Genomic DNA, 55,102 nt, shown 5'->3' on the forward strand with positions numbered 1-55,102 from the left:
GGCCCCGGCTCCGGGACGGGCCCGGGATCGCGGGGGCGCGCCCCGGTGACCACGACCACCTGCGCGGCCTCCGCCCGTACGGCCCCCACCGGCCCGACCCCGGCCAGCACCAAGGCGCCCACCGCGGCCATGACCAGGCCACGGACGGCACACCGGCGGCGGCCGCCGGGTCCACCCTCGGTGACTGCCGTAGTCCGCACGGCGCAGCTGCCTTCCCTCGGGGTCGGGGCACAGCTTCTCAACCGCGCGTACCAGCTTCATGTCATGAAATGCACTTTTTTACACGATTCAGCCGAGTGGATGGTCAGGAGCACCCGCCAGGATCAGGTAGAGTTTTCTCTGTCAGCAGGCGCCGCTAGCTCAGTTGGTTAGAGCAGCTGACTCTTAATCAGCGGGTCCGGGGTTCGAGTCCCTGGCGGCGCACAGACAGAGGAAGACCCTCTCACCACTGGTGAGGGGGTCTTCCTCGTTCTCCCGGCACGTGCGAATACTTCGTCCCCATTCGCACGCCTCTCCGAGCAGCGCACCACTTTGCCCGGTAAACACCTTGTTTCACCCTTGCGATCATGAACCGCGGTCGGAGATCCTGAACCGGGAGCGATAGCCCAACGTCATTCTGTGAGCAATGAGTTGGGCAGGCGCCGGGGGGGCCGGTGCCCTTGGGTCCGTACGGCCGAGGGGGGCCGCCAGGACTCATGGACCGACTGACACGCGCGGTCAGTATGTGTGCGGGGGGAATGACTCATGACGTCCACGCCTGCCGGTGCCCGGCGGCAGTCCGACCGGAAACCCACGGCGCCCGCGCCGCCACGCCCGCCGGGCCTGCCCGGGAGCGTGCCGCTGCAGCCCGGCCCCGGCCGGGCCCGGCGCCGCCCGGCCGGCGCGGCCGCCCCGGCGGTCGCAGCCTCCCGACGGAGGGCGCCCCCGGTTCGACTACGAGCACTACAGCCGGCTGGCCGGCCCGCTGACCGAGCCGGACCCCGACCGCCCCTACCGGGTGCGCTACCGCAGCCTGCTGGCGGACGAGACGCACCGCGTCCTGGGCGCGCTGCTGCTCGGGGCCGCCCCCGTCGTCTCGCTGGGGCTGCTGGTGTGGCTGATGCAGCCCGCCCACTGGACCCACCGCGATCACGCCACCACGCTGACGCGGACCCTGGACGCCGTGATGCTGGTGTCGATCGGGCTGATCGAGCTCTTCCGCACGCTGAACGTCACCTCGAACGCCCATGCGACGCTCGTCGCGCGCGACCCCGTCCCGGTCGTCCCGGAGACCGGCACCAAGGTCGCCTTCCTCACCTCGTTCGTGCCCGGCAAGGAGCCGATCGAGATGGTCACCCGCACCCTGGAGGCGGCCGTCCGGCTGCGCCATCGCGGCCCGCTGCACGTCTGGCTGCTCGACGAGGGCGACGACCCCGAGGTCAAGGAGGTCTGCCGGCGGCTCGGCGTCCACCACTTCTCCCGCAAGGGCGTCGAGAAGTGGAACCAGCCGAAGGGCCCGCACCGGGCCCGCACCAAACACGGCAACTACAACGCCTGGCTCGACGCCCACGGCGACGACTACGACTTCTTCGCCTCCGTCGACACCGACCACGTACCGCTGCCCAACTTCCTTGAACGGATGCTCGGCTACTTCCGTGACCCCGATATCGCGTTTGTCGTTGGACCACAGGTGTACGGGAACTACGATGCGGCCGTGACCAAGGCCGCAGAAAGCCAGCAGTTCCTTTTCCACGCCCTGATCCAACGTGCCGGAAACCGCTATGGCGCACCCATGTTCGTCGGCACCAACAACGCCGTCCGCATCCGCGCCCTGAAGGGCATCGGCGGCCTCTACGACTCCATCACGGAGGACATGGCCACCGGCTTCGAGCTGCACCGGCACCGCAACCCCGGCACCGGTCACAAATGGCGCTCGGTCTACACCCCGGACGTCCTCGCGGTCGGCGAGGGCCCCAATGCCTGGACCGACTTCTTCACCCAGCAGCTGCGCTGGTCACGCGGCACCTACGAAACCATCATCAAGCAGTTCTGGAAAGGCCCCTTCACCCTCTCCCCGGGGAAATTCCTCAACTACAGCCTGATGGTCATCTATTATCCGATGACCGCACTCAACTGGATGCTGGGCGCCCTGAGCTGTGCGCTTTTCCTCGGGCTCGGCGCCTCCGGAATCCAGATCAATTCCGAGATCTGGATGATGCTCTACAGCGATGCCGCGGCCCTGCAGATCGGTCTCTACATCTGGAACCGCCGGCACAATGTCTCGCCGCATGAGCCGGAGGGCTCGGGCGGGCTGGCCGGCATGGTGATGTCCGCACTGTCCGCGCCGATCTACGCCCGCTCGCTGCTGGACGCGGTGCTGCGGCGCAAGAGCACGTTCGTGGTCACCCCGAAGGGCGACTCGGCCAGCCCCGACACCCTCTTCGGCACCTTCCGCATCCATCTGTTCTTCCTGCTGGTGTTCGGCGGCTCGCTGGTGGCGTCCTTCTGGCTCGGCCACACGCACGTCGCGATGCGCACCTGGGCGTCGCTGGCGCTCGTGATCACCCTGGCGCCGATCCTCGCGTGGTGGTGGACGCTGCGCCGCCCCGAGCAAGCCGTGGAGGCCCGCCGATGAACTACCGGCACTACCGTGTCAGCCGCCGCACCCGCCGCATGGCCGTCGGGTCGGCGGTGGTGCTCGTCCTGGCGGGGATGAACGGGCCGGCGATCTGGGGCTACGCCTCCGACCAGTATCACGACTACAAGATCAACCAGCCGGAGTACAAGGAGAAGAACGGCCACTGGACCGTGGTCGACGTCCCCGAGGAATACCGGATCAACACGATCCACGCGGCCCTGCTGCACACCGGCAAGATCCTGCTGATCGCGGGCTCCGGGAACAACGCCGCCAATTTCAAGGCCAAGTCCTTCCGCACGGTCCTCTGGGACCCGGTGAAGAACAGCTTCAAGAACGTCCCCACGCCCAAGGACCTCTTCTGCGCGGGCCACAGCCAGCTGCCCGACGGCAAGCTGCTGGTCGCCGGCGGCACCCAGCGCTACGAGAAGCTGGGCGGCGACGTCACCAAGGCGGGCGGCCTGATGGTCGTTCACAACGAGGACCCCGACAAGCCGATGACCCTGCCCTCGGGCACCCGGTTCACCGGCAAGAAGAACGGCAAGACGTTCGAGTCCAAGGACCCCGTGCTCATCCCCCGCGCCAAGAAGACGCAGGACGAGGAGACCCGCAAGGTCACCGTCACGGTCAGCACCGCGCGCGTCTATGTGGAGGCCCTGGGCAAGGGCCATGACTACGAGACCGGGCTCACGGACAACTACAGCGTCCGCGGCCTCAAGGGCACCGACGCCCGGAACGTCTACGGCATCGCCAACAAACTCTCCTTCGACAAGAAGGACTTCCAGGGCATCAAGGAATCCTACGAGTTCGACCCGGTCGCCGAGCGCTATCTCACGGTCGACCCGATGAACGAGGCCCGCTGGTACCCCACGCTGACCACCCTCCAGGACGGGCGGGTGCTGTCCGTCTCCGGCTTGGACGAGATCGGCCAGGTCGTCCCGGGCAAGAACGAGGTCTACGACCCGAAGACCAAGAAGTGGACCTACCTCCCCAAGGAGCGGTTCTTCCCCACCTACCCGGCCCTCTTCCTCACCGACAAGGGCCGGATCTTCTACACCGGCTCCAACGCGGGCTACGGCCCGGCCGACAAGGGCCGTGTGCCGGGCGTCTGGGACCTGACGAGCAACGACTTCACCGAGGTGCCGGGGATGAGCGACCCGGACGTCCTGGAGACCTCGATGTCGGTCCTGCTGCCGCCCGCCCAGGACCAGCGGTACATGGTGCTCGGTGGCGGCGGGGTCGGCGAGGACAAGAAGGCCACGGCGAAGACCCGCATCGTCGACCTGCGCGCCGACCGGCCGCGCTTCCACGACGGCCCCGACCTCTACGCCAAGGCCCGCTACCCCAGCAGCGTCATCCTCCCCGACGACACCGTGCTCACCACCAACGGCTCGGGCGACTACCGCGGGCGCAGCGACTCCAACATCCTCCAGGCGGAGATCTACGACCCGGCGAAGAACTCCGGGCGCGCGGTCGCCGATCCGCTGGTCGGGCGCAACTACCACTCCGGTGCGCTGCTGCTGCCCGACGGCCGGGTGATGACCTTCGGCTCCGACTCCCTCTTCGGGGACAGGGCCAACAGCAAGCCCGCCACGTTCGAGCAGCAGATCGACCTCTACACCCCGCCCTATCTCCACCAGGGCGGCAAGCGCCCCGTGATCGAGGACATCACGCCGCGGACGGTGGAGCTGGGCGGGAAGGCGCGGCTCCGCACGGCGCAGAAGCGGCCGCTGACGAAGGTGCGGCTGATCCGGCCGGGGTCGTTCACCCATGTCACCAACATCGAACAGCGTTCCATCGCGCTGGACTTCACCCGTGAGAAGGACGGGGTGTCGGTGACGCTGCCGAAGGACCCCTCGCTCGTGCCCCCGGGCTGGTACATGCTGACGGTCGTCGACGACCGGGGGGTGCCGTCGGAGGCGGTGTGGGTGAAGGTGCCGAAGGCCGACGGGGCGGCCGCCGCGAAGACGGACGGCAAAGGGTCGGAGGAGGAGTAGCCGCGGGGGCGGCCGGGGGTTCTTCCCCCGGCCCCCGGTTCTCGCTCTTCCTGCGGCTTTCCCGGTGCCCGTCAGCGTGCGTTACGGGCCAGGTCCAGCGCGTACGACTCCCACCACTGCCCCGCGCCGGGGCCGCCCTTGCACGTGCCGTCGGACTCCCCCGGGCGCTTCACCCAGAGATACGCGTCCACCAGCCGGTCGCCCGTGCGGGTCGTCGGGGGCTCGCCGAGGGCGCGGCCGGAGGGGTTGCACCAGGTCTTCTCGTGGTCGGCGCCGTTGAGGGGGCCGTTGCCGTTGCGGCTGGTGTCGATGACGAAGTGCTTGCCGCCCAGCAGGCTGGAGAGTCTGCGGCCGTAGTCCTTGTTGGCCCGGGTGGTCTGGAAGTTGGAGACGTTGAGCGCGAAGCCGTCGGCGCGGTCGATGCCGGCGCGGCGCAGGGGGTCGGCCATCCGGTCGGCGGGCGTCACCCAGCTGGGGTTGCCCGCGTCCAGATAGACCTTGGTGCGCGGCAGCTGCTTGAGCTTGTCGACGGACTCCTTCAGGAGGGCGAAGCGCTCCTCGTGGAACTGCTGGGGGGTGCAGCCGTCCTCGATGTGCGGCAGGGCGTCGGGCTCCAGGACGATCGTCGCGCCGCGGTTGCCGATGCCCCGGGCCGCCTGGTCCAGCCACTGCCGGTAGGCGTTGCCGTCGGAGGCGCCGCCCTGGGAGTACTGGCCGCAGTCGCGGTGCGGGATGTTGTAGAAGACCAGCACGGCGACCCGGTCGGCCTTGGCGGCCGCCTCGGTGTAACCGCGGGTCTGGCCTTCGGGGTCGTCGGGGCCGATCCACTCCGCGACCGGCTGGGCGGCGATCTTGCGGAGGAGCTCGGCCTGCCCGCTCTTGCCGCCCTTGCGGAGCTCGCCGGCCCGCTTGGCCGCGGTGGACTCCGGATTCACCCAGAAGGGTGCACGCGCCTTGGGCTGCTGGGCGGGTGCCTGGGGTGGTTTCGGCGGAGCCGCGGACGACGAGGAGGACGAACAGCCGGCGAGGACCAGGAGGCCCCCCGCCGCGGCTCCTGCCACGGCCAGGGCCGCGCGGGCCCCGCGTGTGCGGCCGGTGTAGCTGCCGTACATCCACTCCCCCTCGGGTGTACTTCCAGTAGGGGTTCTGCCCACGCCCCACGGGACATGACCGGTCCCTTCAATGCTTGCACAGACCGCGGGGTCACGGTGCGCGGTACGCCGACGACCGGGCGTCAAGTCGCCCTGATGGAGCAGCTGATGGGCCGCGCGGCGGGCCGGTGCGCGAGCCGTCAGGAGTGCCCGGCTCCGGTCAGGTAGGCGGACACGACGACGTTCGCGCCGTGCGGGTCACGGGCGCGGTCGCGGTCCGCGTCGCGGGCGACGAGGCGCAGTTCGGCGCGGTCGCGTTCGCGGGGCCCGTAGACCTTGTGGGCGTCGAAGCGGTCCTCGGTGTAGACGGACACGTCCTCGACGGTGAACTCGGCGGTGGTGCCGTCCGTACGGGTGACGGTGATCTTGTCGCCGGGTTCGAGGGCGGTGAGGTCGTGGCGGTCGGCCGGTGCCGGGCCGGTGCCGGTGCGGCCGGTGCCGAGGTGCGCGACGAGGACGGCCGCGCCGGGGGCGCCGGGCTGGGGGCCGCCGCGGTACCAGTCGACGGTGCCGGCGCGGCCCTGGGGCGGCGGGGCCCGGCGGCGCGGGCGGGGAGCGCGCGGCGGTCCCCGGCGGGGGCCTGGTCGCCGACGGCCTCGACGGGGCCCGGACGCCGACGGCCTCGATGGCGAGGCTCCACGGGCGGGCGCCGGGCAGCGGGGCGTGGGCCGGGGGCAGCGGGTGGTCGGCGGGGCGGCCGACGGCGGCGACGTCACCGGCCGTGGGGGTGGCGATGCCGTGCCCGTCGGTGGCCTGACGGCCCCACAGCCACAGGGCGAGCAGGAGGGCGGCCCAGGCGACACCGGTCACGGCCCGGCTGCGGCCGCCGGTGCGGGGGGTGGAGGCGGGCGGTTTGGAGGCGGATGGTTTGGAGGCGGACGGTCCGGACGTACGTGCTCCGGACGCGCTCGGTGGGGACGTACGCGGTGGTGACGTGCGGGGCCCGGACGTACGCGCTCCGGACGTGCCTGGTGGGGACGTACGCGGTGGGGGCTTGCGTGATCCGGACGCGCCTGGTCGGGACGTATCTGGTCGGGATGCACCTGGTCCGGACGTATCCGGTCGGAACGCGCCTGATCCGGACGTGCCTGGTCCGGACGTGCCTGGTCCGGACGTGCCTGGTCCGGACGTACGTGCTTCGGACATGAACTCGGTCGCCTTTCCCTCACCGGCCGCCGCTGCCGGCTCCACGGCCCGCCGCGGCCGCCCGCGTCACTGGTCGTCCTCCGTGCGCCGGCGGGCCGCCGCGTCGTTGCGGCGGCGGTGCCAGATCAGTCCGGCGGCGATCAGCGCGGTGGTGCCGGCGAGGACGAGGCCCGGGGTGCCGGGCTCGTCGGAGGCGAGGGAGGTGCCGCCACCGCCGGCGGTCACGGCGCCGACGGGCGAGTCGTGGGAGGTGCGCCGGTCGGCGCTGTCGCCCTGCTCGCCCGGGCGGGGTGGGCGGGCCCGTCGGGGTGCTGGGCGCGGCCCGCGCGGTCGCCGGAGGGCGCTCCGGACGCGGCTCCGGCGACGGCCCCGGCCCCGGCCCCGGTGCTCACAGTGCGGGCGCCGGGCGGGTCGGGCAGGGGTTCGTTCGCGTCGACGATGGTCAGTCGGCCCTCGGCGGCGGCGTCGTGGCCGACGCAGTCGATCCGGACGGCGTAGGTGCCGGGCGCGACGGTGGAGCGGACGGTCGCCCGGGCGAACAGGCCCGCGGAGTCCCCGCGCAGCCGGGCGTCAGACACGAACGCCTCGGAGGTGGCGGTGGCCCGGTCGCCGCCGCAGCCCGCGAGGCGCAGCTGGACCTGGGCGCCGGGGTGGCTGGTGACCGGGGTCATCTCGATCGTCCCGGACATGGTGACGGGTTCGTGGTCGGCGCCCGTCCGGCCCGGGGAGCGGTCGGAGGGGTGACCGGGAGGGTGGGCGTACGCGGGAGCCGCGCACACGGCGACCGCCGTCAGGGCCCCGCAGAGGGCCACGCGGGCGGAGAGCGCCGGGTGGGGGCGGTACGGGCGGCCGGGGGCCGCCGGGGGCGGGACCGTTCGGGAGCGGGAAAGGGCCACGGTGAACCTCCTGGTACATCAGAAGGTTCACCCGGGCGGCCCGGCGGGCGCATCCGCTCCGTGGCGGCATTGCTCCATCCGGTGAAGGAACCGCCCCCGACGCGCCGGTCGGGCGTCAGATGAGGTCGACGAGGTCCGCGATGGAGTCGACGACGCGGGAGGGGCGGAACGGGTGCAGGTCGACCTCCTCGGCCCGGGTCAGCCCGGTGAGGACGAGGAAGGTCTCCATCCCGGCCTCCAGGCCGGCCAGCACGTCGGTGTCCATCCGGTCGCCGATCATGGCGCTGGTCTCGGAGTGGGCGCCGATGGCGTTGAGCCCGGCCCGCATCATCAGCGGGTTCGGCTTGCCGACGAAGTAGGGATCGCGGCCGGTCGCCTTGGTGATGAGGGCGGCCACGGAGCCGGTGGCGGGCAGGGCGCCCTCGGCCGAGGGGCCGGTCTCGTCGGGGTTGGTGGCGATGAACCGGGCACCGGCGTTGATCAGCCGGATGGCCTTGGTGAGCGCCTCGAAGGAGTAGGTCCGGGTCTCGCCGAGGACCACGTAGTCGGGGTCGTGGTCGGTGAGGACGTAGCCGATGTCGTGCAGCGCGGTGGTGAGCCCGGCCTCGCCGATGACGTACGCGGTGCCGCCGGGCCGCTGGTCGTCCAGGAACTTGGCGGTGGCCAGGGCGGACGTCCAGATGTTCTCGACGGGGACGTCGAGCCCGATGCGCGCCAGGCGGGCGTGCAGGTCGCGGGGGGTGTAGATCGAGTTGTTGGTGAGCACGAGGAAGGGCTTGCCGGAGTCCCGGAGCCGCTTGATGAAGGCGTCGGCGCCCGGCACCGGGATGCCCTCGTGCATCAGCACACCGTCCATGTCGGTGAGCCAGGATTCGATCGGCTTGCGCTCTGCCACGGGGACTCCTGCCGTCTGCGCCCTCGCTGGGGCTGGGGGACACCGGGGCGGACGCCGGTTCGGGTGTCGCCCTGGTGCGCCCAGCCTAGTCAGGGGCTGGTGGGGTGGGGTGACGGCGGGTGGCGGGTGGGTGGGGCGGGGTTGCCGCTGCGCGGGGCTTTGTCCCCTACCCGCCCCTTCCCGTAACCGGGGGCTTCGCCCCCGGGCCCCCTTTTCCGCGCTCCGCGCGGTGTCCTCAAACGCCGGACGGGCTGAAAATCAGCCCGTCCGGCGTTTGAGGACCGGGGTCCGGGGCGGAGCCCCGGGTCGGGAAGGGGCGGGGCTGGGGAAAAGCCCCGCGCAGCGGCAACCCGCACCCACACGCCCCCGCCCGGAGGGCCTCAGCGCCGACGGCCGAAGAGCAAAGAACCCCCCGCGAGGATCAACGCGAAGGCCGCCGCCCCGATCGCGAACAGCGGCCGCTGGGACCCCGTGTCGGCGAGCGTCTCCTCCGGCTCCTTGGCCCGGCCCCCGGCGGACGCGGATTCCCGGTCCGGCGACCGTTCCACACCGAAGGTGTAGTCGTCGGACTCCCCCACCCAGTCGCCGTCGCCCGCCCGCCGCTGCACGGCGGTGATGTTGAGCGTGACCGGGCCCTCGGGCGCGCGGCCGGTGAAGCCGAGGCGGACCCGTACGGGGAGCGCGCGGTGGGCGGGTACGGCGAACCCCGTGAAGTCGGGTGAACGGCCTTCGAAGACGCCTACGTTCTCGGCCTCGTCGGTGCGTTCCAGCGTCACGGGCCGCCAGCGGGCCGCGCCGTCGTCGTAGAAGTCCAGGCGGACGTCGCTGGGCTGGAGCATGCGGCCGCGGTCGGCGAGCACGGCGACGGGGTGCACGCCCCGGCAGTCGACGGCGGTGGTGTTGCGGAGCTCCAGCTGCCAGGTGTGCGGGGCGCCGCCGCGCTCGTACGCCTCCGGCCCGCCGCTCAGCCGGGCGGTGATCGGGAACGCGGAGCTGCCGGGCGTCGCGCAGCCGGGTTCCACGGGGGCACGGTCCCGGGGGCGGCCGGGGGCCGCGGCGGCGTCCGGGGGGCGGTCGTCGGGGTGCACGGGGGAAGCGGGTGCCGCCGTCGTGAAGACCGCGAGCGCGGCGGCGCCGACGACGAGCGCGCGGGGCAGGGACATCACAGGGCCTTTACGGGTGGGGGCTCGCTTACGGACAGGGCTCGGGGGCCGGGGTCGGATCCGAGGTCCGGGGGCCGGCCTCCGGCCTCCGGACCTCCGGATGGTTCGGGGTCCGGGGGTCCGGGGTCGAACTTCCGGCACTCCCGGGCTCCGGACTTCGGGCTTCGGACTTCCGGACCCTTCCACCGCCGGGCCGCCCGTCCCGGCGCGACGCGGCCCACTGACGCCGACTGGCCGTCACATACCACCTGATGTGACTATTTTCGTTTCATACGGACGCATGTGAGGCGAAGGCCGTGACGCCGGGCGCCCCCGCCCGTCCGAAGAGGGGCGCCAGCACCAGCTCGGCCGCACCCTCGACGACGGTCCGCTCCCCGCTCGGTGTGACGTCGACGGGCGCCGCGCCGGCGAGGACGGCCCGTACCCCCGCCACGTACGGGCCGGGATCGGCCAGCACGGTCCGGCCGCCGAGGAGCACGAGGTCGATGTCCAGGAGACGGACGAGGTTGGCGGCGCCGATGCCGAGGAGGCGGGCGGCGCGAGCGGTGTCGCCCGCGGCGACGGCGGCCAGGCACAGTGCCTCGGCGCAGCCGTGGCCGCCGCAGGGGCACGGGGGCCCGTCGACCTGGATCACCTGGTGGCCGAACTCCCCCGCGTCCGTGCGCGCGCCCCGGTGCAGGTTCCGGCCGAGTACGAGGCCGGCGCCCAGGCCCGTACCGAGGTGCAGATAGGCGAAGGAGTCCGCCGCGCGGGGGGCGAGGCCGAGGGCGGCGGCGTTGGTGTCCTTGTCGACGACGACGGGCACGCCGAGCCGTTCGGCGAGCGCGTCACGCAGCGGGAAGCCGTCCCACCGCGGGAAGCCGGTGACTTTGCGCAGGACGCCGTCCCGGTGGTCGAGGGGGCCGGGGACGGCGACGCCCAGACCGAGGAGGGTGGGGACGAGACCGAGAAGGGAGGCGGGGGCGGGGGCCGGACCCGAGGTCGTGGCGGGGCCTGCCCCCGTGTCCGAGGACGCGACCGGGAGCGCGCCCCGGCCCGAGGCCATGGCCGGGCCTGTGCCCGAAGACGAGGCCGAAACCGTGCCCGAAGACGAGGCCGGACCCGTGCCCGCATCCGAGGACGCGGCCGGACCCGTGCCCCAGAACGCGACCGGAACCGCACCCGCATCCGAGGTCACGCCCCTGCCCGTGCCCACGTCCGAGGACGCGTCCCGGCCTGCCGCCGAGGCGGGCGCCGCGCCCGCGCGGACGCCCGCGTCGGCGCCCGCACCCGTACCAACCCCCGTCCCCGCACCCGCACCCGCACCCGCACCCGCGAGCAGCGCCCGTACCTCTCGTTCCACCGCCCCCAGCACCCTCTCCGCCCCCGCGCCGAAGGCCAGCGGGGCCGTACGGGTGGCGATCGCGGCGCCCGTGAGGTCGACGAGGGTCGCCGTCAGGGAGTCCCGGTCGAGGTGCAGGCCGACAGCGTGGGCGGCGCCCGGGACCAGGCGCAGGACCACCGGCGGCTTGCCGCCCGTGGAGGCGCGGCGCCCGGCCTCGGTGGCCAGGCCCGCCGCCCGCAGCCGTGCGGTGATCTTGCTGACGGCCTGCGGGGTCAGGCCCGTCCCGGCGGCCAGCTCGGCGCGGCTGGCGCCCTCCGTACCGGCGTCGCGCAGCAGGCCGAGGACGGCGGCGGTGTTGTGGTCGCGCAGGGCGGTGAGGTTGGCGCCCGGCGCGGGAAGGCCGTGGCCGGCCGACGGCGCGGAAGGCGCGGAACCGGCGCGACCACCGCCGCAGCCATCACCACCGCCATCGGCACCGGCACCGGCACCGGCACCGGCAGTACCGGCGCTGGGCCGTGTGGGAACGGTGCGGGAAGCGGGAAGAGGGGGCCTGTTCACCCCACCATTGTCGCCACCGCTTGCACTATCGCAACACCGTTGCCAAAGTGGCTGGCATGGATGGCACCCGCACCCCTGACTCCGACGGCACCCCCGACACCCCCCGTACGCCCCTCCGGACCGGCCTCATCGGCTACGGCCTGGCGGGCTCCGTGTTCCACGCCCCGCTGATCGCCGGCACCGAGGGCCTCGTCCTGGACACGGTCGTCACCGCGAACCCCGACCGGCAGCGCCAGGCCACGACCGAGCACCCCGGGGTGCGGACGGTCCCCGACGCGGACGCGCTGTTCGCCCGCTCGGCCGAGCTCGACCTGATCGTCATCGCCTCCCCCAACCGCACCCACGTCGCGCTGGCCCGCACGGCCCTCGAAGCCGGCCTGCCGGTCGTCGTCGACAAGCCGCTCGCCGCGACGGCCGCCGAGGCGGAGGAGCTCGCGGAGCTGGCGGAGGAGCGCGGGCTGCTGCTCAGCGCCTTCCAGAACCGCCGCTGGGACAACGACTTCCGTACCGTCCAGCGGCTCGTCCAGGACGGGTCGCTCGGCGAGGTGTACCGCTTCGAGTCCCGGTTCGAGCGCTGGCGGCCGCGTCCGAAGGGCGGCTGGCGCGAGTCCGGCGACCCGGCCGAGATCGGCGGGCTGCTCTACGACCTGGGCAGCCACGTCGTGGACCAGGCACTCGCCCTGTTCGGCCCGGCCGTCACCGTCTACGCGGAGCAGGACGTCCGCAGGCCGGGGGCCGAGGCCGACGACGACACGTTCATCGCCGTCACCCACGCGAACGGTGTCCGCTCCCACCTGTGGGTCAGCGCGACGACCGCCCAGCTCGGCCCGCGCTTCCGGGTGCTCGGCAGCGCGGCGGGCTATGTGAAGTACGGCCTGGACCCGCAGGAGGCGGCGCTCCGCGAGGGTCGGCGTCCGGCGGACGACCGCGCGGCGTGGGGCGTGGAGCCCGAGTGCGCGTGGGGCCGGCTGGGCTCCGGTGAGTCGCCCCTCACGGGCGGCGGCGACCCGGTGCCGACGCTGCCCGGCGACTACCCGGCCTACTACGCGGCGATCGCCGAGGCCCTGCGCACGGGCGGCGAACCGCCGGTGTCCGCGCGGGAGGCGGCGGAGGCGCTGCGGGTTCTCGAAGCCGCGCGGGTGTCGGCGACGGAGGGCCGTGCGGTCCGGGTGCGATGCCGGGAGGACGAGGTGAGTGCGGTATGAGCGCGGAGGAGTCCCGGATGGATGCGGAGGAGTCCCGGATGGATGACGAGGTCTCCCGCCTGGCTGCGGACGAACAGCGGCTGATCTTCGACCACTTCGGCAACGACGACGCGTGGGAGCTCGGCTCCCTCCTCGTCTCGCTGGCCCGCGAGCGCGGCGCGGCCGTCACGGTCGGCATCCGGCGCGGCGGCCAGCGCCTCTTCCACTGCGCGCTGCCCGGCACATCGGCCGACAACGACGCCTGGATCGACCGCAAGTCCCGCGTGGTCGAACGCTACGCCGAGTCGTCGTACCTGGTCGGCGCCCGCTTCCGCGCGAAGGGCCGCACCTTCGAGGACTCCTCCCGGCTGGACCCCGACCGGTACGCGGCCCACGGCGGGGCGTTTCCGGTACGGGTTCGGGGGACGGGTGTGGTGGGGGTCGTGGCGGTGTCGGGATTGCCGCAGGGGGATGACCATGCGTTGGTGGTGGAGGGGTTGGAGCGGTTCCTGGGGTAGCGGGGGTGGGGGTGCCGCTGCGCGGGGCTTTGTCCCCGGACCCCGGTCCTCAAACGCCGGACGGGCTGAAAATCAGCCCGTCCGGCGTTTGAGGACACCGCGCGAAGCGCGGAAAGGGGGCCTGGGGGCGAAGCCCCCAGTTCCGGGAAGGGGCGGGTAGGGGACAAAGCCCCGCGCAGCGCCGCCCCACCCCGCCCCCGATCAGCCCACCATCACCGCCCCCTCCCGCACCCCGAACCACTCCCCCAGCGCTTCCGCCAGCCCCGAAGTGCCCGCGTCCGTCGCCCAGGCCGTGAAGCCGTCCGGCCTGACCAGGACCGCCGCCAGTTCCGGACGGGACGGGCAGGCCGCCGTCACGACGTCGACACGGCCCGCGTATCCCGCGGCACGGGCCCGGAGCTCCGGGTCGTCGGCGAGGTCGAGCAGGACCGCCCGGCCGCCGTGGAGGTGGTCCGCGAGGCGGCTGCCGTCGGAGAGTTCGAGGTCCGGGGCGCTACGGCCGGTCAGCGGGTGGCCGCCCGGCAGCTCGTACCGCACCCCGGAGCCGGCGAGCCGCCCGATGAGGTACGTGGTGCCCGCGACCGTCTCCGCCAGATCGCTGACGATCTCGCGCAACGCCCTCGACTGCGGGTCCGGGCGCATCGCCGCGATCTGGGACCGGGTCCAGTCCAGGACCCACGCGCCGACCGGGTGCCGCTCGGCGGTGTACGTGTCCAGCAGCCCCTCCGGCATCCGGCCCGCGACCACGGCGGCGAGCTTCCAGCCGAGGTTCATCGCGTCCCCGATGCCCAGGCTCAGCCCCTGGCTGCCGAACGCGGAGTGCACGTGCGCCGCGTCGCCCGCCAGCAGCACCCGCCCCTTGCGGTAGTCGGTGACCTGGCGGGCGTGGTCGGTGAAGCGGGTCGCGGTCCGCACCTCGGTGATCGTGACGTCCACGCCGGAGACATGGCGCAGCCGCGCCTGGAGGTCCTCGGCGGTGACCGGCGCCTCCCGGTCGGCCGGCGGCCCGCCGAACTCCACGGTGACGACGCGGCCCGGCATCGGCCCGTACGCGTACACCCCGGTGTCCGTGGCGGTCCAGCCGATCGCCAGGTCCTCGGCACCGGTCATCTCCACGACCGCCTGGTGACAGGTGATCTCCGGTTCCGTTCCCGGGAAGTCGAACCCGGCGAGCTTCCGGACCGTACTGCGGCCGCCGTCGCAGCCCACCAGCCAGCCGGCGCGTACCGGCCCGTCGTTCGTCCGCACGGTGACGCCCGCGTCATCGGCGTCGAAGCCCGTCATCTCCACGCCCCGGCGGACGTCGACGCCCAGTTCGGCCGCCCGCTCGCCCAGCAGCCGCTCGACCTCCTGCTGCGCCACGAAGCCGATCCCGGCGGCGGGCCCGGCGTCACCGAAGCCCGGCGCCGTGCGGTCGACCCGGTCGGCGCGCAGCATGATCCCGGCGAAGTGCCCGACGAACCTGAGCCCTTGACCGGAGGCGCCGTCGCCGTCCCCGTCCTCGTCGTTCCGCTCGCGCAGGAACGCCCGGAGGCGCTCCATCGCCTGCCGCTCCACCTCGGCCAGCGCGGGCAGCATGCCCCGGCGGTAGAGCACCTCGACGCCGGGCGTGGTGATCGCCGCGCCCTTGATCGTCGAATCCACTTCGGTGAGCCGCTCCAGAACGACCACCCGAGCGCCCCCGAGCCGCAGCTCGCACGCCAGCATCAGTCCCACCGGGCCGCCTCCGGCCACCACCACGTCAAAGTCCATGCCGGACACTATGAACGAGGCCCAAAAACGCCCGCACACCGCCCTGACCAGCCACAATGCACCCCTCGGCGTCAAGAGGCGCGCCCTCGCGAGATCGGCCGGACGGCCTGCCGGCCCGTGCTGTTCTTCCTCTCTCGCCCGGCCCCGGCCGCCGCTCGCGGGCCCCGGGCCCGTGCCCGGAGCGCGATGCCCCCGCAGGCGCGCAGGAATGATCCGCTCCCCTTACGCACATCGAGCTCCCGTCGGTGCCCCTTACGGCGCGGACTCCCCATCGATCACAGTGGCACCCCGCCGCATCGGGATCACCGGGCGGCATCCCCACGCGCCGTGTACGAGAGGGAGTCCGTCATGACTTGGGCCGACCGCGCCCGCCTACGAGTGGGCGCGCTGTTGCGCTACGGAGATCGGGCGGCGGGGGCGTGGCCCCAGCGCCGTCGGCGGTCGGCGCGCGCGGCCGTGGCCGCGCTGGCCATGACCGCCGTCCTGACGCCGAACGCGACGCTGTCGCCCGCGGCGGCCGCTCCGACGGCCGACATGCCGCTGCCGAGCGGGGTGTTCCGGTTGCAGCTCGGCTCGGGTCGGCACGGCACCGATGAGTGCCTCACTGTCGCTGATTACGACCTCGTCTTCAGGAAGTGCGGCGCCTACCCGGCCAAGCAGAGGTGGACCTCCGGCGGCGGAGACCCCAGCCAGCTCATCAGCGTCTACGAGCGGGAGTCGGGAAGCCTGAACTACTGCGTGGGATCCGGCTTCGTCACCCTCCCGCGGGATCCCACGCCCACCTCGTGGTTCGACTGCGACACGGAACCGGCTCGCACCCATGTGTGGAGGTGGCAGCCCGGAGAGCATGAGATCCACTGGCTCTACCCCACCAACACCGGTACGAGCACGGGCTACCTCGCGGCCCACTTGGGCAGCGATCACATCGCGGGACTCGCCCCGAGCGTGGCCGGCGAGAGCCGCAAGTTCCGCAACTGGACGATCGTGCCGGTGGAGTGAGCGCCACGGATACGACGCGTGTGCCGACCCCCTCTCAGCGTTGTCGACAAGGGAATTCCATGACCTGGAACAGTCCGTTCAGGGTTGCGGCCGCACTGCTGGCGGCGGTGGCCGCGACGACCGCCCTCGTACCGGGCACCGCGGCCGCCGAGACCACGCGCGACAGGCCGCTGCCGACCTGGACGTTCCGGCTCCAGCTCGGCGCCGGGACGTCAGGATCAAACAAGTGTCTGACCGCTACGGACAACGGTCCGGCATTCCGGAAGTGCGGCGACGAGCAGTACGCGCCGCAGCAACGGTGGACCAGTGACGGCGCGGGCCACGGCAAGCTCATCAGCCTCTACCGGCAAGGTCAGCCGACGACCGTGCCGTCCTGCCTGGGCGCCGGGGGCCTGATCTACCAGTCCCCTGCCGCCTTCCGCCCTTGCGACGGCGCGGCCGCCCCCGTGTGGAGCTGGAACCCCGGCAAGCACCGGATCCATTTTTCCTATGTCGACGACGGCAAGCTGCGGACGGGCTCCCTGACAGCAGGCCGCGGGACGAAGAGCCGTCCACACATCGACAAGAAGACCACGAACATGAACGACCTCTACCGCACTTGGTCCTTCATCCCCGTGCAGTAACGACTCCCCCACCCCGGAAGGAAATCCCCATGCTCAGCACCCCCAAGGCCGCATTCGTCACCGCGGCGGCCGGCGCCCTCGTCGCAGGCATCCTCCTCATCGGCTCCGGCCCCGCCTCCGCCGCGGGCGTCGGCTGCGGCGACGCCCAGCCCGCCGTCACGAACGGCAACCCCGTCAACGACACCGTCCAGCAGGGCAGCAAGGTCATCAGCTCCACCGGTGACCTCATCGTCTGTACCGAGAACACCCTCAAGGACACGCTCAACGGCACCGGTGCCGCCGCCGACGGCGAATGATCTCTTCTCTCTCCCCCCCCCGCTCCCGTATTCGCTATTCGCTATTCGCTCACGCACTACCCCGCAGCCATCCCAGCACCTCCCCCGCATGCGCGTCCGGCGGAAACACCGGATAGAACACATGCTCAATCCGCCCGTCCCGCACCACCATCGTCAGCCGCTTGAACAACCGCGGCCCGCCCCCCGCCGAAAACGTCGGCAGCCCCAGTGCGTCCGCCAGCGACAGTCCCGGGTCGGACAGCATGGAGAAGGGGAGCCCGAGCCGCTCCACGACCTCCCTCTGGTACGCGCTGTCCTGGCTGGACAGCCCGAACACCCGCTCCGCCCCCGCCTCCAGCAACTCCTGGTGGTGGTCGCGGAAGCCGCACGACTCGGGCGTGCAGCCGCGGGCCCCCGGGATGGCGTCCCAGCCCTCGGGGAGGTCGACGTCCGGGCGGCCGGTCAGCGGGTAGAGGTAGATGACGGTGCGGCCGGGGCCGAGCTCGTCCAGGCGGACCGTTCGCCCGTCGGTGGCGGTCAGCGCGAGGCCGGGCAGGGCGAGTCCGGGGAGGTGGTCGGCGGCGCCGTCGTCCTCGGGCACGGGGAGGCCGGGCGGGAGTTGCTCGTGGGTGCGGGTCATCGGTTCTCCTCCGTCGGGGGTGGCGATGCTGTTGCGGTAGGCGGAGGCGCGCAGGTGCGCGGTGAGGACCGCCCGGCGGGCGGTGAGGCCGTCGATCCGGCGTGTCAGGTCGTCGATGGCCTCGCGGTAACCGGCCATCGAGGACGGGCAGTCGTCGCCGTGCTCGCCACCGGCCGCCAGGCACTCCAGGAACGGGCGGGTGCGCTCGACCGGGATCCCCAGTTGCCCGAGGTTCCTGATCTCGCGTACGAGCCGGACGTCGTTGTCGGTGTAGTCCCGGTAGCCGTTGGCCAGCCGGTCCGGTGTGATCAACCCGAGCGATTCGTAGTACCGCACCGCTTTGGTCGTCACACGGGCCTGCCTCGCCAGGTCGCCGATCCTCATGCCGCTCACCTCTCGTCGCGCCGTCACCGACGCTAAACGTTGCCCTTGGGGGCAAGGTCAAGCGTCGTGGGGGTGCGGGTGTGTGGGTGGTGCGGGTGTGGTGGGGCGCGTGGGTGGTGCGGGCGCCTGGGCCTCCGGGGCAGGGTCCTGGACCGTATATTTACGGCGCGCTGCGGGTCGTTCCCCGGCTTCCCGGCCGGTGAGCGCCGCAAATACACGTAAGCGTCCAGAACCCTGCCCCTGCGGCCCCGGCCCCCTCCCCGCCGTCGTCGACCACCCCATCTGCGGCACGAGTCCGGCCCCGCCGTCGTCGACCACCCCGCCTGCGGACGAACCCGGACCCGCCGTCGTCAGCCGTCCCACCTGCGGACGGATCCGCCCCCGGCCGTTGCCGACCGTCCTGCCCACCTGCCTGCCGAACGAGTCCAGGCCCACCGCTGCCCGTCGCCCCGCCTCCCGAACGGATCCGGCCCCGCCGTCGTCAGCCGTCCCGCCTGCGGACGGATCCGCCCCTGCCGTCGTCGCCCCCCATCTGCCGAACGAGTCCAGGCCCGCCGTTACAGGCCGCCCCGCCCGCCGAACTGATCCGGCCCCGCCGTCGCCATCACCCCACCCCCGAACGGCCCCGGAGCCCTGTCCGCGTCCCTCAGGGGCACCCCCGAGGCCCGCTCCCAGGCCGCGTCAGGGTGGCCTCCGGGGTATCACGGATGATGATGGTGCTCCTGGTCCTCGTCGGCATCGTGCTCATGGGCATCGATCTCGACCTCATGCCCCACGGCAGCGCCTGCTTCCTCCTCGCCCTGGCCCCCGTCCCTTCCCGCGCCCCGGCCCCGGTCCGCGTCTGACGCCGGGACCGCAAAGGTTCGCCGGGCCGGTGGTGGGCGACGGGAAGCCGGCTCCGCCTCTCTCAGGACCTGGCCGCCGATCCGAGCGCCTCCAGGATGCCGCCGAGGCCGCCGCCGAGCCTGCTGAGGATGCCGCCACCCGGGGCGCGGCCTTCCCCGTACGGGACATGGCCGCCGCCCGCGCCCTCCTCGTACTGGCCCCGCCCCTGGCCCTGGCCCTGGCCGCGCCCCTGATCCTGGTCCTGGCCCCTGCCCTGGTACCGGCCCTGATCCCCGTCCGGTTCCGGCTCCGGCTCCGGGGCGGCGAGGGCGCTCGGCGCGGTCCCACCGCCCGGAACCGCCTGCGCGGGTGCCGCCAGCGAGGCGCCCCCCAGTACGAGAAGGGCACCCGCCGCGACAGCGGCCGTCCGCCGGTGAACGAGACTCATTGCCTGCCTCCGAGAATGTGCGGTTGTCGGCACGCGTGCCGGTGGCGGCTGGTCCCAGCTCACGGCCACCGTGCACGCATATCGGTCATATCATGATGGAGGCTGTCAATCCGGCAAAGGCGACGCACGGCATCGCCTCGGGTGGACCCGCCCCCCTTCACTTCCGGCCCAGGCGTAGCGAACGGGCCCCGGACGCGCCGCCAGATCCACGGCGGCGCTGATCGCGGCGTCGTGCCCCGCCGCCGCCCGTTCGACGCCCGCGAGCCGTACGAGGCCGACGCCCGTCCCGGCCGCGCCGGATGGCCCGGCGGTGTCACCGGGCCGGGACGAGCTCCAGGACCACGAGGGTGTCCGCCGCGCGGTGCACCGCGACGGTGCCGAGGCCCGACTCCTCCGCGAGCCGGACGAGTTCGGCGACTCCGCGCTCGCGTCCGCCGAAGTAGACCAGCATGCGCAGGTCCATCGCCGTGTTCGGGGACTCACCGTCGGCACCCGCGTCCGCGTTCTCGATCACGAATACCCGGCCGCCGGGGCCCGCCGCCTCCGCGCAGCGGCGCAGGACGGCGCGGGCCGAGTCGTCGTCCCAGTCGTGGAGGACGGCGGAGAGCAGGTACCCGTCGTAGCCCGGGGGCAGGGCGTCGAAGAAGCTTCCGCCGACGGCGTCGCCCCGGTCGGCGAGCCCGGCGGCCGCGAGCGCCCGTTCCGCGGAGCGTGCGGTGGCGGGCTGGTCGAGGACCGTGCCGCGCAGGGCCGGGTACGCGCGGAGCAGTTCGGTCAGCAGGGTGGCGTCCCCTCCGCCGACGTCCAGCACCCGGCGCAGGGTCCCCCAGTCGTAGGCGGGGGCGATCCGCCGTGCCCAGCGGCGGGCGTCGGCGGCCATGACGGTGTTGAAGTGCGCGGTACGGGCCGGGTCCGCCGCCAGGTCCTCCCAGAACGGCCGGCCGTGCAGGAGGGGGTAGGCGCTGGTGCCCGTGCGGGTGCTGTGCAGCAGGTGTACGAAGGAGAGTTCGGCGGGGCCGGGCGCACCGTCGAGGTCCAGGAGGGCGCGGACGCCGCCCGGGTGGTCGTCCCGCAGCGCCTCGCCCGTCTCCGTCAGCGCGTAACACGCCTCCTCACCCCCTTCCCGCTCCTCCCGGGCGAGCACCCCCGCCGTGACCAGGTGCCGCAGGAGCCTCGCGAGGGTATCGGGGTGGGCGCCGTTGGCCGCGGCCAGTTGTGCCGCCGTGCGGCGGCCCTGGTGGATGCCGTCGGCAATGCGCAGTGTGGCGGCGACCCTGATCGCCATCGGCGTCACAAGGTCCACCATGGCCCAGATCGCGTGCGGCGACTTGCTCCTGTCCGACATGGCGTGCCTCCTGGCGTGGAGTGCGTCGGGCTGCGGGGGGCTGCGTACCGCTCCCTTCACCGTAGGGGCGAGGGGCGGGCCGGCGCCCGCGATCGGGGACGTATTCGCTCAAAGGTGGTCGGATCGGCCCGGTGGCGAACCGGCGGAGCACCCACGGTCGTTGAGCGGGACGTGACCGACGGAGCCGAGGCTGCCGAAGACGTCCTGACCCTGCTGTCGCGCACCCCGGAGCGCGTCGCCTTCGAGGACGAGCGGGAGTCCCTCTCGTACGGCGAGGTCCGCGACCTCGCCTTCCGCTTCGCCCGCGCCCTGCGGCGCCTGGGGGTGGCACCGGGGCACGTGGTGGCGCTGGGCCTGCCGATCCGGGCCCGGGCCTTCCCCCTCTGCTACGCCGTCAACGCCCTCGGGGCGGGACATCTGGTGCTGCCGGTGTGGCTGCGGTCGCTGGACGGGCAGTGGGAGACGGCCCTCGCCACACGCCCCGACGCGGTGGTCGTCGACCCGTCGGCGGCGCCCCCGGGAAGCTGCGCCGCCGACCTGTGCGAGCGGCTGAGCGCACGGTACGGGGTGCCGCTGCTGTCGCTGGGACCGCACCCGGGCGCCCGGGACCTTTCGGCGGAGGCCCGGCGGGAGTCGCCGGAGCCGTTCGCCGTCACCGCGCGGCCGGCCGACCCGAGGGCGCTGTGGCTCACCGGGGGCACGGGCGGCGCCCTGAAGTGGGCGACGTTCGCCTTCGGCGCGCGACGGCCGCCCCTGTTCCGCCCGTACGAGGGGGCCCGCGGGCCGATGCGCCCGCTGGTGGCCTACCGGCTGGGGCCGGTGCCGAACAGCCTCGCGGCGGTCACCCTCGCCGCGGGCGGCACGGTGGTCACCCGGGCCGGTATCGAGCCGTCCGGTCTTCTTCCCACGGTGGCGGCCGAGCGGATCACCGAGGTGAGCCTCTTCCCGCGCGGCTGGCGCCGGATCCTCACCGGCCCGGAGGCGGCGGTGGACACGCCGAGCCTGCGGAGGACCTCGTTCCTGGGCGACTGCGTCTCCCCGGCCCTGCTGCGGCTGGCGATCCGGCGGTTCGGTCCGATCGTGCACACGCGCTACGGGCAGAACGAGGCCGGCCTGCTCGCCGAGCTGACACCGGCCGACTACGCCGGCCGCCCCGACCGGCTCCGTACCAGCGGGCGGCCCGTGCCGGGTGTCGACCTCACCGTCCGGGACCGGGCCGGCCGGGAGCTGGGGACGGGCCGGCAGGGCGAGATCTGGGTCCGGGGGCCGGGGGCCATGAGCGGCTACTGGCGGCGCCCGGACCTCACCGCGCGCGTCGTGCGCGACGGATGGCTGCGTACCGGCGACGCGGGGGCGCTCGACGAGGACGGCTATCTGACCGTGCTGGGGCGGCTGGCCGACACCGTCGAGGCCGACGACGGGCGGGTGGTCGGCCCGGCGGACGTCGAAGGACGGCTCGACGACCATCCCGCGGTCGCGGCCTCGGCGATGTTCACCGGCCGTCCCACCGCCGGTGGCCGTACGGCCGGTGGCCGGCCGCACGTGGCGGTGGTCGCCGATCCGCGGGCCGTCACGGGCCGGGAACTGAGCCGGTGGCTGTACGAGGACACGCGCCTCACCTGCCCGGAGGCGGACATCCACTTCGTGCCGGACATCCCGGTGGCCACCTCCGGCAAGACGGACCGGCGGGCCCTGGCCGCGGCGTACGGCTAGCCCGTTCGCCACGGGCGCCGCTCAGGCATCCGGTTTCACCGTCACACCCGGTTCCACACCCAGTTCCCGCTCCCCGATGCGTTGCAGCAGCGCGTCGTTGGGCGCTCCGACGATCAGCAGGGCCAGTGCGTCCCGGTAGTGGCGGCCCAGGGTGGTCTCGGGTGCGGCGTAGCCGGCTCCCCCGCACAGCAGCGCCGCCTCGCGCACGGCCTCCTGGAGGTGCGCCGTGCAGAACACCTTGGCCTCGTCCGGCGTGACCGGCGGCTCCGGCCCCAGCAGGCTCTGCCGGACCGACCGCATCACCGCCACCCGCGTGGCCAGTTCACCGACCCGCAGCAGCACCGCGCCCCGGACCCCGGCCGGCCGCTGGTCCAGGCTGTCCCGCACGAAGCGCAGGGCCTGCTCGTGCACGGCGTCGGCCGAACCCAGGGCGCGGGAGACATAGCTGGTCACGTCGTGGGCGAGGAGGGATTCGGTGAGGTCGTGCCCCCATCCGCCCAGGACCTCCTCGTCCGGGTCGAACTCGTAGCCCGTGAAGGCGATCTCCGCCAGGGAGACGCCGAGCATGCCCGGACGCGGCAGCTCCGGGCCGATGACGACACCGGGCCGGGCCGGATCCACGAACACCCCCAGGACGGCGTGGGGGCTCCGGGCGACGGCCAGGATCCGGTCCGCGTCACGGGCGTTGGTGACCCAGCTCTTACGGCCGTGGAGCACACCCGTACCGCCGTGCCGGGTGGCGCTGCTGCGCAGCCTGGAGGGGTGACCGACGCCCTGTTCGTGGTAGGCGCGGGCGAACACCGTCTCGCCGCGGGCCATCGGCGCCAGCCAGGTCCGGCGCTGCTCCGGGGTGCCGTGCCGCCGTACCTGCCGGCAGAGTTTCAGGTGGGTGCCCACCAGGCCGGCGAGCGGCTGCCAGCCGCGCCCCAGTTCGTAGCCGATCCCGGCCACGTCCGCGCGGGCCCAGCCCGACCCGCCGTACTCCACGGGTACGGTCGCCCCCAACGCGCCCAGTTGCGCGAGCCGCCGGACGAGGGGGCGAGGGTAGTCCGCTTCTCCGTGCTCGGCCAGATACGGCCCGATCTCGGTCCGGGCGAAGGCCCTGACCTGCGCCGGACCCGACCGGCCGATGTCGTCGGGGCCGCTGGGCGTTCGCATGCCGACCGCCTTCCGTGGCGACCGCGCGGCCGCCGGTCCATGGCCGTAGGGCCCGTACGAACCCAGCATGCGGCGTTTTCCCCGCCGCCGACCTCACTCACGAGAGTGAGATTTACCCATAGTTGGGCCATTAGAAATAGATGCCTGCTAAAAGCGTAATCAAGGGCTATGAAACGAGAGGCCCGCGATGACCGACATGCATACCAATGATCACATCGCGCTCATCGACCTCCAGCAGTGGCGGGACGGCGGTCCGCGGACGCGGGAGGAGGTCGCCGCCCGGCTGGACACCGCCCTGCGCGCGCACGGCTTCTGCCTGATCACCGGCCACGGGCTGCCCCGGCTGCTCCGCTCGGAACTGCGGTCGCTGGCCCGCGTGTTCTTCACCCTCCCGGCCGAGGTGAAGGAGCGCTACACCGCCGGCACGGGCGGCAGCGGCTGGAGTCCCGCGCTCCCCATCGCGCCCGGCCGCCCGCCGGACCTCAAGGAGACCTTCAGCTTCCGCTCCGGCGGCTCCACCGGATCACAGGATCTGGACGACCGCCGCTCCGAGCGGTGGCCCGCCGAGGTCCCCCGGCTCCAGGACGCGGCCGGGGAGTTCCTGCGGCGCATGCGGGCGCTGAGCGACGAACTCCTGTCGGTGTGCGCGGTGGCCCTGGGTGCCGCGCCCCGGTACTTCGAGGCGTTCCGGCGCGACCCCACGCACGCCGGCGCCCTCAAGTGGTACCCCTCCCTGCGCCACCTGGGCCCCACCCGCCCCGGGCAGCACCGCGTCGGCCCGCACACCGACCTCGGCGCACTGACCGTCATCGACCGGGAGTTCGGCCTCGGCGGCTTGCAGCTGGAGACCGCCGACAGAAGGTGGCTGGACGCCCCCTGCACACCGGAAACCCTCTCCGTCACCGTCGGCGAACTCCTCTCGCGCTGGTCCGGCGACCGGTGGCCCGCCTGCCGCCACAGGGTGGCCCCGCCGCCCGCCGAGGTGCCGGAGGAGGACCTGCTGTCCCTGCTGTACGTCAGCGGGGCCGACCACGACGCGCTCATCGAATCCTTCCCGCCGCCCGTCGGCACCACCGCACACCCGCCGGTGCGCTGGGGGGATTACCTGCGCGCCAACCTCACCGCTCAGCGCTGACCCGCCGCCCCCGCCGCCCCGCCCCGGGCGGCCCGGGCGAGCACACCGCGCGGGCCCGGGGCGCCAAGTCCCGCGCCGGGCTCAGGAGCCGGCGCGGGAAACGGGGGTGGGGGCAGAAACGGGGAGATCATGGAGATCTACGCGCAGGGCACGAGCGTCATCGAACGGTACGCCGCCCACCTGGACACCGCCCCGGAGCTCATCCGGCGCGCGTCCCTCCAGGAGAGCGGCCGCATCGTGCAGCTACCACCCCACCACGAGGTCCCCCTGGACGTGCTGGACCTGTCCACCGCCAACACCACCGGCACCTTCAAGTCCTGGCTCGCGTGCGTCACCGTCGCCCGGTGCCTCGGCGAGGACCAGGCGCTGATCCTCGGCCAGAGCTCGGGAAACACCGCCAACGCCATGGCCGCCTACACCGCCCACGCCGGCATCCACGCCGTGTTCCTGCACCCGCCCGCCTCCCGCAGGCGGATCGTGCCGCGCCTCGCCCGGGCCGGGACCGTTCGGTTCATCGAGATCGACGCCAGCGAGCAGCACATCAAGGCCACCATGGCCGCCTGTGCGCGGACCTCCGGCATCCCCGTCGCGCCCACCCAGCGCGACCAGGACGAGGCGAACAAGATGCGCGCGTACTTCCTACGGGACGCCGCACGCGAGCTGGGCCGCCAGTGGGACTGGCATGTGCAGGCGATCTCCAGCGCGTTCGGGCCCTTCGGCTTCTACAAAGGGGTGCAGGAGATCCGTCGTACGGACCGCGCGGCCATGCGCGTGCCCCGGTTCCTCGGCATCCAGCAGGAGGCGGTGACACCGTTCGTCCAGGCCCTCACCGGCCGGAAGGGCGACCCGGACGCCGACATGGTGGAACCCACCCTCTTCCGGCGCGCCCTCACCGACGAACTCGTCCAGCGGATGCGCCGGCTCTGCGCCGCCTCCCGGGGCACCGTGCGCCACCTCACCAACACCCGCTACCGGCGCCTCGAACCACACGCCATCACCATGCTCCAGGAAGCGGGGGTGACGGTGGCCCGCGACAGCGACGGGCAGCCCAGGGAACGCGCCGGTCTCTACTCCCTCGCGGGCACCCTCGACGCCATCGAGCAGGAGCTCATCCGCCCCGGCGAACGCGTACTGGCCGTCTACACCGGCGGCTCCGCCCCACCGCCCCCCGGCACGTACCGCCCCCACTGGCGGGCCCGCCCGGACGAGGCCCCCGACACGATCTCCCGGGCACTTGCCGAGGTGTGGCGCGGCACTGACGGGCGGCGCGGCGCTGAGGGGCGGCGCTGAGGGGCGGCGCGGCGCCCGGGATTCGGCCGGTCCGGGCCGCGCCGTACGCCTACGCCTACGCCGCCTGGGCCCACCCCCACCACAGCGGGCGGCGCGCCATGCGTGAGATCCACTCCGCCGCGGCGACGTCCGCCCTCCGGGCGTTGGCCTCCCGCCAGGCCGCGTCCAGTTCCGGGCAGGCTCTCGGAAGACAGGCTCGGCCCGGTCAGTGCGGCCGGGGCGGAGGTGGTGGTGCAGTAGGGCGGGTCAGGGGCGGCCGAGGGCTCGGTGGGTCCAGCCGGCTTGGCGCCAGCGGGTGGGGTCGAGGGTGCCGCGTCCGTCGATGACCTTGGCCTGGGCGACGCGGGTGGCGAGCCGTTCGGGGCTGATGCCGGTGAACTCGGGCCACTCGGTCAGGTGCAGCAGCAGGTCGACGCGTTCGGCGGCGTCAAAGGCGTTGTCCGCGTAGTCGAGCTCGGGGTGAGCCTTGCGGGCGTTGTCCAGAGCCTTGGGGTCATAAACGGTGACCTCGGCGCCGAGCCGGTGGAGGTGGGCGGCGACGGCGAGGGCGGGCGAGTCCCGGATGTCGTCGGTGCCGGGCTTGAAGGCCGCTCCCCAGACGGCGATGCGCTTGCCCTTGAAAGTGCCGCCGAGCTGTTCTCGGGCTAGGTCGGCCATGCGTGCGCGGCGGCGGTTGTTGATCGCGTCGACTTCGCGGAGGAAGCCGAGGGCCTGGTCGGCGCCGAGTTCGTCAGCGCGGGCCATGAAGCCTCGGAGGTCCTTGGGCAGACAGCCGCCGCCGAAGCCCAGCCCGGGCCGCAGGCCCCGGTGGCCGATGCGGGTGTCGTGGCCGAGGGCTTCGGCGAGCTGGTGGACGTCGGCGCCGGCTGCTTCGCAGACCTCGGCGATGGCGTTGATAAAGGAGATCTTCGTGGCGAGGAAGGCGTTCGCCGAGCCCTTGACCAGCTCGGCGGTGGCCAGGCTGGTCGTGATCGTCGGCGTCCCGGCCTCGATGATCTTGGCGAAGCACTGCCGCAGCACGGTCTCGGCACGGGTGTTCTCGCTGGTGAAGCCGAGGACGAGGCGGTCGGGGTGGAGGGTGTCCTCGACGGCGGAGGACTCGCGCAGGAACTCGGGGTTCCAGGCGACCTCGGCCTGCTCGCCCGCCGGGGCCGCCTCGCGGAGGATGTCTGCGACGCGCGGGGCGGTGCCGACCGGGACGGTGGATTTGCCGACCACGACGGTGGGCCGGTAAATACGGGGTGCGAGGCGGCGGACGGCAGCGAAGAGGTCGCTGAGGTCGTAGGCGTTGTCCCCGGTCCGCTGAGGGGTTCCGACGCCGAGGAAATGCAGGTCGGCGAAGGATGCGGCCTCGGCGTAGGAGGCGGTGAACTTCAGCCGTCCGCTCGCGGTGTGCTTGGCCAGGAGGTCGTCCAGGCCGCGTTCGAAGAACGGGGCCTTCCCGGCGCCGAGGGCGAGGATCTTGTCGCGGTCGGTGTCCATGCCGAGGACTTCGTGGCCGAGTTCGGCCATGCAGGCGGCGTGGGTGGCGCCGAGGTAGCCGCAGCCGATGACGGTGAGCTTCATGCGCTCGTCCTTCCGGAAGAGAGAAGGGGGTGGGGCCGCCCGGCCCCACCCCCTGGTGCCCCGTCCGGAAGGGCGGGGTGTCAGGCGGGCCGGGCGGCCAGACAGCGGGTGATCCCGTCCCGGATGAACGGCGGGATCGTCAGGACCGGCAGGTGTTCGGGGGCGAAGAACTGGAGCTTGACGCCCTCGGCCAGGGGGAGGCTCTTCTCGTCGCCGTCCCAGGTGGCGGCGAAGAAGGTGATGAGCTGGCCGGAGCCGTCCTCGTCACGGACCTCGAACAGCTCGGTCAGGTCCCGGGCGGTGAGGCCGGCTTCTTCGTCGAGTTCGCGGACGATCGCCTCGGCCTGGGTCTCGCCGGGGTCGGTGCCCCCACCGAGGAGACTCCAGTGGGCGGGCCAGGCGATGTCGGGGAGGTCGTCGCGCAGGTGCATCAGGACTTCGCCCCTGCGGTTGGTGATGATCGCGACGGCCCCGCGGGCGGTGGACGGGCCCTTGGCGGTGGTGGTGTCGGAGTGCATCCCGACACCGTAGTGACGTGAGGGTTCGTCATGCGGCAGCCTTCACCGTCTGGTCGGAAAACCAGGCGGCTGCCATCAGGGCCTGCATCCGCGAGCGGTCGAACCGTCCGCCCGGCTCCAGCCCGCGTTCCAGCAGCGGCCGGAGGGTGCCCGGGGCGTCGTCGAGGGCGGTGCGGATCCGGGCGTCGGCCCACTGGGCGAGCGGGCCGGTCAGCCAGGCGGGGACTGGGGACGCGAAGCCGAGTTTGTCCCTGCTGGCCCAGACCTCGCGGGGCAGGCCCAGGGCCTTGGCGGCGTCCCGCAGGATGCGTTTCCCGGCCGCGGGCTCCCTGATCTTGTGGTCGGCCGGGAGCCGGTAGGACAACTCGACGAGGTCGCGGGCGAGGAAGGGCGAGCGCCGCTCCAGGGCGAAGGCGGAGGCGAGCTTGTCGCTGGTCATCACCAGCGGCCGCCAGGCCGTCGCCAGCTCGGCGAGCGTCAGCGCGCGGGCCGCATCACCGCCCGACCGGGTGAAGGCGTCGGCCACCAGCTCACGGACCCTGCCGTCAGGATCGGGGCCGCGAAGGATCAGCCGGGCGGCGGCCTCCGCCGGGGCCAGGGGCTCCCCGGCGGTGTGCAGGAGCTTGGCCGCCAGGGGCCTGTACGCCTCCAGTCCGGCGTCCAGGACCGCTTCGGGACCGAAGAGGACCAGAGCCTGGCGGACGTAGCCCATCAGGAACTCGTCCGGCCCCAGCCCGCCGACCACGACCTTCAGACCCCGCTCGGCTACGGCCCGGTAGGCCATGTACTCAGAGAAGGTGGACGCGTTGCCCATCGGGTAGTCCAACGCGTTGATCATGTGCGGCAGGACAGTGGTGAAGTCGGCCGTGTCCGGCTCGACGACGACCAGTTCGGCGCCGATGTCCCGGGCGATGGTGGTGGCTATCCGGGATTCGTCCAGGCGGTCCTGCCCCGGATAGCGGACGGTGACGCAGACCGGCGGCCGCATCAGGTAGGCCAGGACCGAGGAGTCCAGGCCGCCCGACAGCAGCAGCGCGAAGTCACCTGCGGGGGCTCGCAGCGGGATCTGTTCGGCCAGGACGACGGAGAAGCGGGCAAGCGCCGGCTCGTAGCCGGTCTGCCAGGGCTCGCGGTCCTCCAGGTGCCACCAGGTGGTGTGCTCCAGCGACCCGGACGCGAGGTCGAAGGACAGCAGGCTCGCCGGAGCCATCAGCTGAACGCCCTGGAACGGGGTCTCGACACCGGTCGGGGTCTCGATGGCCAGCATCTCCGGGCGGACGACGAGCGAGGCCACGCCGTAGCCGGTCAGGGTGGTGACCTCGGAGGCGAACGCGAGCCGGCCGCCGTCCAAGCGCCAGTAGAGCGGCTTCTCGCCCAGCCGGTCCCGTGCCAGGAAGAGCCGTCCGGCCTCGCCGGCCCTGGGGTCGTAGAGGGCGAGCGCGAACATGCCGTCCAGCCCGTCCAGGCAGGCCGCCCCGAGCTTGGCCCAGGCCCGCAGCACCAGGTGGGCATCGGTCTCACGGTCGGCGAGCGGGATGCCCCAGGCGGTGGCCTGCTGCCGGAAGTTGTAGATCTCGCCGTTGAAGGCCAGCAGCAGCCCGCTGGCAGCGTCGAGGTAGGGGCCGGGCTGGGCGGCCGGATCGACGATCAGCAGGGTGTTCATGGCCAGCACCGCTCGCCCGTCCGATGAAGCGGCCTGCAGCGTGCCGTCCGGTCCGCGGTGCGACTGAGACATGCCCATCGCCCAGACCGTCGTCTGGTGCCGGGCCGCATCAGCTCCGGCCAGTCCTGCGATTCCGCACATCTGGTTCACCCCCGAGAGTGTTGGGATGCCTTGGCGGCGGTCGCGGCCGGGAGAGCTTTCCTCGGATCCCGGCCGCGACCCGGACCCTCATCACACCGGCTGGGAAAGATCGCGGGGGAGGGCTCGCAGGGGGGCTCACAACTCGCAGACCGGGTTCACCCCCGGCCGGGGAGGCAATACCCTCGGTGACCCGACGCGCGGGATTCGCGTACGGCTTTCTGTGCTCAGCCACGTGTGCGAATCCGCGGCAAAGGTCACTGGAATCGGCAGAGGGGGACGCCCGTGGCGTCGACCGTCCGCCGGACCCGTCCGCCCAATGCGGACCTGGCCCGGCTCATCGAAGCCAGCGGAGCGAGTCACAAAGCCCTCGCCCACCGCATCAACCAGCTCGCCCAGGCCGCCGGGATCCAGAGCGACTACTCGCATACCTCCATCGCGAACTGGTGCCGCCGGGGCATGACCCCGAAGTGGCCGGTCCCCCGGCTCCTTGCCCAGGCAGTCGGTGAACGGCTCGGCCGCCCGGTCCCGCTCACGGAGATCGGCATGGGCGAGGCCGAGACACCGGATGCGGACCTGGGATTGGATTTCCCCAGGGAACCCGCCGATGCCGTCCGCGTCGCCACTTCGTTCTGGAGCAGTGTGAACCGCCGCGACTTCCTGACCGGATCGAGCTTCGCGCTCTCCGCGTTCACCACCCCCGTCACCCGCTGGCTCGTCACCCCCGCCGACGACACCGCCCATCACCGCGGCGGGACACAGGTCGGCCGCCTGGACCTGGAGGAACTGCGGGACGCGGCCGACGAGGCCCGCCGCTGGGACTCCAAATACGGCGGCGGGAACTGGCGGGCCAACTCCGTCACCACCTGCCTCGAACAGCAGGCCGTCCCGCTGCTGCAGGGCTCGTTCTCCGACAAGGTCGGGCGCGAGCTGTTCTCCGTCACCTCCGAACTCTCCCGGCTCGCCGGCTGGACGGCCTTCGACGTCGGCCAGCACGAGGTCGCCCAGCGGCACTTCATCCAGGCCCTCCGCCTCGCCCGGGCCGGCGGGGACGTCCAGCTCGGCTGCTATGTCCTGACCACCATGGCCATGCAAGCCCTCATGCGCGGATTCGCCGAGGAAGCCATCGACATGGCCCAGGGCGCCTTCGAACGCGCCAAGCACGACGCGGTGCCCCGGGTGCTGGCCTTCACCAAGCTCATCGAAGCCCGCGCTCACGCACGAACCGGAGACGGGCGGGCCGCCTCACAGGCCCTGGCCACCTCGGAAAGCCTCCTGGAGCGGACGCGGGAGGACAACGGAGACGAGCCGGGGTGGATCGACTTCTATCACCACGCGCGGCTGTCCGCCGATGCCACCGAGGTCTTCCGGGACCTGAAGAACCCCAAGACCGCCCTGACCTGGAACCAGCAGGCCGCCGCCATGCAGCCCGGCGTGTTCACCCGCTCCGTCGGGATGCGGCTGGCGATCGTGGGAACCGCCCATCTCCAGGCCCGCGACCTCGACCACGGCCTGGAACTGGGCAACCGCTCCGTCGACATCCTCACCCGCGTCAAATCGACCCGCGCGCTGGACTACGTTCGCGAGTTCAACGATGCCCTCACCCCCTGGCGGCGCGAACCGGCCGTCCGTGACTTCCTCCATCGGACCCGTAAGGGCCTCGGGACCGCCTCCCCGCCGCTCGCCAAGACCGGCGCCAGGTGAGCGGGATCCGTACTCAGAGGCCGACGGTCCGCATCGCCCCTCAGAGCACCTGAGCCACCACCGGTGTGGCCAAACTCCACCACTCCCGGCGTCTCGGCATTCGCGCCACGTATGTCGCTGCCGCTCTGTCCGCCCTCCGGGCCCGCGCCGGGTCCGGCCTCACGGCCTCCGGTGGCTCCGGCAGCCGGAGCGGGCCGTAATCCGTGAAGCGGACCGTTCCGCACTCCTCGCACCGGGACTCGCCCCCGCGATGCGTCCAACGACCGCGGTGCTCGCAGCGCCTCCTCACGCCGTCCCTCCCGCCCGCATGTGCGCCCGCCAATGCCTACGCTGCGCTACGAGCGCGTCCCCCGCCCTGGCCTCGTCCCCACGGGCGTTGGCCTCCCGCCATGCCGCGTCCAGTTCCGGGCAGGTGGGGCAGCCGTACAGTCCGCTGGACGGGTCGGACGGCCATAGCCCCACGGCCTGACGCTCCTCCCGCGTCGCCAACCGCAGCTCGCTGAAGGGGACTTCCCATTCCTGGCCACCGCCCGGCCGCCGCACGCTGACGCGCTTCCCCGCACCCCCGATCACTTGCGCGAGCCGCCCCTCACGGGTGTCCACCACGAACGCACCGTTCCTGTACATCACTGTTTCGCCTTCCCCCAACCGCCGGGTCGTCACGCACCGTGTCCGCTCATCCACAATGCCGCTCCCCGCCGGCCTGCCGCAACTAATTCGACTGCACAGGGGAGCAGTTCACCCCTGTGGGTGACGACCGCACCCACGCTCGGACCGTCTGGCACCCCTGCACCAAACTGAGCAGCGCACAGTCGGCAAGGGGAGGACGGACATGGGGTATTCAGCGCGCCGCACAGCTCGTCGTCGGAAGCTGGGCGCCGAGCTGAGAGCTCTCCGCGAAGCGGCCAGCGTCTCGATCGAAGAGGCGGCAAGGGCCATCCACGGAGAGCGGACGAAGATCAGCCGCCAGGAGACCGGGCGACACCGGGTCACCCGACTTGAGCTGGAGACCCTGTTCACCCTCTACGGGGCCGAGGACGAGAAGCTACGTCAATGGCTCATCGCCCTCTCGGCCGAGGGCGGCGGGCGCAATTGGTGGCGCCAGCATGGCGACGCGTTCACCGACGACTTCAAGGAAGCGCTGACCTTGGAGTCCGACGCAGCGAGAATCGCGGTGTTCCAGTCACGAGTGATCCCCGGGCTACTTCAGACTCAGGAATATGCGACCGCCGTCATCGCTGGCAGCTCACCGGGGCTGTCCGAGCAGAGGCTCAATTTCCATGTTGACATCCGGATGAGTCGGCAGAGCATCTTCCTCAGAGGGAATCCTCCGCGCTACACGGCGGTCATGACGGAAGGGGTCGTCCGACAACAGATCGGCGGCCCCAAGGTATTGGTCGATCAACTGAGGCATCTGCTGACGCTGGGCGAGACGCCGGACGTCACGATCCAGGTCATCCCCTACTCCCAGAGCGAGTTCACGAGCGCGGGCGGGTCCTTCGTCCTGTACTCCTACCCCGATCCATTGGACTTCGATGTCGTGCAGGTGGCCCATCTCCATGGCGACCTGTACTCGGAGGAGGACGAGACGGCGGCGAAGTACAGGAAGGCATTCGAGCGGCTGCAAGCTTCCGCACTGTCGCCCCGGAAGTCCGCCGAGCTGATCTCCTCGGTCTCACACGAACTAGAACGGGAGTGAGGTAGACCCTGTGATAGTCCACAACCTTCCCCACCTCAGGTGGCGCAAGTCCTCCTACAGCATCGACGAGGGCGACAATTGCGTCGAGGCGCAGTTGTTCACCAACGACCTCGTCGCCGTCGGCGACAGCAAAGAACGGACCCGAGGCGCGTTCATATTCACACCCCACGCCTGGACCACCTTCATACACTCCATACGCACCGGATCACTGGAACCGTGACGGCTCAGTCATCCCGCCGGGCCTGATACAGGCCCAACGCCCCCACCGCCACCCCCAGAAACACCAGCACCCCGCCCACCATCATGTGCCGACTCATCGGCGGGCCGCTGTGCGGGAAGTCGCCGCGCAGGCGCGACATGGGACCGGCGGCGGGTGCCGGGGCCGGGTCCGAGACCAGGGCCGGGACGGGGATCCGCACCACGACCGGTTCAGGGGCCCGTACCGGGCCCGGCATCGTGAAGGCGCAGAACAAGAACGTGGCCGCGACGGCGACGAGTACCGCGGCGGTCGGACCGACGCGGCAGGGCCGGCGCCGGTGGCGGGACGTTGCTCTCACCCTCTTCTGCATATCCGGCTATATGCCGATTTGGAGACAATTCAGAACGCGTCGCCCGCGCCATTCACCCGCCCGGACGCGCGTCCTTCAGCTCCTGCCGCTGGCGGCCGAGGCCCGCGACCTCCAGTTCGACCACGTCCCCGGCGCGAAGGTACGGCTTGGGCTCGGGGCGGCCGACGGCGGAGCCGGCCGGGGTGCCGGTGGTGATGACGTCGCCGGGGTACAGGGTCATGAACCGGCTGACGTACCGGACGACGTGGGCGACGGGGAAGATCTGGTCGGCGGTGGTGCCGTCCTGCATGAGCGTGCCATTGACCCACAGGCGCAGGGAGAGCGCCTGTGGGTCGGGTATCTCGTCGGGGGTGACGAGCCAGGGGCCGAGCGGGGTGAAGGTCTCGCAGTTCTTGCCCTTGTCCCAGCTGCCGCCGCGCTCGAACTGGAAGGCGCGCTCCGTGACGTCGTGGGCGACGGTGTAGCCGGCGACGGCGGCGAGGGCTTCCTCGTCGGTGTCCAGGAGGCGGGCGGTGCGGCCGATGACGACGGCCAGTTCCACCTCCCAGTCCGTCTTCTCGCTGCCGTAAGGGACGAGGACGGTGTCGTCCGGGCCGACGACGGTGTCCGGGGCCTTCAGGAAGAGCACGGGCTCCACGGGGATGGGGACGCGGGTCTCGGCGGCCAGGTCGCGGTAGTTCACGCCCACTCCGACGATCTTCCCTATGCGGGCCAGGGGCGGGCCGGTCCGCAGGCCGGCGGGGTCGAGGACGGGGAGTATGCGGGCGCCGACGGAGGCCCGTACGCGCTCCAGCGCGGCCCGGTCGGCCAGCAGCCGGCCGTCCACGTCGGGGACGACGGACGAGAGGTCGCGCAGCGTGCCGTCGTCCTCCAGCAGCGCCGGGCGTTCGCCGCCCGGGGGTCCCACACGCAGCAGCTTCATGGTGACGTCTCCCGAGGTCGTAGGGTCGGCCCGGACAGGCCCGTCCGGGCCGGCCGATGGGGACGGCCATCGAGCGACCGGTTGATCGTGCAAGAACGGAGGAGCTCTCCGCAAGAGCCCTTTCGGCCCTTGGACGGTTACGTGGCGGAACCGTGACGCCGCCCCCGGCCCGTGGCGGGCGCCGCGGGCTCCGGTGTGCGCAGCCCGCGCAGGAGGGCCCGTTCGGCCGCCGTCCAGGTGCTGCTGGTGACGAGGTAGAGCCCTGCGGCCAGGGGGACCAGGGCGACCGTGACGAGCATCCCGAAGGACAGCAGCGGGGCCACCTTGGCGAACGCCGCCATGCCCGGAACGGGCGCCTCCCCGCTGTCGCCGCCCGCTACGGCACCGGACTTCGCGGCCGTCGCGCGGGCCGTCCGGTACGTCCAGGTGGCCACGGCCGCGACCAGGACGAACAGGCCCGCGTACACCAGGCCCTGCGCGCCGAACGGGCCGCCGTCGCCCAGGGCGTCCGCCCAGCGGCCGCCGAGCCGGGCGCCCAGCAGCGTGCGGTCCAGCAGCTCCGCGCCGCCGGAGCCGGTGGAGAACAGGTGGAACATCGCGAACAGCACCGGCGCCTGCGCGAGCGTCGGGCCGATGCCCGCGAACGGGGACACGCCCGCCTTCGTGTGGAGCTCGCGCACGGCCCGCATCATCCGCTCGGGGTCGCGGGAGTGCTTGCGCCGGAGCTCGGCGACGCGCGGGGCGAGTTCGGCCCGCGCCCGCTCACCGCGTGCCGTGGAGCGGGCGAGCGGGTGCAGGGCGAGCCGGACGAGCAGGGTGAGCAGGACGACCGCGACGGCCGTCCCGGAGGCGCCGAAGAGCGGGGCGAGCTCCTCGCCCACCCACAGGAGCAGCGAACCGAGCGAGGAGAAAACCGAGGAGAAGAGCGCGGAGAAAGACGGAGAAGAAAGGATGAACGCGGACATGGAGAGCCCTCCGAGGGTCTCGTCGTGTCGGGAAAGTGAATTCATCGACATGACGAGCCGTACGGCTCAGCGCGTCATCGGCGGCGCCGACGCGGGGTCGGCCCGAGGCCGGTCCGAAGGCGATCCGGAGTCGGTCCGGAACCGGCCTGGAAACGGTCGGTCAGCAGCAGAGCGCGCCCGTACGGCCCGTACGGAGGAAGCCGCCCGGAGCGCGGGGCCTGCGGCGGCCCCGGCCGTCGGGATCGCGCTGGGCGAGGAACGCCGTGCGCAGCTCGCGGTCCCGGATCGCCGTGCGGATCCGGGTCGGGGTGAGGGGGCCGCCCGTGCGGGCGGCGGCGACGGCGGCGTAGAGCAGGAGCGCGGAGACGGCCGCGACCGCGACGGCGCTCGCGGTGAGTGCGACGGCTACGGCGCCCATCAGGCCGCTCTGGCCGAGCAGGAGCTCCGCCAGCAGGAAGAGGAACACGCCGGCGTACGTACGGAACGCAGCGCTCACCATGGCTCCCTTCCGGCATCGGGTGACGTCACATCACGTCACTCACTCGTGCCGATGTTAGACCGCCGTACTGGCGATCGACCAGGCAGGACCCCGTCCGTGATCGGTTCGCGACGAGTGCCCGCCCGGAGGCCGCCCGGCACCCCTCCCCCGCGTCCCGTCACTCGGCGAACCACCCGCAACACCCCGAACATTCGAGCGGAAAATCGATCCGCAAGACCGGAAGAATCGTTCCGCTAAGAACGGAGGAACTCCTTACGGTCGAGTAATCCCTAAGCTCAACCGGAACGCCTCCCGTACACGTACTACATGGTTCTACAAACCTTTCCACATAGGTTCACCGAAGGTTGACGATCTGCTACGTTGGGTAGGCTCAAAGACACCTCTGGGGGCACCATGCGGAGAAAAGAATTCGCTTTAGGCGTGCTCAGCGTTCTCGAACCACCGGATCAAAAGAATTCCGACCCGGAAGGCTCCCGAATAACGCGAGCACGCAGCTTCGACGAAGGGGCCGCGGCGCTGATAGCGGCGCTGCAGGACGAACGGGGGAAGCAGACCACCGAAGCCGTGAGGACGCGGCACGGCGGTGACAGCGAAAGAAACCCGGACCTCACCAGGCTGCGCCTGGTGGCAGTGACCGGCAGCTTTCTTTCAGCGGTTTCGACACTGGGCTTCTGCTCGCTGGCCTTCGCGAGCGACGCCAAGTGGCCGCTGATCGGAGTGTGCACGGTCTCGGCCGCCGCCACCGCGGCCATCCTCATCTTCTACACCGCGCTGCGGCGGTCCGTCGCCCGGAGGGCGCTCCTGCTCCAGACGGCCCCGCCGATGAACGCCACGCTGCAGAGCATGGCGGCCGAGCACGTGTCGAACATGGAGGCCGCCCGCCTCCTGCGGTGCAGTGAGGACAACCCACAGCTCGCCGACGCCATCCTCGTGGAGATCATCCGCGAGTACACGGACGCCGAGCGGTCCCGCACCTCTCCCCCCGCCGAAGTGCCGTCGGAAAGACGGCGCGCCTTCTCCAGCCTGGTGGGCAACGCCGTAAAGCCCGCGCACCAGAATCACCTGATAACCCGCACCCTCCGCAGGATCGCCTCGGACGTGAGCGGAACAAGCTGATGGCACGCAACGGGGGAGCCGTCAGCGTAAAGGTCGATACAGCTCAGATCATCGAGCTGTCGAAGAACCTGGAAATCGTCGACCAGCGAACTCTGAGGAGGGCGATCCGCGCCATCACTCTCGACGCCCGGCTGCATTATCGGGGCGTCGTGCTGGGGAATATCGTCATGGCGCTGAGCTATGTCATCTCCGGCGGCATGGTCCTGGCCTATCTCTGGGTCGGGTACCAGATGGTCCTGAGGGACCAGGCGGGGTGGTGCGTGGTGCTGTGCGGACTGCCGGTGACGTCCGTGGCCTCGATCTTCACGCTCAAGAAGCTGCCGGCGACCCATGCCCTGGGGGCGCTGGGCCGCCGCATCATCGGGCTGCTGGGGCAGGGGCAGGGCCCCGGCCAGGGCGCGCCCTGACCATGGTGACGGTCCGATCCGCCCGTCCGACCATCACGGCGTCGGGGCCCGCCGGAACGTAGAACCCGTCACGGCATCAGGGCGGTCGTGACACCGGCCCCTCAGACCGTCACCCGACCCGGGACCGATTCCTCCGGTCCCGGGTCACTCGCGAGCACCTCCTCATCGGGCCGCGGGTCGGCCGGCGCCGGGCCGAGCCAGGAGACGGCGAGCGCCACCGCGACGTTCGCGACCAGCGCCAGGGCACCCGCGTTGACGCCCCACAGGGGGTCGTTCTCGGTGAAGACCAGCGCGCACACCAGCGTCCCGCCCACGACGAGGCCGCTCAGCGCGCCCCACAGGCTCAGCTTCCGCCACAGCAGACCCAGCAGGATCATGGGGACGAGCTGAGCCATGCCCTCGTAGGAGATAAGGGAGAGACGTACGAGGGTGTTGGGCGTGGCATAGGTGAGGATCAGGGCCAGGACGCCCGCGACCACCACGACGACCTGCGCGGCGAGCCGCTGCCGGTCCGGGCGGCCGGCCAGCCGAGGGATCGTACCGAGCACGCTCTTGCCCCACATCGTGCCGATGACCAGCATGAACACCGCCATCGGGACGATCGACGACAGCGCCGCGGCGACCCCGATCACGCCGACCGTCCAGGCCGGGAGCGAGTCCACCACCAGCTTGAACAGCGCGAGGTTGGAGGCCGAGCCGGTGAGCCCCGGCACCACGAAGATCGCCGCCATGCCGAGCAGCATGGGCACGAACAACAGGACGTTGTAGAAGGGCAGCAGCACCGCGTTGCGGCGCAGGGCGTCGGCGTTGCGGGCGCCGAGGTAACCGGCGACGGTCGTCGGAAAGATGACGACGGTCAGGGAGTTGAGGAAGCTCGTCGTCACGAACCAGGTGCCGCCGAGGCCGCTGCCGCCGTGCCCGGTAAAGGTCAGCCAGTCCGGCTTCTCCGCCACGACGCGGTCCAGGAAGGGGCCGTAGCCGTCGAAGTAGTGCAGCGGCACGTACACGGCGAGGAAACCGAGGGTGCCGATGACCAGGATGTCCTTGAGTACGGACACCCAGGCGCTGCCGCGCAGGCCGCTCACCACGACGAAGCCCGTCGTCACGGCGAAGGCGATGAAGTACGCCCAGTTCAGGCTGATGGCGCCGTAGGAGATCGTGGAGACGACCACGCCCATGCCGGTGATCTGGAGCTGGATGTACGGCAGCAGGCAGACCGTCGCGAGGACCGCGACCAGTGTGCCCAGCCAGGGGCGGTTGTAGCGGTGGGCCACCATGTCGGTGATGGTGACAAGCCCGTGCCGCCGCGCGTACGACCAGAGGGTGGGGCCGACGACGTAACCGAGCGCGTAGCCGCAGGACATGTACGCGATGACGTAGAGGACCGGCGCGCCATGGTTGTAGCCCCAGCCGGCCGCGCCGAGGTAGCTGAAGCTGGTGTAGCCCTCACCCGCCATCAGCACCCAGATGAAGACCGTGCCCATGCTGCGGCCGCCCACGGACCACTCGGCGAGCCCGCCGCCGGAGCCCCGGCCCCGGACGGCCAGCAGGCCGAGGGCGACGGTGAGGAGCATAAAGACCGCGAAGACGGTGGTGGCGACGGTGGTGTCGGTCGCGCTCGCGCTCATGACCACGGTGTTCATACGCGGCCTCGTCGCTTGTCGCCGCGCCAGGCGAGGAAGACGGCGGCGGGGGTGAGGAGGGTGGCGAGGAGGAGCCAGAAGAAGAGGAAGGGGAGGCCGAGGACGGTGGGGTGAATGCGGTTGGTCAGAGGGAGGGTGGCGAGGTAGAGGATGTAGGGGGCCAGTAGCCATAGCAAGGTGGGACGTTTCAGCACGGGTTGACAGTAGGCGGTGGGGGAGGGGATTTGCCCCAGGCCCGCCCCTTCCCGGAACCGGGGCTGGCGCCCCGGGCCCCCGTTCCGCGCTGACGCGCGGTGGCCTCAAACGCCGGCCGGGCTGAATTTTCGCCCCTGTCCGAGGCTGGCTTTCCGCCCGGTTCCGGGCAACAAATCAGCCCGTCCGGCGTTTGAGGACCGGGGTCCGGGGCGGAGCCCCGGTTCGGGAAGGGGCGGAGTGGGGAAAAGGGCCACCGCAGGCGCATCCGGTGCGCGGACCCGGCAAGGCCGGATCAGGCCCCCAGCAGCCTCGACGCCGTATAGATGCACAACCCCGCCAGCGCCCCCACCACCGTGCCGTTGATCCTGATGAACTGGAGGTCCCTGCCGATGTGGGCCTCGATCTTGCGGGACGTGTGGTCCGCGTCCCAGCTCGCCACCGTGTCCGTGATCAGGGCCGTGATCTCGTCGCGGTAGGTCGTCACCACGTACACCGCCGCGTCCTCCAGCCAGCGGTCGACCTTCGCGCGGAGCTTCTCGTCGGCCTTCATGCGTTCGCCGAGGGACAGCAGGCCCGCCCGGACGCGGAGGCGGAGTTCGCTGCGCTCGTCCTCGGCGGCGGCGACGATCATGGCGCGGACCGAGGACCAGGCGGAGGCGATCAGGTCCTGGACCTCGCCCCGGCCCAGCACCTCGGACTTCAGGCGCTCGACGCGCGCCCGGGTGTCCGTGTCGGACTGGAGGTCGGCCGCGAAGTCGGAGAGGAAGCGGTCGACGGCGCCGCGCGCCGGGTGGTCCGGCATGTCCCGCATCTCCGTGACGAAGCGGAGCAGTTCCTTATAGACGCGCTCGCCGACCTTGCGGTCCACGAAGCGGGGCGTCCAGCCGGGAGCGCCGCCCGTGACCGCGCCCATCACCGAGTCGCCGTGCGTCACCAGCCAGTCGTGGGCGCGTACGCACACCAGGTCCACGACGCGGCGGTGACCGCCGTCCGCGACGATCTTCTCCAGCATCGTGCCGATGCCGGGGGCGATCTCCTGGGCGTCGGCGCGCCGGGTGATGGCCTCGCCGACGACCGCCTGGACGTCGGAGTCCCGCAGCACGGTGAGGGCGCCGCGCAGGGCCGTGGCCAGCTCGGCCGTCACCCGGTCCGCGTGCGCCGGGTCGGCCAGCCAGGCGCCCAGCCGGGAGGAGATGCCGACGGCGCGCAGCCGGACCCGGACCACGTCGCCGGAGAGGAAGTTCTCGCCGACGAACTCGCCGAGGCTCTGCCCCAGCTGGTCCTTCTTCGTCGGGATGATCGCCGTGTGCGGGATGGGCAGGCCCATGGGGCGCCGGAAGAGCGCGGTGACCGCGAACCAGTCGGCCAGCGCGCCGACCATGCCCGCCTCCGCGGCCGCGGCCACATAGCCGGACCAGGCGCCCGCGCCCGAGGACTGCCCCCATTTGGCAAGGGCGTAGACGAGCGCGACAAGGAGCAGAAGGCCCGTGGCGAGGGTCTTCATCCGGCGCACTCCGCGGCGTTTCTCCTCATCTGCGGCGCTATAGGTGAGACCGCCCGCCGCAGTGGGCATCACCCTTTCGGCGGCTTCCGCATCGTCACCAAGGGACCGTTCCATCCGCACCACCCGTTCCAGCCGTCCTCACGTGCATTGTCCCTACTCGACGTACTCCGGGAACGCACCGGTAGTTCCCGGCGTCTGACAAGTCGCATGTGACACGTTGCGTGATCCCATCGGCCGACAGGCGCGCCCCGAAGCCATCGTGGGATCATGGAACGGCGATCGGACCGCGAGGGCGCTGTTGCTGATCAGTCGCTGTTCTCGTCCCCGGTTCCGCACCCGGAGCTCACCGCTCCGCCATTCCCAGGAGACTCCCGCCATGAACAGGCCACCCCTGCCCCGCGGCGCGGCGTACGCCGTCCTCGCCGCGCTGGCGGCCGTGGTGATACTCGTCTCGACCGCGATATTCGTCGGGGTCGGCGGCCAGGACGGTCAGGCCACGACGAGCACGCGCGAAAACCATGGCACGGCCGAGCCGGCCGCGTCCGGCGAGTGGATCGGCTCCTGGGCCACCTCCCCCTCGGCGGCGGAGCCGAACACCCCGAGGGGCTTCGCCGGGCAGTCCATCCGCAATGTGGTGCACACCAGCATCGGCGGCACCGGCGCTCGCATACAGCTCTCCAACCTCTACGGTGCGCAGCCACTGGCCGTCACCCACGCCTCGCTGGCCCTCTCGGCGGGCCCCGGCTCCCCCGCGGCGGCACCCGGCAGCATGCGCCGGCTGACCTTCGGCGGACAGCCCACGGTGACCATCCCGGCCGGTCGCTCCCTGCTCAGCGACCCCGTCCGGCTCGCCGTGCCGGCCGCGGCCGACCTGCTGGTCACCACGTACTCGCCCACCCCGTCCGGCCCGGTGACGTACCACCCGCACGCCCGTCAGACCTCCTTCCTGGCGCGCGGCGACCGGACGGAGGATGTCCAGGGCCTCGCGTTCACCGCGAAGACCCCTTACTGGCGGTACCTCAGCGCCGTCGACGTCTGGACCCAGGAGTCGCACGGCGCGGTCGTCGCCATCGGCGACTCGATCACGGACGGCGTGACCTCCACGCCCGGCGCCAACCGGCGCTGGACGGACTTCCTGGCCGCCCGGCTGCGCACCGAGGCAGGGGCGCCCCGCTACGGCGTCCTCAACGAGGGCATCAGCGGCAACCGGATCCTGCTCGGCAACTCCGGGCCCGCGCCGGTGAACAACATGAGCGGCCTCGACCGCTTCGACCGCGACGTCCTCTCCCGGACCGGCGCACGCGTCGTCGTCATGGAGCTCGGTGTCAACGACATACTCCGCCGCCCGGTGCAGACCGACCCGCAGCAGATCGTGAGCGGCCTCCGGCAGCTCGTGGCGCGGGCGCACGCGCGCGGTATGCGGGTGGTCGGCTCGACGCTGATGCCCTTCGAGGGGCACAAAGGCTCCACGGCCGGCCAGGACGTCACCCGGCAGCGCGTCAACGCGCTGATCCGGGCGGGCGGCGTCTTCGACGACGTCGTCGACTTCGACCAGGCGCTGCGGGACCCGGAGAACCCGGAGCGGCTGCTTCCGGCGTATGACTCCGGGGACCATCTGCACCCGAGCGACGCGGGGTACGCGGCGATGGCGCGGGCGCTGAACCTGGAGACGCTCAAGGGGCAGGCGGCGGCGGCGCTCTAAGCAGGCTCGGCGAAGTCCGGTGCGGTTCGGCAGCGCCCCGAAAGGGCTCGGGGAACCGCGCGGCCGGCCACGACGCGGATGACTCGCCGGAGTTCCAGCGGAGCGCTCAGCGGGGCGGACGCCTGCGGCGGGCTTTCCCCCACCCCGCCCCTTCCCGTAACCGGGGCTCCGCCCCGGACCCGGTGTCCTCAAGCGCCGGACGGGCTGATTTTCAGCCCGTCTGGGGGCACCTCCCAGCGGTAGCTGGGGGAGCTTGAGGATATTCGGGAAGGGGCGGGGCGGGGACAAAGCCCCGCGCAGCGGCACCCCCACGACCCCGTCCCCGGCCCCACTACTCCAGCGACTTGCGGCCGTCCTCGCTCCCCAGCCTGCGCTCCCCGCGGCGCTCCTCACGGCTCAGCCGACGCTCCTCGCGACGGTCCTCGCGCTCGGCCTGCTGGAGTCGCTTGCGCTCCTCCTTCTCCGCCTTCGTCGGCTTCCGCTCGACCGAGACACCGCCCCAGACCGCCAGGCCGGTGACCCGCACCCGCGGGGAGCCCGGGGTGCCCGGACCGGTCGCCTGGTCGCCGAAACCGCCCATGATGCCGACGCCGCTGACCTGCACGTCCAGGTCCTTCGGCACCACGACGCTCATGCCGCCCATGAGGGCGAAGCACCGGATGACGACCTCGCCGTCCTCGAAACGGGCCTCGCGCAGATCGATCTCGCCGCCGCCCCACATGGCGAAGGCGGTGAACTTGCGCGGCACCGTCCAGCCGCCCTTGCGGTGGAAGCCGCCCCAGACGCCGATGGCGCCCTTGGAGGTGCCGGTGCCGCCGATGCGGTCGCGCCAGGTGCCGGTTCCGGTGACCGGGGCCGGGGCGGATACGGATCCGGGGGCGGGGAGGTCCTTCACGAGCGGCTCCAGCTCGCCGCGCGTACGGGCCTTGTACGCCGCGTCGAGACGCTGCTCGAACTCCTCCATGTCGAGCCGCCCCTCGGCGACGGCCTCGCGCAGGACTTCGGAGATGCGCTCTCGTTCGGCGTCGGAGGCCCGCATGTCAGGTAGTTCGCTCATCATGCGGAACAGAGTAGGTCTTGGGGGTGGGTACCGGCCCCTCGGGCGGGCGAGGGTCCCGCTGCGCGGGGCTTTGTCCCCTACCCACCCCCTCGGACCCCCGTCTCCAGACGCCGGACGGGCTGATTTTCAGCCCGTCCGGCGTTTGAGGACATTCGGGAAGGGGCGGGTAGGGGAAAAGGCCCGCCGCAGGCGCACCACCCCGCACCACCACACCGCCCCCTACCCACCCACCTCCACCAACCCCGTCTCATACGCCGCGATCACCGCCTGCGCCCGATCCCGAACCCCCAGCTTCCCGAACACCCCCGTGATGTGGTTCTTCACCGTCGACACACTGATGTCCATCGCCCCCGCGATCCCCGCGTTGTCCAGCCCCGTCGCCATCAGCCGCCACACCTCCACCTCACGCCGCGTAAGCCCACCCGCATCCGTGACGACCGGCGGTTCCGGGCGGCGCGGAGTCCGGACGTACGTCGAGATCAGACGGGTCATCAGCCGGGGCGCCACCGCCGCCTCGCCGGTGTGCACCACCCGCACCGCCGCGACCAGTTCCTCCGGCGAGATGTCCTTGGGCAGGAAGCCGTACGCGCCCGCGCGCAGGGCGGCCACCACGTACTCGTCCATGTCGAAGGTGCTCAGCGCCAGTACCCGGCACCCGGGCACCTCCCGCGCGAGCCGGCCGGTCGCCTCGACGCCGTCCAGCAGCGGCATCCGGATGTCCATCACGACCACATCCGGCAGCAGCCGGTGCGCCAGGGCCACCGCCTCCTCGCCGTCGCCCGCCTCGCCCACGACCTCGAAGGCCGGGTCGGGCGAGAGGATCAGGGCCAGGCCACGCCGTACCAACGGCTGGTCGTCCGCTATCAGGACCCTGATCGGCCGCTCCCCCGGCCGTTCCTCCGGGCGTTCCCCCGGGCGTTCCCCCGGGGCGCCACCGCCCGTCGTACCAGCCGTCGTACCAGCCGCCATCCCGTCCACCGGCTTCCTCCGTCCTCCGTGTCCCGCACCGCTCATCCCAGCGTCCTCTCCCCCGCCTTCAGCGGCAGCCGCGCCGCCACCCGGAAGCCGCCCCCGTCGCGCGGGCCCGCCTCCAGCGTCCCGCCGTGCAGGACGACCCGCTCCCGCATCCCCACCAGGCCGTAGCCGGATCCCTGGGCGGGCCTCCCGAAACCGCCCGGCGGGCCCGCGCCGTCGTCCGACACCTCGACCGTCACCCCGTCCGGCCCGTACGTCAGGCGTACGGAGGCCCGCGCCCCGCCCGCGTGCTTGCGCGCGTTCGTCAGCGCCTCCTGCGCGATCCGGAACACGGTCAGGCCCACGCTCGGCGGCAGCGGGCGCTCCTCGCCCCGGACGTCGAGCTCGGCGGGCAGCCCGGCCCGGCAGGACTCGGCGACGATCCGCGCCAGGTCCCCGACGCCCGGCTGCGGGGCGTCGGGCGCCCCTTCCGCCCGGTCCGTCTCGTCCCCGGCCCGCAGCACGTCCAGCAACTGCCGCATCTCGCGCAACGCGATCCGCCCCGAGCCCTCCAGGGTGAGCAGCGCCTCCCGCGCCACCTCCGGGCGGGCGAGGTTGGCGCGGGCGCCCCCGGCCATCAGCTGCATGGTGGTGATGTGGTGCGCCACGATGTCGTGCAACTCGCGGGCGATGCGCCGCCGTTCCTCGGCCACCGCGCGGTCGGTGAGCCGCCTCCGCTTGGCCTCGGCGTCCCGCTGCCAGCGGTTGCCGAAGGCCGCCGCGCCGACGACGAGCAGCCCGGAGGCCACCCCGCCCACCAGCTCCACGAGCCTCGGCTCCGGCCACGACTCCAGCCCCACCAGCGGCACCGCCATGGCCGCGAGCGTCGCCGGCACCACCACGGCCGCGCCCCGGAACCGTACGACCGTGTACAGCGCGACGACGACCGTGGCGTTGAAGTGCTGCTGGATCGGCACACTGCAGTTCAGCACCAGGCCGGCCGCCAGGACGGCCACGAGGGTCAGCACCGGGGCGCGGCGCCGGGCCAGCAGCGGCAGCGCGGCCACCACCATCAGCACGCACCCGACCGCGGGGATGTGCCCCCGGTCGGCCTGGCTGGTGACCGAGAAGCCGATCAGGTCCACGACCGCCGCCCCGACCGCGACCAGCGCGTCATTGCGCGTCCAGGGCAGCGCGTCGCCCCTCGGCCGTACCCCGTGGCCCTCGGGCGCGAGGCGCGTCGTCGGCATCTCCGGTCCTCCCCCGCCGGCCGCCCACCGGCCCTCACCGGTGCCGTCACGACCGCCCTGTCGTGATCCATTCTCGCAGCGGCCCCCGGCCCGGACCCCGGCCCCGGAGCCGATCCCGGACCAGGACCAGGGTCCCGGTCGACGGCCCCGCCCGGCCCCCGCTCCCAGCCCGCTTCTCGTCCCGCGCTCGGACGATCCGCGGCTTCCACGCTGATGAGCTGGACACCGACCGGGAAACACCCGGCGCACACCACCGCCGGAGGACAGCAGTGATCCGCGCCCTGACCGGGTACGCCACCCGCCACCCATGGAAGGTCATCGCCGTCTGGCTGGTGCTGGGCCTCTCCCTGACCGTGCTCGGCCAGGGGCTGCTCTACCGCGTCACCCAGACACAGACCGGCGACTTCCTGCCGGCGAAGTACGACTCGGCCGCCGCGCTGAAGATCGCCGAGGAGCGGTTCGGGGTGAAGCCCGACGCCAACACGGTCACGATGCTCGTCGCCCGCACCGACGGCAAGCCGCTCACCGGGCCCGACCACCGCCGCGTCGGCGACCTCGCCGGGAAGCTGAGCAGCCGGCGCGTACCGATGCCCCGGCCCAAGGAGGAGGACGGCGGCCCGGACTTCCTGGCCAAGGACCACTCCCAGACACCCAAGGTCAGCCCCGCCGTGCTCGCGCCGGACCGCGGCTTCGAGCTGCTCTCCGTCCAGCTGACCGGCAATTCCATGGACCCCGGCCTCCAGGACCTCTACCGCGCCTTCCGCGACCGGGCGAAGGACGACTTCGCCGGGGCCGGGCTGCGCACCGGCTTCACCGGCGGCCTGGCCGACCTCACCGACACCGCCGACGCCGAGAAGACCACCCAGGAGGTCGTCGGCATCCTCATGGTCGGCCTGATCGTGCTGATCAACGTCCTGGTCTTCCGCAGTGTGCTGGCCGCCTTCATCCCCCTGCTCGCCGTCGTCATCGTCGGCGGCGCCGCGACGGGCGCGGTCGCGGGCGGCGCCATGCTCACCGGCATCAAGCTCGACCCCTCCACCCCCAGCATGATCAGCGTGGTGCTGATCGGCATCGGCGTCGACTACTTCCTCTTCCTCCTCTTCCGCTTCCGCGAACACCTGCGGGCCCACCCGGACCTGCCCGCCCGCACCGTGTCGGGCGAGGTCAGCGCCCGGGTCGGCACCGCGATCACCTCGGCCGCGCTCACCATCGTGGCCGCCTTCGCCACCCTCGGGATCGCGACGTTCGGACAGTTCCAGGTGCTCGGCCCGGCCATCGCCGTCTCGGTCCTCGTCATGCTGCTGGCCAGCCTCACCTTCATGCCCGCACTGCTCGCGGTCACCGGGCGCCGGATGTTCTGGCCCTCCCGCGCCCTGAAGCGCGAGCCGCGCCCCGGCACGGCGGGACGCGTCGGCGCCCTGGTCGCCCGGCGCCCCGTCGTACTCGCCCTGGCCGCCGTCGCCCTGCTCGGCGCACTGTCCGCCGGACTGGCCGGCATCCGCATGGACTTCGGCAACGGCGGCGGCGACCGGGAGACCCCGGCCAAGACCACCGCCACCGAGATCTCCCGCACGCTGCCCGCCGGGGTGTCCGACCCGGCGACCGTCTACGTCACCGCCAAGGACGGCCGCACCCTCGCCGCCGGGGAGCTCGGCGGCCTGGCCAAGGCCCTCGCGCAGGTCGAGGGCGTCGGCCAGGTGGGCGGGACCGCCCTCAACGGGGACCGCACCGCCGCCCGCCTCGACCTCTACCTCACCCCGGGCCCCCAGACCCAGCAAGCCCGCGACCTCGTCTCGGGGCCCGTCCGCGACGCCGTCGCCCGGCACACCCCGGCCGGCCTTACGGCCCACGTCGGCGGCACCGCCGCGGTCTTCGCGGACATCTCCACCGCCGTCGGCCACGACCTGCGGATCGTCTTCCCCGTCGCCGCCGTGCTGATCGCCCTCATCCTGCTCGTCCTGCTGCGCAGTCTGCTCGCCCCGGCCGTCCTCATGATCGCCGTCGGCCTCGGCTTCGCCGCCACGCTGGGCGCGTCCGCGCTGTTCTTCCAGCACCTCCTCGACAAGCCGGGCGTCAACTTCGTACTCCCGCTGGTGCTGTTCCTCTTCGTCGTCGCCCTCGGCACGGACTACAACATCCTGATCAGCGACCGGATCCGGGAGGAGATGGCGCGCCCCGGCCCGGCCCGCGCGGCCGTCGCCCGCGCCGTACGCCACACGGCGCCCGCGATCGCCACGGCGGGGGTCGTCCTCGCCGCGTCGTTCGGCAGCCTGGCGGTCAACGCGGACCCGTCCACGCAGCAGATCGGGTTCGCGACGGCGCTGGGGATCCTGCTCTCGGCGTTCGTCCTCTCGATCGTGCTGGTGCCGGCGCTGGCCGCGCTGCTCGGACGGGGGATCTGGTGGCCGGTACGACCCGGCCGTACGGGACGCCACACGGCGGAACCGGTGGCCGAGCCGCTGTACGAGCGGGTGTCCGTGCACTAGGACGAGGGCCGTCCCGGGGGGGCGGGCCCGGGCTCGGGCCGTCTCCGGGGGCCGGGGCCGGGCTCGGGCGAGAGCCGTCGCCGGGGGGCGGGCCCGGGCTCGCGGGCTCCGGGCCCGGCCCTCAGGGGCCGGACGGGATAATCCCCCCATGAAGCGCCTGATCCTCGCCACCCGCAACGCCAACAAGGTCACCGAGCTCCGCGCCATCCTGGAGGAGGCGGGCCTCGACGTCGAGCTCGTCGGCGCCGACGCCTACCCCGAGATCCCGGACGTCAAGGAGACCGGCGTCACCTTCGCCGAGAACGCCCTCCTCAAGGCCCACGCCCTGGCCCGCGCCACCGGCTTCCCGGCCGTCGCCGACGACTCCGGCCTCTGCGTCGACGTCCTGAACGGCGCCCCCGGCATCTTCTCGGCCCGCTGGGCCGGCACCCACGGCGACGACAAGGCCAACCTCGACCTCCTCCTCGCCCAGCTCGGCGACATCGCCGACGAACACCGCGCCGCGCACTTCGCCTGCGCCGCCGCCCTCGCCCTCCCGGACGGCACGGAACGCGTCGTCGAGGGCCGCCTGGAGGGCACCCTCCGCCACGAACCGACGGGCGCCGGCGGCTTCGGCTACGACCCGATCCTCCAGCCCCTGGGCGAGACCCGCACCTGCGCGGAACTGACCCCGGCGGAGAAGAACGCGATCAGCCACCGGGGGAAGGCGTTCCGGGGGCTGGTGCCGGTGGTGCGGGAGCTGCTGGGCTGAGAGAGGCACACAACGACGGCCCGGCTCGCGTGCGCGAGCCGGGCCGTCGGCATCGGTGCGCCCGGTCGGATTCGAACCGACAAACACGACCACCTAAAGATCGCCGCTCAGCCCTTGGCGTACGGGCGCATGTACCGCGCCCTACCTTACTGCGCGAACCTGACGGTCGGGGACGGCAGCTTACGAGATTCGCCGTCGGCCTCCTCGACACCAGGTGCTGGTCACCGCGTGGCAGTTCGGGCAGAGATAGCGGAGGTTCTCGCGGCGGTTGTCGAGCCGGTCACCGCTGATGTGGTCGATCTCCAGGACGAGTCGCTTACCTTGCCAGGTGTCGCTGATGCCACATGCGCCACAGACATAGGGGACACCGAGCTCGTCGAGAGATCGCCGGAGGAGAGCAGTCTTCGCCCGAGGCGAACCTGTCGGCAGTCTCCGGAGGATCTCCGAGGCGTGTTTCCGGTTGCGTGAAGGCCGTCCGCGTTGGTGCCCCTGCCCGACGAAGTGCGACGTGGAGATCCCGTATGCCGCGATGCTCCGCTTGGCCAGTGCGCGGCCCGCTCCACCGTTGGGCCGCCCAAGCGCCCGCATCACCCCGGCCAGGCTGTAGGACTCGACGACCGCTTTCCGTAGCTCGCCCTCCGGAATCAGCGCCGACCCACGGTTTCCCCGCCTGCCTGTGAAGTGCGAGGTGTCGATGCCATAGCGCTCAAGCTTTCTGCTGAAGTGGCTGTACGCGCTGTCGTACGGAGGAACATCCATGTACGCGAGCATTTCCCGGATGCTGTGACAGTGCGCGGCAGCCTCCGCCAGCAATTCCTTGGAGTAGCTACGCCGCGCGCGTGGAGGAAGCGGCTCCTCGACGAAGTGCCCTGTGGCTATGCCGTAGTGGTCGAGACGGCCGCGGAGATACCTGAGCGGCCCACTGCCGAGGGGAGCGCCGAGTCTGCGCAGCATGTCGACGAGGCTGGTGGACACGGCGGCCGTCCTGGCCAGCCGGTCCTCGGTGTACCGGGCGCGGCGTGTCATGCCCGGCTCCTTCGCTTCCGGCCGCGGTAGGTATCGGTCACCGCATGGCAGTTGGGGCAGAGTAAGCGGAGATTCTCAGGCCGGTTGTCCCACCAGTCGCCGTTGATGTGGTCCACCTCCAGTCGGAGAGCCATGCCGTTCCACACCGTGCCGTTTCCGCACTCGGCGCACGACTCGTCCGTTCCGGCCTTCAGCAATGCCCGGCGAAGTCTCTCGCCCGGGACACGCCCGTCCGACGGCGAGCCCATCGTGAGCACGTTCCTCGGGGGCCGCTTCGGCCCGCTCCGGCCCACTGCCGAGAAGTGGGAGGTGTCGATGTTCAACGCCGCGATCCGCCGCCCGATGTGGGCCTGGTTCCCGCCCACCGGATTGATGCCGAGGCGCCGCACCACCTCCACGACGCTCCCCGACAGAGCGACCAGCTCCCGCAGTGTCGCCTCCGTGTGTCGGACGCGGCCTGTCGTGAAGTGCGAGGTGTCCACTCCGAGCTCGGCCATCCTCGCCCGGATGTACGTCCGGCTCCCCGGTGTCGGCGTGCCGCCGCACCTTCGCACCGCCTCGTCGTACGACGCCGAAGCGCGAGCCGCCTCGACGAGCATCTCGTATGTGTACCTGACCGGCATGGTTCCCCTCCGTACGGACCGGCGGAGGGGTCCGGACCCGCGGCCGCGTCCGGAATCCCTCACTCACCGGTAATGGCTGCAGAGTCCTGGGCGCGGCCACGTCCATGCGTTCGCGGCCTCGAACTGCTCAACGAATGGATCATCGGACAGTTACGCCGAAGGCGGGACGTGTCGGAACTTCGGGCCCGGGGCCCGGGGCGTCACCCGCGCGCTCCGCGACGGCTCGAACCGACGGGGTGGGGGTGAGCGAGATAGGTCACTTGGACGAGGCACGGCGGAAGGGAACCTGATATAGGCATGAAGGGAACGCGTTGCCCGAATTCCCCGTCCTCAGAGCTGAGGGCGGACAGCACCCCCTCAGTTGCACGTCCCCACCCAGGAAGAGAGGCCGATGGCCGACCGTGCGGAGTCTCGCCGGGCCCGCCCGCGCACCGTCGTGGCGGCCTTCGCGGCGGTGACCGCCGTGGCGTTCGGCGGCGTGTGGTTCAGCCAGGCGCAGGACCGGGCGAACGCGGTGTCCGACGCTCCGAAGACGGCGGCGGCCCAGAAGTCCAAGGCGCCGCGCGCGGGTGAGGCGAAGGCCGACGCCGCCCCGGCGAAGACCCCGGGGGTCCGGGAGTGCGGGCTGGGCGAGCCGGTCGTCGAGCCGGAGATCATCACGCTGACGTGCGCGGACGCCGGGATGGTGGCGAGCGGCATCAAGTGGGCGCACTACGCGGTCGACGGCGCCGAGGGCAATGGCGTGGTGCAGGTGTCACGAGGTGCGAACGGGGCGGGTGTCACGTCCTTCCCGGCGCGTTTCCGGCTCTACGGCGCGAAGAACGTCGACGGGAAGATGGCGTTCACCGGCCTGGAGGTCGACTACGCGGGGGCCACGCCCCTGGGCGAGTCGCGGGAAACGTACTCGATCGCGTGATGGGAATCCGTGGCCGGATCGCGCTCGCGATCTCCTTCGTCACCGCACTCGCCGTCGTGGTCCTCGGCCTCTCCGTGCACCACATCTCCGCCGTGGAGCGCGCCGGGCAGGCGCAGTCGTACCAGGACAGCCTGCTCAGCTCGGCGCTCCAGGTCTATCAGCGGGACAGCCTGCTGGCGCTCGGCGCGCAGCTCGACGACTCCACGCTGCCGCCCGTGCTGATGGAGGCGGTCCGCGAGGGCCGTTCCGGTACGTACATCAGCGGCGGCGGCGATCCGCGGGTGTGGGCGGCGACGGAGGTCGACGGCGGGAAGGTGCTGTCGGTCTCGGCGCCGTACCCCGACCGCGACCCGCTCCAGCGGGCCCTGGACAAGGCGCTGGTGGTGGCCGGCGCGGCCACGGTGGCGCTGATGGCGGTGGTCGCGTGGTTCGTGGCGCAGAGCCTGTCGCGGCGGCTGCGGCACAGCGCCGCGGCGGCCCGCCGGATAGCGGCGGGCGAGCCGCCGGACCCGGAGGCGCTGGCGGCCGGCGGCCGGGACGAGGTCGCGGAGCTGGGCCGGTCGGTGCACCACATGGCGACGTCCTTGGCGGCCCGGGTGGAGGCGGAGCGCGAGTTCACCGCGGACGTGGCGCACGAGCTGCGGACGCCGGTGGCCGGTCTGGTGGCCTCGGCGGAGCTGCTGCCGCACCCGCGGGCGGTGGAGATGGTCCGGGAGCGGGCGCAGACGATGCGGGTGCTGGTCGAGGACCTGCTGGAGGTCTCGCGGCTGGACGCCGGGCGGGAGCGGGCGCAGCTGGACGAGGTGGAGTTGCCGTCGCTGGTGCGCGGCATCGTGAAGCGGGCGCAGGGCCAGCGCGGGGTCGACGAGGTGTCGGTCGAGGTGGTCGGCGAGGGCCGGATCGTGGCGACGGACGCCCGCCGGGTGGAGCGGATCCTGGTGAACGTCCTGGGCAACGCCGCGAAGCACGGGAAGCCGCCGATCGAGGTGCTGGTGGAGGGCACCCGGATCACGGTGCGCGACCACGGTGACGGCTATCCGCCGGAGCTGGTCGACCAGGGGCCCCGGCGGTTCCGTACGGCGGCGCCGGAGCGGGGCACCGGGCATGGCCTGGGGCTGACGATCGCGGTGGGTCAGGCGGTGGTGCTGGGGGCGCGGCTGGAGTTCGGCTCGGCGGAGGGCGGCGGCGCGCAGGTGGTCCTGGACCTCCCGGAGGCGGAACCGCCGACCGCGGAGGTGTGAGGGAGCGGAGGCGTGGGGCCACGGAGGTGTGAGGGAGCGGAGGCGTGAGGCCGCGGAGACGTGAGGGAGCGCGGGCTTCCGGAGCCTCGTAGGGCCTCGCGGGGCCCTACGGCACGACGGGCCCGCCCCGGAGTCCGACACCCGTCCCGTAGCCCCGGACCCGCCGTCCCGCAGACCGGACCCGCCGCTCCGTAGACCGGGCCCACCTCGTAGACCAGACCGGCCGCCCCGTAGACCGGACCCGCCTCGTAGACCGGACCCGCCGCCCCGTAGACCGGGCCCACCTCGTAGACCAGACCGGCCGCCCCGTAGACCGGGCCCGCCCCGTAGACCCGGGCCGGACGACGGGCCAGGGTCCGACGTCCGGGCCCCGGGCGTCGAGCTCCGGGCGTCGGGCGCCGGAGCCCGACCGCCGGACTCCGGGGCCCGGCCCGTGGTCCGGGCCCCGGCCCGTAGACCTACAGCCCCAGATCCTTGATGATCTTCGCGACGTGGCCCGTGGCCTTCACGTTGTAGAGGGCGCGCTCCACCTTCCCCTCCTCGTCGACGATGATCGTCGACCGGATGACGCCCGTCACCGTCTTGCCGTACAGCTTCTTCTCGCCGAACGCGCCGTATGCCTCCAGCACCTTCTTCTCCGGGTCCCCGACCAGCGTGACCTTGAGCTCCTCCTTCTCGCGGAACTTCGCGAGCTTCTCCGGCTTGTCGGGGGAGACGCCGATCACGTCGTAGCCGTGGCCGGTGAGGAAGTCGAGGTTGTCCGTGAAGTCGCACGCCTGCTTGGTGCAGCCCGGGGTGAGGGCGGCCGGGTAGAAGTAGACGATGACCTTGCGGCCCTTGTGGTCGGCGAGCGAGACCTGCTTGCCGTCCGCGTCGGGCAGGGTGAAGGCGGGGGCGGTGTCGCCGGGCTGCAGTCGCTCGCTCATGACTCTCCTCGTGGTGACCTGGGGGCGGGCCCGCGGTGGCGGGCGCCGCCTCCCGAGACTAGCCACCACGTGGATCGGGGGTGCCGCGGGGCACGGCGTCCGGCGAGCTGACAGACTGTCGTCATCACTCATCATCACTCTTATCGAGACGACGGAGGCAGCGCGGTGTCGGATGCCAGGACCCCTGCGCAGATCGAGGCGGACATCGCCCGCAGGCGGGAGGAGCTCGCCGTGACGCTCGACGAGATCGGGGTGCGGATGCACCCGAGCACGATCGTGGGCGACGCGAAGGCCAAGGTGGCCGCGAAGGTGGACGCCACCGCCGGCCGTGCCTACGTGGCGGCGAACCGGCTGGTGTCGGATGTGCGGGCGCGGTTCGTGACGGAGGAGGGCACGCCCCGGCTGGACCGGATCGTGCCGGTCGCCATGGTGGCCGTGGGTGTGATCGGGCTGCTGACGGTCTCCTCGCGTCGTCACAAGGCGTAGCGCCGGTACCCGCGGAGGCCCCGCGGGTACCCGGCGGAACCGGGAGGATCCCGGCGGATACCGACCTGTGGCCCCGGGCGGCGCGTGCGGCCGGGTACGGTCAGGGGCGTGAGTACGCATACCACCCACGACAAGCTGCCCATCCGGATGCTGCACGACCGTGTGCTGGTCCGGACCGACATTCCCGAGGGCGAGCGCCGGTCCACCGGCGGCATCGTCATTCCGGCGACGGCGGCGGTGGGCCGCCGGCTGGCCTGGGCCGAGGTCGTGGCGGTCGGGCAGAGCGTGCGCACCGTGGAGCCGGGCGACCGGGTGCTGTACGACCCGGAGGACCGCGCCGAGGTGGAGGTGCGCGGTGTCGCGTACGTCCTGATGCGCGAGCGGGACCTGCACGCGGTGGCGGCGGAGCGCCTGGAGGGGTCGGACGACTCCACGGGGCTGTATCTCTGAATCTCCGAGCGCCCCTGAGGCCCGCGATCGAGACCCGCGACTGAGGCCCGCGACCGAGACCCCGGCTGAAACCTCCGACGCTCCCGCTAC

The 55,102-nt window shown here is 72.4% G+C and carries 53 protein-coding genes and 2 tRNA genes (1 of these 55 running past the window's edge); 24 read left to right on the forward strand and 31 right to left on the reverse strand.

Annotated features, from left to right (window positions below; translation table 11 throughout):
• Window positions 1-200, reverse strand: partial view of a hypothetical protein gene (locus AF335_RS34375; protein WP_170127568.1) — the 5' portion only. It extends 112 nt beyond the left edge of the window; only the first 200 of its 312 coding nucleotides appear in the window; the start codon lies at window positions 198-200; its stop codon lies beyond the left edge, outside the window.
• Between the two features lie 149 nt (window positions 201-349).
• Between AF335_RS34375 and AF335_RS04100 the strand changes: the two genes are divergently transcribed.
• The 3 genes from AF335_RS04100 (at window position 350) to glxA (ending at window position 4,611) form a co-directional block, all read left to right on the forward strand.
• Window positions 350-423, forward strand: a tRNA-Lys gene (locus AF335_RS04100).
• A 340-nt stretch (window positions 424-763) separates the two neighbouring features.
• Window positions 764-2,614, forward strand: a complete 1,851-nt coding sequence (locus tag AF335_RS04105) for a glycosyltransferase family 2 protein (RefSeq protein ID WP_102916814.1) — start codon at window positions 764-766, stop codon at window positions 2,612-2,614.
• Window positions 2,611-4,611, forward strand: coding sequence for a radical copper oxidase GlxA (gene glxA, locus AF335_RS04110; RefSeq protein WP_102916815.1), 2,001 nt, complete (start codon window positions 2,611-2,613; stop codon window positions 4,609-4,611). The genes AF335_RS04105 and glxA overlap by 4 nt, the downstream gene beginning before the upstream one ends.
• 71 nt (window positions 4,612-4,682) lie before the next feature.
• Here the strand turns inward: glxA and AF335_RS04115 are convergent, their stop codons facing one another.
• From AF335_RS04115 to AF335_RS34380, 7 genes are all read right to left on the reverse strand, one after another.
• Window positions 4,683-5,723, reverse strand: a complete 1,041-nt coding sequence (locus tag AF335_RS04115) for a glycoside hydrolase family 6 protein (RefSeq protein ID WP_102916816.1) — start codon at window positions 5,721-5,723, stop codon at window positions 4,683-4,685.
• Window positions 5,724-5,902: 179 nt separating this feature from the next.
• Window positions 5,903-6,478: a sortase domain-containing protein gene (locus tag AF335_RS04120; protein WP_342353942.1), complete on the reverse strand. Its 576-nt coding sequence runs from the start codon at window positions 6,476-6,478 to the stop codon at window positions 5,903-5,905.
• 496 nt (window positions 6,479-6,974) lie between these two features.
• Window positions 6,975-7,133, reverse strand: a complete 159-nt coding sequence (locus AF335_RS33910; protein ID WP_146045421.1) for an LPXTG cell wall anchor domain-containing protein — start codon at window positions 7,131-7,133, stop codon at window positions 6,975-6,977.
• Window positions 7,130-7,804 carry a hypothetical protein gene (locus AF335_RS04130; protein ID WP_102916818.1) on the reverse strand — a complete coding sequence of 225 codons (675 nt, stop codon included), beginning with the start codon at window positions 7,802-7,804 and terminating at the stop codon, window positions 7,130-7,132. The genes AF335_RS33910 and AF335_RS04130 overlap by 4 nt, the downstream gene beginning before the upstream one ends.
• A gap of 115 nt (window positions 7,805-7,919) precedes the next feature.
• Window positions 7,920-8,699: an HAD-IIA family hydrolase gene (locus AF335_RS04135; RefSeq protein WP_102916819.1), complete on the reverse strand. Its 780-nt coding sequence runs from the start codon at window positions 8,697-8,699 to the stop codon at window positions 7,920-7,922.
• A 380-nt stretch (window positions 8,700-9,079) separates the two neighbouring features.
• Entirely contained in the window at window positions 9,080-9,862 is a 783-nt protein-coding gene (locus AF335_RS04140) for a hypothetical protein (protein ID WP_102916820.1), read from the reverse strand.
• Between the two features lie 268 nt (window positions 9,863-10,130).
• Entirely contained in the window at window positions 10,131-11,204 is a 1,074-nt protein-coding gene (locus AF335_RS34380) for an ROK family protein (RefSeq protein WP_411158112.1), read from the reverse strand.
• A gap of 596 nt (window positions 11,205-11,800) precedes the next feature.
• Here AF335_RS34380 and AF335_RS04155 point away from each other — a divergent pair.
• Together AF335_RS04155 and AF335_RS04160 are read left to right on the forward strand one after the other, a co-directional pair.
• The gene (locus tag AF335_RS04155; protein ID WP_102916821.1) at window positions 11,801-12,949 is read left to right on the forward strand and encodes a Gfo/Idh/MocA family oxidoreductase; all 1,149 of its coding nucleotides are present in this window, start codon (window positions 11,801-11,803) and stop codon (window positions 12,947-12,949) included.
• 38 nt (window positions 12,950-12,987) lie between these two features.
• Window positions 12,988-13,446 (forward strand): heme-degrading domain-containing protein, encoded by a 459-nt coding sequence (locus tag AF335_RS04160; RefSeq protein ID WP_376697789.1) that lies wholly within the window; start codon window positions 12,988-12,990, stop codon window positions 13,444-13,446.
• Between the two features lie 201 nt (window positions 13,447-13,647).
• Here the strand turns inward: AF335_RS04160 and AF335_RS04165 are convergent, their stop codons facing one another.
• The gene (locus tag AF335_RS04165; protein WP_170127570.1) at window positions 13,648-15,198 is read right to left on the reverse strand and encodes an FAD-dependent oxidoreductase; all 1,551 of its coding nucleotides are present in this window, start codon (window positions 15,196-15,198) and stop codon (window positions 13,648-13,650) included.
• 348 nt (window positions 15,199-15,546) lie between these two features.
• On the opposite strand from AF335_RS04165, the gene AF335_RS04170 reads away from it, so the two are divergent.
• Genes AF335_RS04170 through AF335_RS04180 form a run of 3 tightly spaced genes read left to right on the forward strand, consistent with a single transcriptional unit; the run spans window position 15,547 to window position 17,116 of the window.
• Entirely contained in the window at window positions 15,547-16,197 is a 651-nt protein-coding gene (locus tag AF335_RS04170; RefSeq protein ID WP_146045422.1) for a hypothetical protein, read from the forward strand.
• Window positions 16,198-16,256: 59 nt separating this feature from the next.
• Complete coding sequence (locus AF335_RS04175) at window positions 16,257-16,820, forward strand: hypothetical protein (RefSeq protein WP_102916823.1); 564 nt, start codon at window positions 16,257-16,259, stop codon at window positions 16,818-16,820.
• Between the two features lie 29 nt (window positions 16,821-16,849).
• Complete coding sequence (locus tag AF335_RS04180; RefSeq protein WP_102916824.1) at window positions 16,850-17,116, forward strand: hypothetical protein; 267 nt, start codon at window positions 16,850-16,852, stop codon at window positions 17,114-17,116.
• Between the two features lie 49 nt (window positions 17,117-17,165).
• Here AF335_RS04180 and AF335_RS04185 read toward each other — a convergent pair whose 3' ends face one another.
• Window positions 17,166-18,119, reverse strand: a complete 954-nt coding sequence (locus tag AF335_RS04185; protein ID WP_102916825.1) for a redoxin family protein — start codon at window positions 18,117-18,119, stop codon at window positions 17,166-17,168.
• Between the two features lie 707 nt (window positions 18,120-18,826).
• Between AF335_RS04185 and AF335_RS34385 the strand changes: the two genes are divergently transcribed.
• On the forward strand, window positions 18,827-18,964 hold the full coding sequence (locus tag AF335_RS34385) for a hypothetical protein (protein WP_170127571.1): 138 nt from the start codon (window positions 18,827-18,829) through the stop codon (window positions 18,962-18,964).
• 62 nt (window positions 18,965-19,026) lie between these two features.
• Here AF335_RS34385 and AF335_RS04190 read toward each other — a convergent pair whose 3' ends face one another.
• Together AF335_RS04190 and AF335_RS33915 are read right to left on the reverse strand one after the other, a co-directional pair.
• Window positions 19,027-19,392, reverse strand: coding sequence for a hypothetical protein (locus AF335_RS04190; RefSeq protein WP_102916826.1), 366 nt, complete (start codon window positions 19,390-19,392; stop codon window positions 19,027-19,029).
• A gap of 313 nt (window positions 19,393-19,705) precedes the next feature.
• Window positions 19,706-20,737, reverse strand: a complete 1,032-nt coding sequence (locus tag AF335_RS33915) for a methyltransferase (protein WP_146045423.1) — start codon at window positions 20,735-20,737, stop codon at window positions 19,706-19,708.
• 171 nt (window positions 20,738-20,908) lie between these two features.
• On the opposite strand from AF335_RS33915, the gene AF335_RS04195 reads away from it, so the two are divergent.
• Entirely contained in the window at window positions 20,909-22,450 is a 1,542-nt protein-coding gene (locus tag AF335_RS04195) for a class I adenylate-forming enzyme family protein (RefSeq protein WP_170127572.1), read from the forward strand.
• 21 nt (window positions 22,451-22,471) lie between these two features.
• Here AF335_RS04195 and AF335_RS04200 read toward each other — a convergent pair whose 3' ends face one another.
• The gene (locus AF335_RS04200; protein ID WP_170127573.1) at window positions 22,472-23,608 is read right to left on the reverse strand and encodes an acyl-CoA dehydrogenase family protein; all 1,137 of its coding nucleotides are present in this window, start codon (window positions 23,606-23,608) and stop codon (window positions 22,472-22,474) included.
• Window positions 23,609-23,795: 187 nt separating this feature from the next.
• Between AF335_RS04200 and AF335_RS04205 the strand changes: the two genes are divergently transcribed.
• Together AF335_RS04205 and AF335_RS04210 are read left to right on the forward strand one after the other, a co-directional pair.
• The gene (locus tag AF335_RS04205) at window positions 23,796-24,743 is read left to right on the forward strand and encodes an isopenicillin N synthase family dioxygenase (RefSeq protein ID WP_211304072.1); all 948 of its coding nucleotides are present in this window, start codon (window positions 23,796-23,798) and stop codon (window positions 24,741-24,743) included.
• A 129-nt stretch (window positions 24,744-24,872) separates the two neighbouring features.
• On the forward strand, window positions 24,873-26,033 hold the full coding sequence (locus tag AF335_RS04210; protein WP_102916829.1) for a pyridoxal-phosphate dependent enzyme: 1,161 nt from the start codon (window positions 24,873-24,875) through the stop codon (window positions 26,031-26,033).
• A 246-nt stretch (window positions 26,034-26,279) separates the two neighbouring features.
• Here the strand turns inward: AF335_RS04210 and AF335_RS04215 are convergent, their stop codons facing one another.
• The 3 genes from AF335_RS04215 to AF335_RS04225 all read right to left on the reverse strand — a co-directional run bounded on the left by AF335_RS04215 (window position 26,280) and on the right by AF335_RS04225 (window position 29,921).
• Window positions 26,280-27,599 (reverse strand): UDP-glucose dehydrogenase family protein, encoded by a 1,320-nt coding sequence (locus AF335_RS04215; RefSeq protein ID WP_102916830.1) that lies wholly within the window; start codon window positions 27,597-27,599, stop codon window positions 26,280-26,282.
• Between the two features lie 80 nt (window positions 27,600-27,679).
• A complete protein-coding gene (locus tag AF335_RS04220; protein WP_102916831.1) occupies window positions 27,680-28,117 on the reverse strand; it encodes an NUDIX domain-containing protein in 438 nt (145 codons plus the stop codon).
• Between the two features lie 28 nt (window positions 28,118-28,145).
• The gene (locus tag AF335_RS04225; RefSeq protein ID WP_102916832.1) at window positions 28,146-29,921 is read right to left on the reverse strand and encodes an asparagine synthetase B family protein; all 1,776 of its coding nucleotides are present in this window, start codon (window positions 29,919-29,921) and stop codon (window positions 28,146-28,148) included.
• Between the two features lie 282 nt (window positions 29,922-30,203).
• On the opposite strand from AF335_RS04225, the gene AF335_RS04230 reads away from it, so the two are divergent.
• Window positions 30,204-31,622: an NsdA family TPR-like regulatory protein gene (locus AF335_RS04230; protein WP_102916833.1), complete on the forward strand. Its 1,419-nt coding sequence runs from the start codon at window positions 30,204-30,206 to the stop codon at window positions 31,620-31,622.
• A gap of 40 nt (window positions 31,623-31,662) precedes the next feature.
• Here the strand turns inward: AF335_RS04230 and AF335_RS36545 are convergent, their stop codons facing one another.
• The gene (locus AF335_RS36545) at window positions 31,663-31,911 is read right to left on the reverse strand and encodes a DUF6255 family natural product biosynthesis protein (protein ID WP_221504914.1); all 249 of its coding nucleotides are present in this window, start codon (window positions 31,909-31,911) and stop codon (window positions 31,663-31,665) included.
• 543 nt (window positions 31,912-32,454) lie between these two features.
• Between AF335_RS36545 and AF335_RS04240 the strand changes: the two genes are divergently transcribed.
• On the forward strand, window positions 32,455-33,321 hold the full coding sequence (locus AF335_RS04240) for a helix-turn-helix domain-containing protein (protein WP_102916835.1): 867 nt from the start codon (window positions 32,455-32,457) through the stop codon (window positions 33,319-33,321).
• A 10-nt stretch (window positions 33,322-33,331) separates the two neighbouring features.
• Window positions 33,332-33,541, forward strand: a complete 210-nt coding sequence (locus AF335_RS04245; RefSeq protein WP_102916836.1) for a DUF397 domain-containing protein — start codon at window positions 33,332-33,334, stop codon at window positions 33,539-33,541.
• A gap of 4 nt (window positions 33,542-33,545) precedes the next feature.
• On the opposite strand, the gene AF335_RS04250 is transcribed toward AF335_RS04245, so the two are convergent.
• The 4 genes from AF335_RS04250 to AF335_RS04265 form a co-directional block, all read right to left on the reverse strand.
• Window positions 33,546-33,878 carry a hypothetical protein gene (locus tag AF335_RS04250; RefSeq protein WP_146045426.1) on the reverse strand — a complete coding sequence of 111 codons (333 nt, stop codon included), beginning with the start codon at window positions 33,876-33,878 and terminating at the stop codon, window positions 33,546-33,548.
• Window positions 33,879-33,942: 64 nt separating this feature from the next.
• Window positions 33,943-34,812 (reverse strand): fumarylacetoacetate hydrolase family protein, encoded by an 870-nt coding sequence (locus AF335_RS04255; protein ID WP_102916838.1) that lies wholly within the window; start codon window positions 34,810-34,812, stop codon window positions 33,943-33,945.
• Window positions 34,813-34,949: 137 nt separating this feature from the next.
• Window positions 34,950-35,777, reverse strand: coding sequence for a YidC/Oxa1 family membrane protein insertase (locus AF335_RS04260; protein ID WP_102916839.1), 828 nt, complete (start codon window positions 35,775-35,777; stop codon window positions 34,950-34,952).
• Between the two features lie 160 nt (window positions 35,778-35,937).
• Window positions 35,938-36,276: a DUF6412 domain-containing protein gene (locus tag AF335_RS04265; RefSeq protein WP_102916840.1), complete on the reverse strand. Its 339-nt coding sequence runs from the start codon at window positions 36,274-36,276 to the stop codon at window positions 35,938-35,940.
• Window positions 36,277-36,840: 564 nt separating this feature from the next.
• Here AF335_RS04265 and AF335_RS04270 point away from each other — a divergent pair.
• Window positions 36,841-37,392 (forward strand): hypothetical protein, encoded by a 552-nt coding sequence (locus AF335_RS04270; RefSeq protein WP_102916841.1) that lies wholly within the window; start codon window positions 36,841-36,843, stop codon window positions 37,390-37,392.
• A complete protein-coding gene (locus AF335_RS04275; RefSeq protein WP_102916842.1) occupies window positions 37,392-37,799 on the forward strand; it encodes a hypothetical protein in 408 nt (135 codons plus the stop codon). The genes AF335_RS04270 and AF335_RS04275 overlap by 1 nt, the downstream gene beginning before the upstream one ends.
• 101 nt (window positions 37,800-37,900) lie before the next feature.
• Here the strand turns inward: AF335_RS04275 and AF335_RS04280 are convergent, their stop codons facing one another.
• The 3 genes from AF335_RS04280 to AF335_RS04290 all read right to left on the reverse strand — a co-directional run bounded on the left by AF335_RS04280 (window position 37,901) and on the right by AF335_RS04290 (window position 41,210).
• Window positions 37,901-39,442, reverse strand: coding sequence for a sodium:solute symporter family protein (locus AF335_RS04280; protein ID WP_228773218.1), 1,542 nt, complete (start codon window positions 39,440-39,442; stop codon window positions 37,901-37,903).
• A complete protein-coding gene (locus tag AF335_RS04285) occupies window positions 39,439-39,618 on the reverse strand; it encodes a DUF3311 domain-containing protein (protein ID WP_102916843.1) in 180 nt (59 codons plus the stop codon). The genes AF335_RS04280 and AF335_RS04285 overlap by 4 nt, the downstream gene beginning before the upstream one ends.
• Window positions 39,619-39,929: 311 nt before the next feature.
• Window positions 39,930-41,210: a DUF445 domain-containing protein gene (locus tag AF335_RS04290; protein WP_376697785.1), complete on the reverse strand. Its 1,281-nt coding sequence runs from the start codon at window positions 41,208-41,210 to the stop codon at window positions 39,930-39,932.
• Window positions 41,211-41,517: 307 nt separating this feature from the next.
• On the opposite strand from AF335_RS04290, the gene AF335_RS04295 reads away from it, so the two are divergent.
• Window positions 41,518-42,843, forward strand: coding sequence for an SGNH/GDSL hydrolase family protein (locus AF335_RS04295; protein WP_102916845.1), 1,326 nt, complete (start codon window positions 41,518-41,520; stop codon window positions 42,841-42,843).
• 331 nt (window positions 42,844-43,174) lie between these two features.
• Here AF335_RS04295 and AF335_RS04300 read toward each other — a convergent pair whose 3' ends face one another.
• From AF335_RS04300 to AF335_RS04310, 3 genes are all read right to left on the reverse strand, one after another.
• Window positions 43,175-43,882 (reverse strand): DUF1707 SHOCT-like domain-containing protein, encoded by a 708-nt coding sequence (locus tag AF335_RS04300; RefSeq protein WP_184743062.1) that lies wholly within the window; start codon window positions 43,880-43,882, stop codon window positions 43,175-43,177.
• Window positions 43,883-44,122: 240 nt separating this feature from the next.
• Window positions 44,123-44,872: a response regulator gene (locus tag AF335_RS04305; protein ID WP_102917050.1), complete on the reverse strand. Its 750-nt coding sequence runs from the start codon at window positions 44,870-44,872 to the stop codon at window positions 44,123-44,125.
• 41 nt (window positions 44,873-44,913) lie between these two features.
• The gene (locus tag AF335_RS04310) at window positions 44,914-46,107 is read right to left on the reverse strand and encodes a sensor histidine kinase (RefSeq protein ID WP_102916847.1); all 1,194 of its coding nucleotides are present in this window, start codon (window positions 46,105-46,107) and stop codon (window positions 44,914-44,916) included.
• 269 nt (window positions 46,108-46,376) lie between these two features.
• Here AF335_RS04310 and AF335_RS04315 point away from each other — a divergent pair, with 269 nt between their 5' ends.
• Both AF335_RS04315 and rdgB read left to right on the forward strand, forming a co-directional pair.
• Window positions 46,377-48,593, forward strand: coding sequence for an MMPL family transporter (locus tag AF335_RS04315; protein ID WP_102916848.1), 2,217 nt, complete (start codon window positions 46,377-46,379; stop codon window positions 48,591-48,593).
• A 148-nt stretch (window positions 48,594-48,741) separates the two neighbouring features.
• Window positions 48,742-49,344 (forward strand): RdgB/HAM1 family non-canonical purine NTP pyrophosphatase, encoded by a 603-nt coding sequence (gene rdgB, locus AF335_RS04320; protein ID WP_102916849.1) that lies wholly within the window; start codon window positions 48,742-48,744, stop codon window positions 49,342-49,344.
• Between the two features lie 56 nt (window positions 49,345-49,400).
• Here the strand turns inward: rdgB and AF335_RS04325 are convergent.
• The 3 genes from AF335_RS04325 to AF335_RS04335 form a co-directional block, all read right to left on the reverse strand.
• A tRNA-Leu gene (locus AF335_RS04325) sits at window positions 49,401-49,473 on the reverse strand.
• Window positions 49,474-49,524: 51 nt separating this feature from the next.
• A complete protein-coding gene (locus AF335_RS04330; RefSeq protein WP_102916850.1) occupies window positions 49,525-50,370 on the reverse strand; it encodes an HNH endonuclease signature motif containing protein in 846 nt (281 codons plus the stop codon).
• Window positions 50,367-50,993 (reverse strand): HNH endonuclease signature motif containing protein, encoded by a 627-nt coding sequence (locus AF335_RS04335; protein WP_102916851.1) that lies wholly within the window; start codon window positions 50,991-50,993, stop codon window positions 50,367-50,369. The genes AF335_RS04330 and AF335_RS04335 overlap by 4 nt, the downstream gene beginning before the upstream one ends.
• Window positions 50,994-51,384: 391 nt before the next feature.
• Between AF335_RS04335 and AF335_RS04340 the strand changes: the two genes are divergently transcribed.
• Together AF335_RS04340 and AF335_RS04345 are read left to right on the forward strand one after the other, a co-directional pair.
• Entirely contained in the window at window positions 51,385-51,909 is a 525-nt protein-coding gene (locus tag AF335_RS04340; protein WP_102916852.1) for a hypothetical protein, read from the forward strand.
• Window positions 51,909-53,150: a sensor histidine kinase gene (locus tag AF335_RS04345; protein ID WP_102916853.1), complete on the forward strand. Its 1,242-nt coding sequence runs from the start codon at window positions 51,909-51,911 to the stop codon at window positions 53,148-53,150. Before AF335_RS04340 ends, AF335_RS04345 begins: the two co-directional genes overlap by 1 nt.
• A gap of 458 nt (window positions 53,151-53,608) precedes the next feature.
• On the opposite strand, the gene bcp is transcribed toward AF335_RS04345, so the two are convergent.
• Window positions 53,609-54,076, reverse strand: a complete 468-nt coding sequence (bcp, locus tag AF335_RS04350) for a thioredoxin-dependent thiol peroxidase (protein ID WP_102916854.1) — start codon at window positions 54,074-54,076, stop codon at window positions 53,609-53,611.
• A gap of 165 nt (window positions 54,077-54,241) precedes the next feature.
• Here bcp and AF335_RS04355 point away from each other — a divergent pair, with 165 nt between their 5' ends.
• Both AF335_RS04355 and AF335_RS04360 read left to right on the forward strand, forming a co-directional pair.
• Window positions 54,242-54,562, forward strand: a complete 321-nt coding sequence (locus AF335_RS04355; RefSeq protein WP_102916855.1) for a DUF3618 domain-containing protein — start codon at window positions 54,242-54,244, stop codon at window positions 54,560-54,562.
• A gap of 147 nt (window positions 54,563-54,709) precedes the next feature.
• On the forward strand, window positions 54,710-55,012 hold the full coding sequence (locus tag AF335_RS04360) for a GroES family chaperonin (protein WP_087930644.1): 303 nt from the start codon (window positions 54,710-54,712) through the stop codon (window positions 55,010-55,012).
• Window positions 55,013-55,102: the final 90 nt, after the last annotated feature.

The organism is Streptomyces eurocidicus (genome assembly GCF_002891295.1).
In the GTDB taxonomy this organism is placed as follows: domain Bacteria; phylum Actinomycetota; class Actinomycetes; order Streptomycetales; family Streptomycetaceae; genus Streptomyces; species Streptomyces eurocidicus.

What these genes read in the sequence shown, in the direction of transcription:
- AF335_RS04260 (WP_102916839.1), bottom strand. Translation starts at nt 35,777, where the DNA reads ATGTCCGCGTTCATCCTTTCTTCTCCGTCTTTCTCCGCGCTCTTCTCC.
- AF335_RS04290 (WP_376697785.1), bottom strand. Translation starts at nt 41,210, where the DNA reads ATGCCCACTGCGGCGGGCGGTCTCACCTATAGCGCCGCAGATGAGGAG.
- AF335_RS04345 (WP_102916853.1), top strand. Translation starts at nt 51,909, where the DNA reads ATGGGAATCCGTGGCCGGATCGCGCTCGCGATCTCCTTCGTCACCGCA.
- AF335_RS04335 (WP_102916851.1), bottom strand. Translation starts at nt 50,993, where the DNA reads ATGCCGGTCAGGTACACATACGAGATGCTCGTCGAGGCGGCTCGCGCT.
- AF335_RS04255 (WP_102916838.1), bottom strand. Translation starts at nt 34,812, where the DNA reads ATGAAGCTGCTGCGTGTGGGACCCCCGGGCGGCGAACGCCCGGCGCTG.
- AF335_RS04275 (WP_102916842.1), top strand. Translation starts at nt 37,392, where the DNA reads ATGGCACGCAACGGGGGAGCCGTCAGCGTAAAGGTCGATACAGCTCAG.
- AF335_RS04295 (WP_102916845.1), top strand. Translation starts at nt 41,518, where the DNA reads ATGAACAGGCCACCCCTGCCCCGCGGCGCGGCGTACGCCGTCCTCGCC.
- AF335_RS04190 (WP_102916826.1), bottom strand. Translation starts at nt 19,392, where the DNA reads ATGAGTCTCGTTCACCGGCGGACGGCCGCTGTCGCGGCGGGTGCCCTT.
- AF335_RS04220 (WP_102916831.1), bottom strand. Translation starts at nt 28,117, where the DNA reads ATGCACTCCGACACCACCACCGCCAAGGGCCCGTCCACCGCCCGCGGG.
- rdgB (WP_102916849.1), top strand. Translation starts at nt 48,742, where the DNA reads ATGAAGCGCCTGATCCTCGCCACCCGCAACGCCAACAAGGTCACCGAG.
- AF335_RS04310 (WP_102916847.1), bottom strand. Translation starts at nt 46,107, where the DNA reads ATGCCGACGACGCGCCTCGCGCCCGAGGGCCACGGGGTACGGCCGAGG.
- AF335_RS04305 (WP_102917050.1), bottom strand. Translation starts at nt 44,872, where the DNA reads ATGGCGGCTGGTACGACGGCTGGTACGACGGGCGGTGGCGCCCCGGGG.
- bcp (WP_102916854.1), bottom strand. Translation starts at nt 54,076, where the DNA reads ATGAGCGAGCGACTGCAGCCCGGCGACACCGCCCCCGCCTTCACCCTG.
- AF335_RS04155 (WP_102916821.1), top strand. Translation starts at nt 11,801, where the DNA reads ATGGATGGCACCCGCACCCCTGACTCCGACGGCACCCCCGACACCCCC.
- AF335_RS04225 (WP_102916832.1), bottom strand. Translation starts at nt 29,921, where the DNA reads ATGTGCGGAATCGCAGGACTGGCCGGAGCTGATGCGGCCCGGCACCAG.
- AF335_RS04215 (WP_102916830.1), bottom strand. Translation starts at nt 27,599, where the DNA reads ATGAAGCTCACCGTCATCGGCTGCGGCTACCTCGGCGCCACCCACGCC.
- AF335_RS04280 (WP_228773218.1), bottom strand. Translation starts at nt 39,442, where the DNA reads ATGAACACCGTGGTCATGAGCGCGAGCGCGACCGACACCACCGTCGCC.
- AF335_RS04165 (WP_170127570.1), bottom strand. Translation starts at nt 15,198, where the DNA reads ATGGACTTTGACGTGGTGGTGGCCGGAGGCGGCCCGGTGGGACTGATG.
- AF335_RS04340 (WP_102916852.1), top strand. Translation starts at nt 51,385, where the DNA reads ATGGCCGACCGTGCGGAGTCTCGCCGGGCCCGCCCGCGCACCGTCGTG.
- AF335_RS04185 (WP_102916825.1), bottom strand. Translation starts at nt 18,119, where the DNA reads ATGAGGATCGGCGACCTGGCGAGGCAGGCCCGTGTGACGACCAAAGCG.
- AF335_RS04210 (WP_102916829.1), top strand. Translation starts at nt 24,873, where the DNA reads ATGGAGATCTACGCGCAGGGCACGAGCGTCATCGAACGGTACGCCGCC.
- AF335_RS04170 (WP_146045422.1), top strand. Translation starts at nt 15,547, where the DNA reads ATGACTTGGGCCGACCGCGCCCGCCTACGAGTGGGCGCGCTGTTGCGC.
- AF335_RS04265 (WP_102916840.1), bottom strand. Translation starts at nt 36,276, where the DNA reads ATGGTGAGCGCTGCGTTCCGTACGTACGCCGGCGTGTTCCTCTTCCTG.
- AF335_RS04240 (WP_102916835.1), top strand. Translation starts at nt 32,455, where the DNA reads ATGGGGTATTCAGCGCGCCGCACAGCTCGTCGTCGGAAGCTGGGCGCC.
- AF335_RS04180 (WP_102916824.1), top strand. Translation starts at nt 16,850, where the DNA reads ATGCTCAGCACCCCCAAGGCCGCATTCGTCACCGCGGCGGCCGGCGCC.
- AF335_RS33915 (WP_146045423.1), bottom strand. Translation starts at nt 20,737, where the DNA reads ATGTCGGACAGGAGCAAGTCGCCGCACGCGATCTGGGCCATGGTGGAC.
- AF335_RS04205 (WP_211304072.1), top strand. Translation starts at nt 23,796, where the DNA reads ATGACCGACATGCATACCAATGATCACATCGCGCTCATCGACCTCCAG.
- AF335_RS04175 (WP_102916823.1), top strand. Translation starts at nt 16,257, where the DNA reads ATGACCTGGAACAGTCCGTTCAGGGTTGCGGCCGCACTGCTGGCGGCG.
- AF335_RS04300 (WP_184743062.1), bottom strand. Translation starts at nt 43,882, where the DNA reads ATGCGGGCCTCCGACGCCGAACGAGAGCGCATCTCCGAAGTCCTGCGC.
- glxA (WP_102916815.1), top strand. Translation starts at nt 2,611, where the DNA reads ATGAACTACCGGCACTACCGTGTCAGCCGCCGCACCCGCCGCATGGCC.
- AF335_RS04330 (WP_102916850.1), bottom strand. Translation starts at nt 50,370, where the DNA reads ATGACACGCCGCGCCCGGTACACCGAGGACCGGCTGGCCAGGACGGCC.
- AF335_RS04115 (WP_102916816.1), bottom strand. Translation starts at nt 5,723, where the DNA reads ATGTACGGCAGCTACACCGGCCGCACACGCGGGGCCCGCGCGGCCCTG.
- AF335_RS04140 (WP_102916820.1), bottom strand. Translation starts at nt 9,862, where the DNA reads ATGTCCCTGCCCCGCGCGCTCGTCGTCGGCGCCGCCGCGCTCGCGGTC.
- AF335_RS04160 (WP_376697789.1), top strand. Translation starts at nt 12,988, where the DNA reads ATGGATGACGAGGTCTCCCGCCTGGCTGCGGACGAACAGCGGCTGATC.
- AF335_RS34385 (WP_170127571.1), top strand. Translation starts at nt 18,827, where the DNA reads ATGATGATGGTGCTCCTGGTCCTCGTCGGCATCGTGCTCATGGGCATC.
- AF335_RS04360 (WP_087930644.1), top strand. Translation starts at nt 54,710, where the DNA reads ATGCTGCACGACCGTGTGCTGGTCCGGACCGACATTCCCGAGGGCGAG.
- AF335_RS04200 (WP_170127573.1), bottom strand. Translation starts at nt 23,608, where the DNA reads ATGCGAACGCCCAGCGGCCCCGACGACATCGGCCGGTCGGGTCCGGCG.